The sequence below is a fragment of the Cellulosimicrobium sp. EB106-03-01-XG111 genome (genome assembly GCF_058792115.1).
In genome coordinates this window covers 267599-318106 of the sequence record NZ_JBYTEQ010000005.1, presented here as the reverse complement: position 1 = coordinate 318106, position 50508 = coordinate 267599, and the positions used below count along the sequence as shown (strand labels likewise).

The following is a 50508-nucleotide window of genomic DNA, read 5'->3' as shown; positions in this document are numbered from 1 at the left end:
TGCTTGGAGTGGTGCAGCTCCATGATCCGCCCGGAGATGTGCGGCTCGAGCGCACCGTAGTCGTAGGACAGCTCGGGGAGAGTGTAGACAGGCATGGTTCCTCAGGTTCCTTCCGTCGGTATGCAGCCACGCTAGGACCTCGACCACGGTTGAGGTCAAGGAGGGCGCGCTGTGATCTTGCAGGTCGGACGCGTCGTCCCGCTCGTCGAACGGCTGCGGGCGGCCGGCTGCGGGTGGCGGGCGGGCGGCGGGCGGGCGGCTCCGGCGAGCACGCGGTCCGCGACCGGGACAGCCCCCTTCCGGTCGCTCGTCCCGTGCTCGACGGACGGTGGTGGGGGAGTTGGCTGGGTCCGCGAATTCGTGGGTGCCTGCGGTGCGCCGTGGGGCACGATGGACGGATGCCCGACGACGCCCGCCCCGGCCTGCGCGTGACGACCACCCTGGTCGTCCCCGAGGCGGAGCTGTCGTGGCGGTTCTCGCGCTCGTCCGGCCCCGGCGGGCAAGGTGTCAACACGACGGACTCGCGCGTCGAGCTGTCGTGGGACGTCGCGCGGTCGGCGGTGCTCACGGAGGCCCAGCGGGCGCGGATGCTCGACCGTCTGGGGCGGCGGGTCGTGGACGGCGTCGTCACCGTCGCGGCGTCGGAGCACCGGGAGCAGCGACGGAACCGGGAGGCGGCGCGCACCCGGCTCGCGGCGCTGCTGGCCGCCGCCGTCGCACCGCCCGGGCCGACCCGGCGCGCGACGCGGCCCACGCGTGGGTCCGTCGAGCGGCGGATCGCCGCCAAGAAGCGGCGGACCGACGTCAAGCGCCTGCGCCGCCCCCCGCACGACTGACCGGGGCACGGCTCGCCGACCACGACCCTGCCCCCGGTCGAGCACGACCCTGCTGTCGTTCTCGACGCGAGAACGACGGCGACCTCGTGGTCGGCGGGGTCAGAGGCGGCGCGCGAGCTCCGGGTAGTCCACGACCAGACCGTCGGCGTCGACGGTGAGGTCGGCCGTGAAGTCCCGCGTCGCGCTCGTGTACGTGACGACGCCCCGCCCGGTCGCGGGGTCGAGGGCCTCGCGGGCCGCGTAGACCTGGTCGCTGCGCAGGACGCGCAGCGACGGCACCTCGACCCAGGCCATGACGAGGTGCGTCTCGTGCGCCGGCGGGCGGTCGCCGAGCAGCCCGAGCCGCAGGATCGGCATCGTGTTCGTCACCGGGCAGAGCGCGATGTCGCAGTCCAGCGCCCCGTCGAGCGTGGCCGGGTCCGCCACCCCGGGCGCGGCGAGGCCCGACGGCGGCGTCCCCGTCTCGCGCACGTCGGCCCGCCACGCGCCGTCGGGCGTCCGGACGAGGTCGAGGTGCCGCGACCAGCCGAGGCCCCGCACCGACACGTCGAGGTACTCCGTGACCCAGCCCGGCCCGGTGCGCAGCGCCCACGCCGTCGCGTACGTCGTCGCGCGCGACGTGCCGAGCGCGGCCAGGCGGTCGCCGCGCACGGTGACCGTCGCCGCCTCGAGGCGGTCCGGGTCGTCGTCCCAGCCGGTCCATGCGACGTGCCTCGTCCGTGGGCTCACGCCGGTCAGTGTGGGCCGAAAAGCCGGTGCCCGCGCGGCGAGCGCGTGGCAGGGTCGCGCCATGACCTCTCGTATCTCCCACACCACGTTCGACGCGCGGGACGCCTACGCGCAGTCCGTCTTCTGGGCCCAGGTCCTCGGGTACACCGACGTGCCCGGCGACCCGAACCTCCCCGGCCACGAGGAGTGCATGATCGTCCCGCCGGCCGACGCGACCACGCCCGCCGAGAGCCGTGGGCACGTCCTGTTCGTCGAGGTGCCCGACGACAAGCAGCTGAAGAACCGCGTCCACCTCGACCTGCGGCCCACCGACGGGTCGCGCGAGGAGGAGGTCGAGCGCCTGCTCGCGCTCGGCGCGATCCAGGTCGCCGACCGTCGCACGCCCGACGGCGGCGGCTGGGTCGTCCTCGCCGACCCGGAGGGCAACGAGTTCTGCATCCTGCGCAGCGACGCCCAGGTCGCGGCGGACGCGGCGCGCCGGGCGCCCGCGCGCTGACGCGGGGCGGGCCGTCCTTCCCGCTCGCGAGGCGTCGTCCCCGAGGCCGCTGATCGCTTCCCGCGAGGGGCGGTCGTCGCCGGGCGGTCCCGGTGTCGCACTCCGGCGCGTACCCTCGGGTCGTCGCAGGGGAGGGTGGCCACGTGGTCGGTCAGGTGTTCGTCGACGAGAGCAAGGCACGGGAGTCCCTGCTCGTCGCGGCCGTCGTCCTGCCCGGCTCGATGAACACGGCGCGACGGGTCGTCCGCGACCTCACGATGCCCCGCCAGCCACGCATCCACATGAAGAGGGAGAGCGACGCGCGTCGCCGGAAGAGGTGCCTGCGCGCCCTCGTCGAGGACATCGCCCGCGACCGGCGCACGCACCTGTGCCTCGAGCGGGACGAGAGCCTGGTCCAGCGCGACCGCAGGCACCTGATCGAGGCCACCCGAGCCGCGGGGTGCTCGGAGAGCCTGGCGTACCGGCACGAGAGCGCGACCGCCGAACCGCTGCTCGCGCTGCCCGACGCGATCGCCTGGGCGTGGGCGAGGGGCACCTCTTGGCGCCAGCGGTGCGAGCCCGTGGTGAGCCGGGTCGTCGATCTCTAGCACCGAGCCCGGACAGCGCGAGACCCGAGCGCCACGACCATCCGGACGGGTCTCGGGTCCACTTCCCGACGCTCAGCGCGACGGGCTCGTCCCAGGATAGTGGCGGGCGCCCCGGCGGGCAACGGTCTCGTCAGCGGTCGGTCATCCGGATCCAGCCGCGCTGCGCGGCCCGGACGCCGGCCTCGAACCGGCTGGTGGCACCGAGCCGCCCCATGAGGCCGGCGGCGTGACGGCGCACGGTGCGGGGCGAGACGCCCAGCCGGACGGCGACGGCGGTGTCGGTCTTGCCCTCGGCGAGCAGCCGCAGCAGCGTGTCCTCGCTCGGGGCGAGCGCGTCGCCGTCGGGCCGGGCGCGGTCCCACTCCGACTCGGCGAGGGCGCGGAGCGCGGCGACGGCGTCGCGGTCGGTCACGGCGCGCGTGCGGTCGGGGCGTGCCACGAGCACGACGGTGTCGTCGAGGGCGACGAGCGACACCGGCAGGGTGGTGGCGACCCGGCGCTCGACCGCGGGGGCGCCGCCCGCACCGCCCGCACCGCCGGCACCGCCCGCACCGCCGGCGCCGAGCGTCACGACGCGGAGGCGTGCGGCGTGGCGGGTGCGCTCGCGGACCCGGACCCACAGCGGCTCCGGACAGTCCTCGCTGCCGTCGTCGAGGACGAGGACGTCGTGCGCGCGGCGCAGCGCGAGGGCCCGCGCGGAACGGCGGGCCCCGAGGACCGGGTCCCGCTCCGTCGAGGTCACGCCGTGTGACTGTAGTCTACCCCGGCAACGGTCCCGGGTCGTCCCGCGGTGCGGACCGATGTGACAGCTAGCGGGCAAGAAAGGCTCTTGTCCTCTTCCGGCCAGCCGAATTTGTTTACACCGCGAGCAACCGCTGCGAGGCTTCCCCCGGACCGCCGGGCGGGGTGCGTGCTGCCTGGTGTCCGCGTGCGTCGGGACCGTCCCGGCGCCGGCGAGCAGGGGGCGACGTGGGCGTGCTGCCGGACGACCGGACTCTCGTGGACCTCGTCCGCGACCACGTGCGCGAGCGCCCGGACCACGCCGCGGTCGTCGTCGTGCCGGAGGTGGGGGAGCGGCGGACGCTCACCTACGCCGAGCTCGACGCGCAGGCGGCGGCGCTCGCGGGGCGGCTCGCGGCCCGGCACGAGCCGGGCGACCGGGCCCTGGTCCTCTACTCCGCCACCGCGTCGTTCGTCGTCGGGCTCCTCGCGTGCTTCTCCGCCGGGCTGGTCCCCGTCCCGTCGCCCCTCCCGGGCGGGCAGGCGTACCAGCGCGAGCGCGTGCGGGGCATGCTCGCGGACTGCGACGCCGCGGTGGTGCTCGTCGACCCGACCGCCGCGACCGAGACGACGGAGTGGGCCGCGCCGCTGCGGAGGGCCGACGGCGGCCCGGTCGTCGTCACCGTGGTCGACGGCGCGACGGACGGCCCGACGCGGCGGGACCGCCCCGGTCCGCAGGACGTCGCGTTCCTCCAGTACACCTCCGGGTCCACGAGCAGCCCCAAGGGCGTCGTGGTCACGCACGCGAACGTGCTGCACCACCACGACGCCTTCACGACGACGCTCGGCCTCGTCCCGGACGACGTCTTCTGCAGCTGGCTCCCCGGGTACCACGACTTCGGGCTCGTCGGGATGCTCCTGGTGCCGCTGGGCCTCGGGGCGACGGCGGTCGTCGTGCCCTCGACGTCGTTCCTCAAGCGCCCGGTCCGCTGGCTCTCCGCCATCACCGAGACGGGGGCGACCGTCACGGCGTCGCCGAACTTCGGCTACGACCAGTGCGCGCGGCGCGTGCGCGACGACCAGCTCGCCGAGCTCGACCTGTCCCGCCTGCGCTGGGCCCTCGGGGGCGCCGAGCCGGTCGATCCCGCCGTCCTCGACGCGTTCACGCGCCGGTTCGAGCCCGTGGGCTTCCGCGGGTCCGCGCACGGCCCCGGGTACGGCCTCGCGGAGGCGACGCTGACCGCCACGTACCCCGACAGGCGGCTCCCGCTCGTCGTCACGGCGGACGAGGCGGCGCTCGCCGACGGCCGCCTGGTCGTGACGGCGGAGGCGTCGTACCTGTCCGCGCTCCCCGACGCCACGGCGGCGGCCGGCGGCCCCGGCGTGCGCCTCGTGTGCTGCGGCGTGCCGAGCGGGGTGGAGCTGCGGGTCGTGGACGGCGAGGGCGCCACCCTGCCGGACGGCGCGGTCGGCGAGGTCTGGCTGCGCGGCGGCAGCGTCGCGGCCGGGTACTGGGGCGACGCGTCGGCGGCCGCGACGGCGGAGACCTTCGGCGCCGTCGCCGCGGACGGCACGGGACCGTGGCTGCGGACCGGCGACCTGGGGGCGATGCACGACGGCCAGCTCGTCGTCACGGGCCGCATCAAGGAGCTCCTCATCGTCGCGGGGCGCAACCTCTACCCGTACGACCTGGAGCGCGAGCTGCGCCGCCTGCACCCCGGGGCCGAGGGCCGCCCGGGTGCGGTGTTCGAGGCGGACGGCCGGCCCGGCACGCTGTGCGCGGTCCAGGAGTTCCGCCCCACGCCGGGCGCCCGGGCGGGCGGGGCGGCGAGCGCCGAGGAGGAGCTGGACGCCGTCGTCCGGCAGATGGCGGCCCACCTCGCGGCCGTCTCGGGCGCCACGGTGCACGACGTCGTCCTCGTGCGTCCCGGCCAGGTGCCGCGGACCACGAGCGGCAAGATCCAGCGCGGCCGGGCGCGCGACCTGCACGGTCGGGGCGACCTGGCCGCGCTCCACTCCCTGCGCGCGGCCCGGGACCGCGCGCACCCCGAGCTCGCAGGGACCCGATCATGACCGCACCCCGCCACGACCCCTTCGACGATCTCGTGCTGCGCCACGTCGCCACCGCGCTCGGCGTCGCCACCACCGACGTGGACCCGGGGGCCGACCTCGCCGGGCTCGGCCTCGGCTCGGTCCAGGTGCTGGCGCTGCTCGGCGACCTGGAGGACGCCCTCGGCGTCGACCTCGACCCCGAGGCCGTCGTCGACAACCCGACGCCCCGCGCGCTCGCGGCGCACCTGCGCAGCGTCGTCGACGTCCCCGGGACGGCGGCATGACGACCCTCGTCGACGTCGGCGCGCACGTGCCCGCGACGCGCGTGCCGATCCGCGACCTCGCCGACGAGCTGGGCCTCGACCACCTCGAGCTCGGCGTGTTCGAGAGGTTCTTCGGGCTGCGCGAGGTGTGCACGGCGCCGGGGCAGACCCTCACCGACCTGCTCGTCGCCGCGGCGCGCGCGGTGCCCGGTCTCGCGGGCAACGAGCACCGCGTGCGGTACGTGCTCGGGGCGCGGACCATCGCGACGGTCGCACCGGTCGGGGCGAACCCCCTGCACGACGCCGCGGCGCGCCTCGGCCTGGACCACGCGGTCGTGTGGACGCTCACCCAGCACGCGTGCGCGTCGGCGCTGCTCGCGGTCGACCTCGCGGGGCGCCTCCTCGCGTCGGACGGCGACCCGGACGCGCTGGCGCTCGTGCTCACGGGGGAGAAGGCGTTCAGCCCGGGCTCCCGGCTCATCGAGGGCACGACGATCATGGGCGAGGGCACGGCGGCGTGCCTCGTCGCGGCGTCGGGCCCGTCTGTCGGTGGGTCGGTGCGCACGCCGGGCAGCCCCGTCCTCGCGTACGCGACCCGCACGCTGGGCGAGTACCACCAGGTGCCGCTGCCCGAGGACCTGGCGAGCCCGTTCGGCGTCGCGTACACCGAGGTGCTCGCCGAGGTCGTGCTCGAGGCCGTCGAGCGCGCGGGCCTCACGCTGGACGACCTCGCGCTCGTCCTGCCGCACAACGTCAACCGCGTGTCGTGGCGGCGGCTGTGCGCGCGCCTCGGCCTCCCGCTCGCGCGCGTCCGGCTCGACGACGTCCCGGTGACCGGCCACTGCTTCGGGGCGGACTCGTTCATCGGCTACGCCGCCGCGCGCACCGAGGGTCGGCTGCGTCCCGGCGACCCGTTCCTCATGGTCGCCGTCGGGCTGGGCGCCACGTTCTCCGCCATGGTCCTGCGCCACGAGGGCTCCGACAGCTCCGAGGGCTCCGAGGGCGACTCGGTCCACGACACGAAGGAGCAGGCATGACGGTCGAGCAGGTGACGGGGACCGCCTCGCACGCGTCGGCGGCGGTCGGCCGCGAGCCGTTCCTCGCGCGGGCCAAGCGCGCGCTCGCGGGCGCGCCCGACGCGCCGCTCGTGCTGCTGGGGAACTTCGAGGTCGAGGACGCGTGGGCGGTCGGCGAGGTCGGCCTGCCCACGGTCGGCGGCGCGTCGGCGACGGCCGCGCTCGTCCACCGCATGGACGAGCTCGCGCTGCTCCTCGCCGGCCCGCGCGACCACGTGGTGCTCAAGGCCGTGCCGGACCCCGACCACCTCGCGCACCTGGACGCGCTCGGCATCGGGCTGCCCACGGTGCACGTCGCCGGGTCGAGCGACCCCCTGCGCACGGTGACGCTCGACGCCCTCGACTCGCCCGCGCTGCTCGCGCGCCTCGGGGAGCTCGCGGCGGACGGCGTCCGGCTCCTCGCGCACGGGACGTCGTCGGCCGAGGAAGACCTCGCGACGGCGACGGGCCTGCGCTCGGTGCTCCCCGACGCGGCGACGACCAAGACCGTCAACAGCAAGGTCTACAGCCGCGGCCTGTGCGACGAGCTGGGCGTCGAGCAGGCGCGCGGCTGGGCGTGCCGGACCGTCGAGGACTTCGAGCGCGCGTGCGCCGAGGCCGCGCGGCTCGTCGCGGACGGCGCGACCGTCGGCGTCAAGGACGCGTACGGCGTCTCCGGCAAGGGGATCCTCGTCGTCGACGACCCGCGCCGGCTCGACCAGCTCGTGCGCATGGTCGCGCGCCGGGCCGCGCGCTCGGGCGACGACCGCCTCGCCGTCGTGGTGGAGGTCTGGGCCGACAAGGCGGCGGACCTCAACTACCACTTCACCGTCGCGCGCGACGGCTCGGTCACGTTCGACTTCGTCAAGGAGGCGATCACGGAGGGCGGCGTCCACAAGGGCCACCGGATCCCGTCGCGCCTGCCCGCGGACCAGGTCGACGCGCTGGCCGAGCTGTCCGGGCGCCTCGGCGCGCGTCTCGCGGCCGACGGCTTCCACGGCCTCGTCGGGGTCGACGCGCTCGTGCGCACGGACGGTCGGCTCCTGCCCGTCCTCGAGATCAACGCGCGCAGCAACATGTCGACGTACACCGTCCCGCTCCAGGAGCGGTTCCAGCCGGACGGGTGGGTCGCGCTCGCGCGCCAGTACCCGCTGGTGCTCGACGCTCCGCTCCCGTTCGCGGCGCTCCACGACCTCCTCGGGGACCTGCTGCCGGGCGCCCCCGGCGAGGCGGGCCTCGTCGTCCAGGGGACGGGCACCGTCAACGCGGGTGCGCCGGGCCCGACGCCGGGCGCCACGTTCGCGGGCCGCCTCCACGGCCTCCTCGTCGCGCCCGACGACGAGGCCCTGACCCGCCTCGACCGCGCCGTGACGGAGCGGCTGGCCTCGCGGCCCTCCGCCCGCCCCACCGAAGGAGACGCCCGATGACCACGACGCCGACCCGGCCGACGACGCCCGGGAGCGCGGACCTCGCCGCGGTCGCGGAGCGGTACGGGACCCCCGTGTACGTGTACGACGGTGACGTGCTCGCCGCGAACTACCGGGCGCTGCGCGAGCGGCTGCACCCCGCGCTGGGGATCTTCTACTCGCTCAAGGCGAACCCGAACGTCAGCGTCTGCGGGCTGCTGCACGCGCTCGGCGCGAACGCCGAGGTGTCGTCGCTCGCCGAGCTGCGCACCGCGCTCGCCGCGGGCGTCGCGCCGCAGGACGTCCTGTTCCTCGGCCCGGGCAAGAGCCGGGACGAGCTCGTCTCGTGCCTCAACTCGGGCGTGCGCGCGATCATCGTGGAGTCGCTCCCCGAGCTCGCGCTCGTGGACGAGCTCGCGCAGGCGGTGGGACGGCCCGCGCGCGTCGTGCTGCGCGTCAACCCGTCGTTCTCCGTGAAGGGCTCCGGGCTCACGATGGGCGGCAAGCCGCGCCAGTTCGGGATCGACGAGCAGCAGCTCCTCGACGCGCCCGACCTGTGCGCCGGCCTCGCCGCGGCCCGCGTCGTCGGCGTCCAGGTGTACCTGGGGACGCGCATCCTCGACGAGGGCACGATCGTCGAGAACACGACGCGGATCTTCGACCTCGCCGAGCGGCTCGCGGAGCGCCTGCGGTTCCCGCTGGAGCTCGTCGACGTCGGCGGGGGCCTGGGCGTCGCGTACTTCGAGCGTGAGCGCGACCTCGACGTCGAGGTCCTCACCGCGGCGCTCAACCCCGTCGTCGAGGCGTTCGTGCAGCGCCACCCCCGGACCGAGCTCGTCATGGAGCTCGGCCGCTACCTCGTGGCGCTGTGCGGCACGTACGTCGCGCGCGTGCGGTACGTCAAGGAGTCCATGGGCGAGCGGTTCGCCGTGGCCGACGGCGGCACGAACCACCACATGGCGGCCGTCGGCATCGGGTCGTTCGTCAAGCGCAACTTCCCCATGCGTCGCGTCGGGCCCGCCTCGACCGCCGAGGACGTCGCCTGGAACGTCACCGGTCCCCTGTGCACCCCCAACGACACGATCGGCAAGGCCGTGGCCCTCCCGGCCGACCTCGCGCCGGGCGACCTCGTCGCCGTGGAACGCTCCGGCGCGTACGGCGCGACGGCGTCGCCGGTGCACTTCCTCAGCCACGGGTACCCGGCCGAGGTCCTCACGCTGGGCGACGAGACGTTCCTCGTCCGGCACGCGGACACGCCGGACGACCTCCTCGCGCGCCAGGTGTTCCACGACCTCGGCGCGCGGGTCGAGCCCGTCGCCGCCGGCGCCGTCCCCTGACCCGCCGCCCGTCCGCCGTCGTCCAGCCACCGCCCGCCTCGCGGGCCGATCCACCACCGGAGGAACCATCGTGAGCACCAGCACCGAGCCGCAGGAGGCCCTCGGCCGCGAGCGCGTCGTGGGGGCCGTCGTCGAGGCGCTGTCGAGCGTCCTCGGGCGACCGCTGCCCGACGTGACCGCCACGACGCGCCTGTTCGACGACCTCGACCTCGACTCCACGAGCGTCCTCGGCCTGCTCATGGCCCTCGAGGACTCCCTCGACATGGAGGTCGACCCGGAGTCGCTCGAGCAGGACCACCTCGAGACGGTCGGCTCGCTGACGGACTTCGTCGTCGAGCACTCGACCCGGAACTGACGTGCCGTCCGGGGGCAGCGGCGCCGGAGCCTCGCGGGGGTCCTGGCCGCGCGGGGACGGGCTGCGGGTGCGGGCGGTCGTGGACGTCCCGGTCGACGACCTCGCGCCCGTCGGGGACGGGACGCGGCGGTCGGTCGCGGAGGACCTGCGGTACGTCTACGGCGAGGACCAGCCGACGGACTGGCTCGAGGACGGGCCGGGCCGCGACTACCCGACGATGATCCGCGCCGCGCGCGCGGCCCTCGGCGGGCGCGGTCTGCTCGACGACGTGCGCCTCGTCGTGCTCGTCGTGACGACGCCCGACCTCCAGCACGAGCGGCTCCTCGGCGGGTTCGTCGCGGACCTGTTCGACGGCGGCCCGTTCACCTTCTGCGTCACGGAGCAGGGGCTCGCGGGCCCGTTCACCGCGCTACGGCTCGCGGGCGAGCTGCTCGCCGACGGCGGGTTGGTCGGCGGGTCGGGCGATGCAGCGCGGGGTGGGACGGCCGTCGTGCTCGTCCTCGAGCAGTGCACGCTCCCGCCCACGGAGACACGCGTCCCGGCGCGGGACCGCGTGGTGGCGCTCGTCGTCGGGCGCGACGGTGCGGGGCGGCCCGTCGAGGAGCTGTCGGTCGTGCGCGCCCCACGAGGTCCGCGACCCGCGGGTCGCGGCGCGTCGGCGGGGGCGTCCGACGCGCCCCGCGAGATGGGCTCGGACGTCCGGCGCGTCGTCCTCGGTGTCGACGTGGACCCGGCCGACGTGCCCGTGCTCGACGGCGACGTCGTGCGGCACGCCGACCCCGGGGCCGCGGCGACGGGCGTCTGGGAGGTGCTCGCGGACGACGACGCCCCGGACGCGCCCGTCGTGCTGCACGAGCGGTGCGTCGAGCTCGGCTACCGCTGCTCGCTCGCCCTCGGTCCGTGGTCGGCCGCGACGTCCCGCGAGACCGACGGCCGCGCCCGCGAGGCGGTGCTCGCATGAGCGCGGGGGTCGACGCGCGGGGCGCGGTGGCCGAGGGCACCGTGAGCACTGCAGCGGCCGGTGCGGGCGTCGCGACGGCGGACGGGGCCGGGGGAGCGGCGGCGGTGGCCGGGATCCCGGGGGACCGCGGAACCGCCGGGGTCGCCGGGGTGCGCGACGTCGCCCGCGAGCAGGGCGCGGTCGCGGCGCTCGTCGCGCTCGCCGCGGTGCTGCCGGTCGCGGTGCTGCCGGGCGAGTGCGTCCTGCTGCCCGACGCCGTCGCCCCGCCGCCCGGGTCGGTGCTGCTGGGCGAGGTGCTCTCGGACGCGGGCCCGCTGCTCGCGTGGCGCGCGGCGTCCGAGGCGGTGGACGACCGGCGCGCCCGTGCCGCGGACGCCGCGTGGCGCGTCGGCGTGGCGTGGGTGCGGACGGGCCTGTGCGAACGGTTGACCGACCGTGCCGTCGACCGGCTCCGCGGCCGGATCATCGGCGGCACGGCGACGGTGAACCTGCCGCCGGTGCGCCTCGTCCTCGCGGACGCGGCGCTCGCGCACCTGGAGGCGCAGGCCTTGCTGGCGCGCGTGACGGCGGAGCCCGGGGAGCCGGCGGAGCGCGGGAAGCCGGCGGACGTCGGGCCGGTCCCCGCGGCGACGCTGGCGCGCGTCACCACGGTGCTCGACCGCGCGTCGCGGGCCGTCCACAACCTGTTCGGCGCCTCGGGGTTCGTCGACGGCGAGGCGGCCCGGCTGGCCCGCACGATCGACCTGCTCGGCCACGCGAGCGGCACGCTGCCGCCCGGGGCCACCGGCGGCGGGGAAGGGGAGGACGCATGACCACCGTCGATCTCGGCGCGCTGCGGGACCACCTGCGCCCCGTGGCCGTCGCGCTCCGCGAGCGCGCTCTCGCGGTCGACACCGACCCGGGAGCCCTGCACGCGCTCCTCGACTCCGGCGTGCTGCCCTACCGGCAGCTCGGCGGCTTCCCGCCCGGCTACCTCGACGACCCACTCCGCGTGCGGGGCGTGCCCGTGCTCGTGCGCACGTGCGTCGAGCGCGCCGTCGTCGCGGAGACGCTCGCGTGGGGCGACGCGTCCGTCGTCGTCGGGGCGCCGGGGCCGTCGATGTCCGGGGTCGTCGTGGACGACCTCGCGGACGACGAGCAGCGCGACCGCTTCTACCGGCACGTCGCGCAGCCGCGCACCTGGACGTTCTTCGGGCTCACCGAGCCCGACCGCGGCTCGGACGCCGCCGCGCTCGAGACCGCGGTGGTCGCGGGAGGCGTCCTGCGCGGCCACAAGAAGTACGTCGGCAACGTCGCCCGCGCGAGCCTCGGCGTCGTGTTCGCGCGGCACCGCCCGGGTCCGCTCGGGGTCGGGGTGTACCTCGTCGACACCGCGCGCCCGGGCTTCGACGCCGCCCCGCTCGTGACGACGGGCATGCGGGCCGTCCAGCTCGGCGAGGTGCGGCTGCGCGACGTGCCGCTCCGCCCGGAGGACACCCTGGGCCGGCACCTCTCGCCGTCGCGCCGCGGGCTCCTCGGCGCGGTCCGCACGTTCAACCGGCTGCGTCCCGTCGTCGCGGCGCTGGCCGTGGGGGTCACGCAGGCGGCGCTGGACTACGTGCGGACCGAGCGGTCGTCGTTCACGGCCGACGAGCGCGGGCTGCTCGAGACGTTCGACGACCGCCTCCACGCGGCCCGGGCCCTCGTGCTCCAGGCGGCGCGCGGCGCCGACGCCGACCCGGCGGACGGGACGCTGCCCGCGGCGGCGAAGGCCACGGCGCTGGACCTCGCGGACGAGGTCACCCGCACGGTGCCCGCACTGCTCGGCCCCGGTGCGCGCTGGGAGCACCCGTACCTCGACAAGCTCGTCCGGGACGTGCCCGGGCTGGAGATGATGGAGGGCACGCGGACCGTCCAGCGGCTTACGCTCGCCCAGGGCTGGCTGCAGGGCAGGGCACGGCATGCCGAGCTGGTCTAGGGCTGCCGGAAGGGCGCCGGCCTTGCCCGCACCCGGGACTGATCCGCACGCCGCCGCGCCGCTGGACGGGGCGGGCGGCTCGGATGCTGCCGGAGGCTCGCGCGCGGTGGGCGCCCCGACGGACGCGTCGGTCCCGTCGGTCCCGTCGGTCCCGTCGGTCGCGTCGGTCGCGGAGCTGCGTCGTCGCGTCCTGCGGCTCGCGGGCCCGATCTGCGCCGCGCTCGTCGTCGGAGCCCTCGCGCAGCTCGTCGTGGCGGCGCTGCTCGGCCACATGGGCGACGACGCCCTGTACGTGCGCGCGCTGTTCATCCCCGTGACGTTCCTCGTCCTCGCGGTCCAGGAGGGCCTCGACGTCTCGACGCAGGTCGGGTTCGCGCGCCTGCGCGGCGCGCGCGACGAGGACGACGCGCCGACGTCCGCGACGACGGCGCTCCTGGGCCGGTTCGTGGGCGCGGGCGCCGCGGTGCTCGGCGCCGTGGCGCTGCTCGTCGTCCTCGCCGCCCCGGCGCTCGCGACCGTGCTCTCGGTGCCGGGCCCGCTCGTCGCGGAGTTCGTGGCGTTCGCGCGCTGGACGGTGCTCGCGAGCGTCCTGTCCGTGCCGACGGCGGTGGCGGCCGCCGCGCTGCGCGGCTGGGGCCGCACGGGCGCGTCGGCGACCGTCGCGCTGCTCGTCGCAGGGCTCCAGGTGCTCGTCGTGTGGCTCGTCGGGCTGGTCGGCGGGTTCGGCGTCCTCGCCGTCCCGGTCGCGATCGCCGGGTCGACCCTCGTGGGCGCGGGCGTCGCGTGGGCCCTCCTCGTGCGCGCGCGCCTCCTCCCGGCTCCGGGACGGCCGATGCCCGGCGTCGCGCGACCGGGCGCGGCGGACCACCGGGGCGTCGACGTGCGCGCGCTCCTCCTCGGCGTCGGCCTGCCGGTCGGCCTGTCCTATCTCCTGCTCACCGTGACGAACCTCGTCATGGTGTGGGTGCTCGGTCCGTCGGGGACCGCCGTCGTCGCCGGGTTCGGCGGCGCCGCGACGGTGCAGACGCTCGTCGTCGTGCCGGCCATCGGCCTCGCGGCCGCGGTGAGCATCGTCATGAACCAGCAGTGGGGTGCGGGCGCGCTCGGCCTCCTGCCGCGCACGTTCCGCGCCGGGACGGTCGTGGTCGCGGGGACGTACGTCGTCGTGGGCGGCCTCGTCCTCGCGGCGGCGCCCCTCCTCGCGGGGCAGCTCTCCGCCGACCCCGAGGTCGCCGCGCAGGCGGCGCTGTACCTGCGGGTCGTCGGGCCGTCGTACGCGGGCGTCGGCCTCGTGCTGTACCTCGTGACGCTGCTCGAGCAGCTCGGCTACGGGCGCGTCGCCGTGACGCTCAACGTGCTCTACCACGCGGTCTCGCTCGGGGTCGGCGGGGCGCTCGCGCGGTCGGGCGGCGGGCCGACCGCGCTGTACGCGACGATCGCGGTGACGAACGTCCTCGGGCTGGCCGTCCTGCTCCCCGTCGCGGTGCACCTCGTGCGACGACGCGCGGGCAGCCGGGTGGGGCAGGGGACGCCGTGACGGCCGGAGCGGCGGTCGCGCACGCCGGGGAGCCCGGGCCGGGAACGGCTGCGGCGGGCGGCGCGGGCCGCGACCCGGTGCTGAGCGTCGTCGTCATGCACCACCCGGCGCGGGGCGACGTGTCCGGCCTCGTGCGCGCGTGCGCGCCGCTGGACGTCCGCGTCGTCGAGGACCCCGACCCGGACGGTCCGCCCAGCCCGCTGCGCACCGCCAAGCGCGCCTGGGCCGCCGTCGCGCCGGGTGCGACGCACCACCTCGTGCTTCAGGACGACGTCGCGCCCGTCGCGGGCTTCGCCGAGCTCGTCCGGCGGGCGGTGCGGGCCCGGCCGCGGCACGCCGTGGCGCTGTACTCGAACTGGAACAGCCCGCGCAACGCCTACCTCGTGCGCGCCGCCGCGGCCGCGGGCCAGGCCTGGGCGCCGCTGGGCCACGACGAGTGGGTGCCGACCCTCGGCCTCGTGCTCCCCGCCGACGGCGCCCGACGCCTCGCCGCGCACCTCGCGACCCTGCCCGACGACGCGCGCGACGACGACGAGGCCGTCGTGACGTTCTGCGCACGCGCGGGATACCCGGTCGTCGCGACGCTGCCGCACCTGATCGAGCACGGCGACGGCCCCAGCCTCGCGGGCAACGACGCGCACGGCTCCCGCCACGCCACCGTCCCGGCGGGCGACGCCGTCGACCCGGACGCGTGGGACCGTCCCGGTCCGGAGCGCACGCCGGCGCGCGTCCCGGCGACCCTGCGGCCTGTCGCCGTGACGCTCGACCGGTCGCGCTGCACGCTGCGCGTCCTGCGTCCGGCAGCGGGCGAGCCGCTCGAGCACCCGTTCGGGTGGGGCTGGGACGCCTGGGCGGGGTGGCTCGGCGTCGACCCGGCGGTCGTCGCGCACGACGTCGCGGCGCTCGCCGCCGGGGTCTGCCCGGAGCTCGGGGGTGTCGCCCCCGCGGCGCTCGTCGAGCTCGGCGCGGCGTGCTGGCTGCTCGGGTCCGACGTCGCGCGCACGGACTGGCCGCCGCCCGCCGGCCCGGGGACGACGGCGCACCGCGTGGCCGCGGTCCGGACGTGGGTGCTCGCGGGGCTGCTCCCCGCCGACCGCCCCGAGGGTCGGGTGGACGAGCTCGTCGCGTTCGGTCTCGACGCGCTCGCCGCAGGCGCGGCGTGGGCGACCACGGCGCGGGACGCCACGGCGGGCGGCGCGTCCCCTGCGGGTCCCGCCCAGCCCGGCCCCGGCGCGCGCGACGACCGGCTCGACCCGGCCGCGCTCGACGCGGTGCGGCTCCTGGCCGAGCGGGACGCGGCCGTCGTCTGCCGCGCGGCCGGTCCCGCGGTGCCGGTCCGGGTCGTCGTGCACGACTGCGTGACGTGCGGCGCGCAGGCCGCGCACGCCGTCGCCGACCTCGCCGCGCACGCCGACCTCGACGGCGCGGCCGAGCACGCCGTGGCGACCGCCGTCGAGCGGGACGCCACGGGCACCCGGGCGACGGTCGAGGTCCTTGCGTGCGAGCGGCTGGAGGTGCGCGGGCTCCTCGGCCTGGTGCCGGGCGGACGGCACGTCTCGCGCGGGCTGTGGACGGCTCACCGCGCGTCGGCCACGGGGGAGGAGCGGCTCGACGCCGCCGACCTCCTCGTGGCGCTGGTGGACGAGGCGTCCGGCCTCCCCGTCGTCGCCCGGGCGGTGGGAGAGCCGCTCGGCCGCCGGAGCCGCGCGCTGCTCGGGCTCCAGCACGCGACGGGTGCCGCGCAGGAGTACGCCGACCGGTACGCCGCGGCGCGGTCCGCGCGCGCGGCGGAGCTGCTGTGAGCGGCGGCCCGGCAGGGGGGTGGCGGTGGCGCGGGGACGCGCTGCTGCTCGACCTCGACGGCACGCTCGTCGACTCGTCCGCCGCGATCGAGCGCCACACGCTCGCGTGGGCCGCGCGCCTCGGGCTCGACGGCGCGGCCGTCGTCGCCGCGTCCCACGGGCGGCGCGACGTCGAGGTCGTCCGCCTCGTCGCGCCGGGCGCCGACGTCGCGCGCGAGGTCGCGTGGCTGCACCGCCTCTCGTGCGACGACACGGAGGGCGTCGTCGCCGTGCCGGGCGCGGCCGACCTGCTGGCCGGGCTGGACCCGCGCACGTGGACCGTCGTGACGTCGGCGGCGCGCGAGGTCGCGCTCGCGCGCCTCACGGCGGCCGGGCTGCCGGTGCCGGGGCGCCTCGTGTGCTCGGAGGACGTGACGCGCGGGAAGCCCGACCCCGAGGGTTTCCGCGCCGGGGCCGGGCTGCTCGACGTCGACCCACGGCGGTGCCTCGTGCTCGAGGACTCGGCGGCGGGCGTGGCGGCGGGGCGCGGGGCGACGGCGGCGGTGCTCGCCGTCGGGCCGGAGCCCGTGCCGGGGGCGCACCACCGCGTGCCGGACCTGCGGCCGGTGGCGGCACAGCCGCTGCGCGACGGGCTGGAGGTCGTCGTGCGGGTCGACCGCGCTCTGCGGGTGGCCGGGCTGGAGGTCGTGGCGTGAGCGGTGCCCTCGAGGTCGAGGTCTGGTCCGTCGACACGACGGTCCCCGTGCCGGGCGGCGAGACCCTCCTCGGGCCGGCCGAGCGCGCGCGGTCCGCGCGGTTCGTGTCCGGCGTCGACGCGTCCCGCTACGTGCACGCCCACGTCGCCGCCCGGACGATCCTCGCGCGCCGCACGGGGCTCTCACCGGCGGACGTCCGGTGGGAGGTGGGGCTGCACGGGAAGCCGGGACCCGTCGTCGGGCAGCGGTGGAACCTCAGCCGGAGCGGGGGGCACGCGCTCGTCGCGCTCGCCGTCGCCGACGTGGGCGTCGACGTGCAGGTGCGCGACCCCCGCGTCGACGTGGCCCGCGTCGCGGCGCGCTACCTCGCCCCCGCTGGCCGGACCGCGGGAGCCGCCGACGACTGGCGGCGCCTCGCGCGCCTGGAGGCGTGCGTCAAGGCGGTCGGCGGGCGCCTGCTCGACGTGCTCGGGCTCGACGTCACGACCCCCGGGCTCGTGCGGGCCGACGGCGGCGCGTGGTGCGGGCACGAGTGGTGGGTGACCGACGTGCCGGCCCCGGGCGGCGCCGTCGCCGCGTGCGCGACGCCCGGTGCGCGCCCGCACGCGTGCCGCGTCCGGACGTGGCCGGGTGAGCAGCGCGACCGGCTCCGCACGGTCCGGGTCCCGCAGCCGGCCGCCGTGGTGGAGGGGGTCCGATGAGGGTCGTGCACCGGGTCGAGGTCCGTGGCCCGACGGGCGAGGGGCCCGCCACGTGGGGACAGACGGCCATCCGGCGGGCGCTCGCCGCGCTCGTGCCGCAGGACCACCAGTTCAACCTCGTCTGGGGTGGTCCGCTCGACCGTCCGCTGCCCGTCGCCGCGGCGGTCGAGGTCGTGCGGGCGCTCGTCGAGCGGCACGACTCCCTGCGGACCCGGATCCACGCACGGGGCGGCGACTTCGTCCAGGAGCTCTGCGGCGCCGGGGAGGTGGAGGTCGTCGAGGAGCGGGTCGACGACCTCGACGCCGTCGCCGTGCGCGGCGCACGGATGCGCCACGAGCTCTGGGGCCGGGCGTTCGACTACGCGACGGACCTGCCCGTGCGAGCCGGTCTCGTGACCGTCGACGGCGCGGTGCACCACACGGTGCTCGTCGTCGCGCACACCGCCCTCGACGGGTGGGGCCTGCCCGTGCTCGACGCCGACCTCACGGCCCTCGCCGCGGGGACCGCCCCGCCGGAGCGGACCGCGTGGACGCCGCTCGACGAGGCGGCCTGGCAGACGTCGGACGAGGGCCGACGGCACGACGCCGCCGCCCGCGCGCGCACCCTGCGCACGATGCGGGCGGCGCCCGTCGAGGTCTTCCCGCGGAAGAGCCCCGACGGCGGGACCACCGGCGGCGGGAGCACCGCCCGCGAGGGCGCAGGAGACGAGGGGACGGAGGGCGGGGGCGCGGGAGGCACGGTCGTCGGCGCGCGGCCGCGCTACCGGCAGACCGTCCTGCGGTCGATGCGGCTCGGTCCCGCCGCCGAGCTCGTCGCCGCGCGGTGGCGCACGAGCACGTCCTCGGTGCTGCTCGCGGCGTCGTGCCGGGCGCTGGCCGCCGCCGCAGGCCGGGACGACCTCGCGCTCCAGGTCATGGTGAGCAACCGGTTCCGGCCGGCGCTCGCGGGCGCCGTCGTGACGACCGCGATGGAGGGGTTGCTCCACGTCGACGGTCTCGACGCCCCGTTCGAGGAGGTCGGGCCGCGCGTCTGGCGGGCCGCGATGACGGCGTACCGCTCGGCCTGCTACGACAAGGATCTGCTCCGGCGCGAGGCCGCCGCCGACCCGACGACCGCGCACGACGGGACCTGCTGGTACAACGACCGGCGCGGCACCGGGCCCGACCGGACGTTGCGGGCGCGGCCCACGCGGTGGCGGCGGCTGGTGCGCGCCGACGCGTCCGACGAGCAGGGCGGCGTCACGCTCACGCTGCACCTCGTGGACGCCCCGGACGGCGGCGTCGACGTGGTGCTGACGGCGGACGCCGGACGCCTCGACGACACGACCGCGGAGTCCGTGGTGCGGGACGTCGAGCGCACGGTCCTGGCGGCCTCCCGGGCCCCGACCCCCTCGGCGCCTCGACGCGACCCTCGGGCCGCCACCCCACGCGCTCCGTGACCGGCGTACCGAGGGGCTCGCCCGCGCGTCGGGCGGTGTGACGTCCGCAACGTGGTGCGGCTGAGGTGGCGCCAGCGCGTGCGAGGAGTGCTGGACCCTGGGAGTGTTCACGTCCGCAGGGGGAAACCGACGTATCGGAGGAGAACTCATGGGTTGGATCGCGTACATCGTCCTCGGTCTCGTGGCCGGTCTCATCGCCCGTGCCGTCCTGCCGGGCAAGCAGACCGGATCGGTGATCATCACGATCCTGCTGGGCATCCTGGGCGCGCTGCTCGGTGGGTGGCTCGGCTCGGTGTTCTTCGGGACCTCGCTGGGCGACCTGGGCGACTTCCGCACCTGGCTCCTCGCCATCCTGGGCTCGCTCATCACGCTCGGCGTGTACGGTGCGGTCACCCGGAACAACCGGGGCTGACCGTGCGCACGGCGCACCGTCGGTGACGTCGGGGACGGGAGCGTCGTGGGGAGCACTGGCACCGGGGGAGTCCGCGTCGAGGACGGTGGCCGTCGCTGGGTGATGTGGGGCCAGATCGACTTCGCCGTCACCCACGAGGTCAAGGCACGGCTCGCCGCCACGATCGACGGCCGCCCCAAGACGGTCGACCTCTCGGCCGTGACGTTCATGGACTCGTCCGGCCTGCACCTGCTCCTCATGAAGGTGACCGAGGAGTCGCGACCGCGGCTCCTCGGTGTCCCGCCCCAGGTGCTCGAGATCCTGGAGTTCAGCCACGCGCTCGACCTCGTCGAGATCGTCGGCCCCGACGAGGTGCCCCCGCCCGACGAACCGGCCGGCGCGCTGGCCGGCTGACCGACCGCCCGCGGCGCGCGACGTGCTATCCCAGCGCGTCGCGCGCCGCGCGTGCGACAGCCGTCGCGAGCCGGTCGAGCGAGGCGGAGTGCAGCCGCCACTGCTGCCAGTGCTGCGGAACCTCCATCGCCCGCGCGTCGTCGAAGCCGACGAGGCGCCCGGCCCGCTCGGCACGGGCGCTCTGCAGGTCGGGCAGCATCCCCCAGCCCATGCCGAGCTCGACGGCCCGGCGGAACTCGTTCGAGGCGGGGACGTAGTGGCGCGGCGGCTCGAGCGCTGTGCCGACCTCCTCCGCCCGGAGCCGCAGGTAGCGCTCCTGGAGGTCGTCCTTGCGGTCGAACGCGAGGACGGGCGCCCGGGACAGCGCCGCGGCCGTCGGGCCGTCCGGGAACCAGCGCTCGATGAACGCCGGGCTCGCGCAGGGCCGGTACCGCATCCGGCCCAGGAGGGTCGACCGGCAGCCCGGCACCGCGTCCGCGACCGACGTCACCGCAGCCACCGCCGTCCCGTCGCGCAGGAGCCCGATCGAGTGCTCCTCGTCCTCGCGCAGCACCTCCAGCCGTGCCCATCCCGCCGCCTCGGCCAGGGCGGGCAGCGCCCACGTCGTGAGGGCGTCCCCGGAGACGACGAGCGTGATCTCCGGCAGCGCGGCCGGGTCGCCCGCGTCCTCCGCGCCCCGCCGGACGCCCAGCTCCGCGAGCACGTCCGCCTGCTGCAGCGCGAGATGGCGTGCGTGGCGCACGAGCACCCGCCCGGGCGCGGTCAGCTCGGCGGGCTTGCCCCGCCGCACGAGCACCTGGCCGACGGCGGACTCCAGCGCGCGCATGCGCTGGCTCACGGCCGACGGCGTGACACCGAGACGGCGCGCCGCGGCGTCGAACGTGCCGGTCGCGGCGATCGCCTCGAGCGCGCGAAGCTGGTCGGGCTGCAGGTCCACCATGAGCGGATCTTACGGTTCTGCAGAATCTGTCGCTGTACTTCACGCGTGCACGGTCCTTACCGTCGAGGGGTGCTCGCTCTCCTCGCGCCCCTCGCCGCCGGCCTCGCCGCCGGGCTGTCCCTCATCGTCGCGATCGGTGCGCAGAACGCGTTCGTGCTGCGCCAAGGGCTCCGGCGCGAGCACGTGCTGCCCGTCGTCCTCGTCTGCGCGCTCTCGGACCTCGTGCTCATCGCGGCCGGGACGGCCGGCCTCGGCGCGCTCGTGACGGGCGCGCCCGTGCTCCTCACCGTCGTGCGGTGGGGTGGCGCCGCGTTCCTCCTGGCGCTCGCGGCGCTCGCCGCCCGACGCGCGCTGCGGCCCGGCGGCCTGGACCCGGCGGCGGGCGCGGGGGTGACGTCGGCGCGGTCGGCGGTGGGCACGTCGCTCGCCCTCACGTGGCTCAACCCGCACGTGTACCTCGACACCGTCCTGCTGCTGGGGTCGCTCGCCGCGGGCTACGCCGCCGCCCACGCGGGCGGGGCGACGGCCGGAGGCGCCGACGCCGCCCGGTGGCTGTTCGGTGCCGGGGCGATGGTGGCGAGCGTCGTCTGGTTCACCGCGCTCGGCTTCGGGGCGCGGCTGCTCGCGCCGGTCTTCGCCCGGCCCGGGGCGTGGCGGGTGCTCGACGGCGCGATCGCCCTGGTCATGGCGACGATCGGCGTGTCCCTGCTGCTGGGCGGCTGAACGGTCGGGGTGCAGGCCGCGGCACGGCGCACGAGGCGGTGGGGCGACGGCGTCAGGGCGTGGGGTCGAGCTGGTAGAACGTGCGGATGCGCTGCTGGGTCGCCGGGTCGATGCGGCGGCGAGGGCTCGTCGAGCCGCCGGCGTGCACCGCGATCCACGAGCGCAGGACCGTCGGCTGGACGTCGACGACGCGCGCGAACTCGTCGACGGTCGGCCACGTGGGCTGCGGCGTGCGGACGCGCGGCCCGCTCGCGGCGAGGTGCAGGTCGTCGCCCCAGGCCATGGCCTCGGCGGTCGACGGGAAGCCCCCGATGCGGCCCGGCGTCGGGTACGGCTTCTCGAGGCACCACTCCGTGCCGCGCGCGACGATGCGGTACGCGCCCTCGGGTGCGTGCGCCTCGTACTCGTCCGGTCCGGTGTTCCCCCAGTTCAGCCCCATGGGCCACATCTTCAGCGGAAAGCGCTGTCAGCGGAAGGGACCTAGGTCAACTTCACCCGCTGCTGCTACTGGACGCTTGTCCAGTTCGCGTCTAGCGTGAGGAGCAGCCGGTGCCGCATCTCTGCCCCCTGCTGGTGCGGCACCGGCAACCACCCCCTCACCCCCGCGGCAGCCGCTCGGCGTCCCGGCGGTAGAGCGCGGCGTGCTCCCGCAGGTCGTCGCGGCCCGTCGTCCGGGCGCGCTCCTCGGTCCAGTCCGCGAGGTCGAGCAGGCGCTCGCGCATCGTCCAGAGCACGACGGCGACCCCCGGCGCCGCGTCCGGCCCGTACGCCTCCAGCAGATGGGCCAGCCGCTCCTCGGGACGCACGTCCGCGGGCGCCGGCATGTCCTCGCACCAGCCGCACATCCGGTAGGCCAGGTAGGCGAGGTCCCACGCGCGCGGCCCGGGCGCCGCCATGTCGACGTCGATGAACCCGACGACCTGGTCGCCGTCGTGCACCATGTTGTAGGGCGCGACGTCGTTGAGGCACACGACCTCGGCCGGCTCGCGCACCGGCGAGCGCCACACCGCGGCCGGGGGAGCGAAACCGACCGAGGCGTCGTGCACCCGGCGCAGCATCTCCGCCGCCTGCTCGCGCGCCGCGGGCGTCCACACCCAGTCGGGGACGGGCCAGCCGCCCGTCTCGCCGGGGATCCAGCCGAGCACCTCGCGGCCCTGCTCGTCGAGCCCGAGCGGCGCGGGCACGAACGACACGCCCTGCGCGCGCACCCAGGCCAGCAGCGCCTGGACGGTCGGCGTCCACGGGCCCGCCGAGCGCCGCACGGTGTCCCCGCGCCGCACGACGTCGTTCACGTTGCCGCCGGTGAGCTCCTGCTCGGTCGTCGTGTCCTCCATGGCCCCGATCCTGCTCGGTGGACCGAGCCGGGCACAGCGATTAACGGTCTCCGACGAGCGCCCAGGCGCCGGGCCGACGACGCAGCCCACTACGATGCGGAGGTGAACGCGGACGCGAGCTGGTTTGACGAGGCGACGTCGGGCAGCGACGTCGGTCGCCTCGCTCGCGAGGTCGCGTGGGCGGACACCCCGCTGGGGGAGCCCGAGACCTGGCCGGTCGCCCTCCGCCACGCGGTGCGGCTGTGCTTCTCCACCCGGTTCCCCGCGATGCTCGTGTGGGGTCCGGAGCTGACGCTCCTCTACAACGACGGGTACCGGGACCTCCTCGGCACCGACAAGCACCCGAGCGCGCTCGGGGCGCCGGTCCGTGCGGTGTGGCCGGAGATCTGGGACGACGTCGAGCCGCTGTTCGACGCGGTGCTCACCGAGGGCCGCGCCACCTGGAGCGAGGACATGCCCCTCGTGATGAACCGCTCCGGCTTCGACGAGGAGACCTACTTCACGTTCTCCTACAGTCCCCTCGTCGACGACGACGGACAGATCGCGGGCGTCCTCGACATCGTGACGGAGACGACCCGGGAGGTCGTGAACCAGCGCCGCCTGCTCACGCTCGGGGAGCTGCACGCCGTCCTGCCGACGACGGCGGGCAGCCTCGCCGCGTTCGCCCGGCCGGTGGTCGAGGTGCTCGCCCGCAGCGCCGACGTCGCACGCGTCGCGTTCTACGCCATCGACGGTCCGCGCCCGCGCGTGCTCCTGGAGGCGGGCCACGCGGCCGACGCGACGGAGGCCGACGCCGTCGGGCGCACCCTCACCACCGGGCAGCGCGAGGTCGCGGCGGGCCGCGTCGTGAAGCCCCTGCGGGACGCGAGCCCGCGGGGCGCCGCGGGCGTGCTGGTCCTCCAGGCGGCGCCCGGCCGCCCGTGGGACGACGACTACGCGCGCTACCTCACCGGTCTCGCCACGACCATCGGTGCGGCGCTGCGCGACGCCGCGCGGATGCGCACGACCCTGGACGAGCTGCGCCGTCGGGCGGAGCGGTCGGAGGAGGAGACGGCGCGCGCCCGCGAGCTCGCGCTCGTGCTCCAGCAGGCGGTGCTCACCGAGCCGCCGCAGCCCGAGGACCTCGAGGTCGCGGTGCACTACCAGCCCGCGACCCACGACCGCGACATCGGTGGTGACTGGTACGACGCGTTCGTGGCGTCCGACGGCGTGACGACCCTGGTCATCGGCGACGTCGTCGGGCACGACCTGGGCGCCGCCGCGACGATGGGCCAGCTGCGCGGCCTGGTGCGCGCCATCGGCTACGACAGCGGCGCGACCCCGGCCCGCCTCCTCGAGCGCGTCGACGCCGCGATCGACGGCCTCGCCCTGGGGATCAACGCCGTGGCGACCGCCGTCGTCGCCCGCATCGAGCAGAGCGACGACGAGCGCTCCCGCGGCGTGCGGACCGTCCGCTGGTCCAGCGCGGGCCACCTGCCCCCGGTCGTCGTCCGCGCGGACGGCGCGGTCGAGGTGCTCACCGTGCGCAACGACCTCCCGCTCGGGCTGCGCCCGGGCGCGGGCCGGCACGACCACACCGTCGAGCTCGGCACCGACGACACCCTCGTCCTGTACACGGACGGGCTGGTGGAGCGCCGCGGGCACAGCATCCGGGACGACGTCGCGGCGCTCGCCGACGCGCTGCGGGGCCTGGCGGGCGCGAGCCTCGACGACGTGGTGCGGACGGCGCTCTCCCAGGTCCTCCCCGGCGACGCCGAAGACGACGTCGCGCTCGTCGCGCTCCGCACCGGACCGCAGGCGGCGGCCGTGCGCCGCGACGCGTCGGGCGCGCCGGTGGCCGTCGCGGTCTGACGTCCGCCGCGGTCAGGGCGTGACGTCGACGCGTGCGGACGGCGGCGCGGCGTCGACCCACGTCAAGTGAGGTGGTCGTAGTCGCCGCGGACCCACGCGGCGTGCCGCTGCGCGGAGCGGAGCACGACCGCGCGGGCGTCGGCGGGGATCACGCCCTCGAAGTTGTTGTAGAGCCGCTCGAACGGGCGCCGCGCCACGCGCTCGGCGACCCGCAGCACGACGGCCGCAGAGAGCGGGATGCGGTTGGGGTAGGACCGCATGAAGCTCACCGACGTGCGGTCGGGGTTGGCGAAGATCGTGTCGCCCGAGAGCAGCACGCCCCGACCGTCGGCGCCGGCGGCCCAGTGCACGACGGCGCTCCCGGGGAAGTGGCCGCCCGGCTGCGAGAGCACGACGCCCGGCAGCACCTCGCGCTCGCCGGTCCACGTCTCGACGACCCGGTCCGGCCGCGCGACCCAGTGCGCGTCCGCCTCGGCGACGAGCACGGGGACGTCGCCGAGCGCACGGCTCCACTCGACCTGCACGCCGAACATGTGGGGGTGGCTCGCGGCGATCGCGACGACCGGGCCGAGCGCGCGCACCTGCTCGACGGCGGCGTCGTCCACGTAGCCGGGCGGGTCCCACAGGAGGGTGCCCGCCGGGGTGCGCACGATCTTGGCCTGCTGCCCGATGCCGACGCTCGGCGAGCTCGTCAGGCCGAAGAGGTCCGGCTCGAGCTCCTCCAGGACGAGGCGTTCGCCCGCCGCGGCGAGCTCGGCGAGCGTGGTCCACGCCTGGCCCGTCGCGGGCACCCACTGGCGCTCGTCGGCGCAGATCGCGCACACCGCCGGTCGCTCGGCGTGCTCGACCGCGCACGTGCGGCAGATCCACCAGCCCGCGTCCGGGGTCGGGTCGGGGGAGGGCGCGGGCGTCGTCGTCATGGCACAGGTCTACCGTGCCCCGCCGACACGCGTCTCCTGAGAGACTGTCGCCCCCATGATCTCCACGCTCCTCGTCGCGCACCCCTGGATGTCGCCGCTCGCGCTCGCGGCCCTTGTCGTCGTCGGCCCGTTCGTGGGCTCGTGGCTCGTCGGGCGCCGCCGCCTCACCGGCGCGCTGCTCGCGCTGTCCCTCGTGCCGCTGCTCCTGCTGACGCTCGTGCCGGTCGACCGCGAGCTGTACGCCGTCTGCACGGTGAGCTGGGTCCTGCCGACGCCGGCCCGGGTCGAGCTGTTCGCGAACGTCGTGCTGTTCGTGCCGCCGGTCCTCCTCGCGGCGCTGCTGCTCCGCCGGCCGCTCGTCGCGCTGCTGGGCGGGGTCGTCGCGTCGGCGCTCGTCGAGGTGTTCCAGGCGCTCGTCCCGGCGCTGGGCCGGTCGTGCGACACGAACGACTTGCTCTCCAACTCGATCGGCGCGCTCGTCGGCGCGGGGATCGCCGTCGTCGCGCTGGGTCTCGCCGCGCGACGGTCGCGCACGACGGACGACGACCGCGTGCCCGCGACCCGCGCGTCCTGACGGTCGCGGCCGAGCGCCCGGTCGGGCCCGGGCGCCCGGGCGCAGGACCTGAGGACGGACACGGTGTGGGAGCGCTTCCACGGAGCGTGCTCCCCGGGTTAGCGTGGTGGTCCGGGCGCGTCGCCCGTCACCGCCGACAGGACCACGCCGGGAGTACGCCATGCCGACCACCACGCTCGACGACGTCGCGGCCGCCGCGCGCGTGTCGCGGTCGACGGCGTCGCGCGTCGTGCGCGGGACGGGCCCCGTCTCGGACGAGGCGCGCCGCGCCGTGCTCGCCGCGGTCGACGAGCTGGGCTACGTGCCGCACCCGGGAGCACGTGCGCTCGCGAGCGGTCGGGGCGAGCGCGTCGTGGTCGCGGTCGGGTCGCCGTCGGCGGACCTGCTCGCCGACCCCTACGTCGCGCGCGTCGTCGCGGCGGCGAGCCGCACCGCGGACACCCAGGGCGTCGGGGTGGCCCTGCGCTGGCTCGGCCGCGACCCGCAGGAGGAGCTGCACCGCCTCGCGCGCGACCCCGGCGTGGGCGGCGTGCTGCTCGTCGACTACTCGGCGGACGTGCTCGCGAGCGTCCCGCGCGAGCTCGTCCCGCGCGTCGCGGCGATCGGCCCCGCGGACGGCCGCGTCCCCTCCTACGACGTCGACGCCGCCGCCGGGATCGCCGCGCTCGTCGAGCACGTGCTCGCGGACGGGCGGCGCGACGTCGTCATGCTCACGGGGCCGGGCTGGCTGCCCGGGTCGCGGCGTGCCGTCGAGGCCTACGAGAGCGTGGTCCGGGCGGCCGGGGTCCCCGCGCGCGTCGTCGCGGCCGACCTCTCGTGGTTCGCCGGCGCGGAGGCCGCGCGCGAGGCGCGACGGCGCTGGCCCGGGATCGACGCCCTCGTCGCGATGAGCGATACCCTCGCCGTGGGCGCGATGCGCGCGCTCGCGGAGGACGGCGTCCGCGTGCCCGACGACGTCGCGGTCACCGGGTTCGACGACCAGCCGTTCGCCGAGCAGGCCGGTCCCGGCCTGACGACCGCCACGCACCCGGTGGAGCGCATCGCGGCCGCCGCGACCGCGGCCCTGCTCGGACGGCGGCACGACGACGAGCGGACGTTCCCGTCCGTCGTCGTGCGGCGCACGAGCGCCTGACCCGGCCGCCGGGACGGTCCGGCCTCAGGCGGGGAGGTCGTGCGCGAGCAGGTCCTCGCGCAGGTGCCGGGCGTACCCGCCGGGCGTGCGCCCGACGAGGCGCGCCGATGTCAGGACCTCGGCGGACGCGTCGGCGACGACGCGCGCCCCCGCGGCCCGGGTGCGCTCCACGAGCCCCACGTCCTCGTGCTCGGCGACGGGCGCGAACCCGCCCGCGGCGTCGTGGGCCGTGAGGCGGACGCCCAGGTTGGCGCCGTGCACGTGCCCGTTCGCGTGACCCGGCCGGTGCGTCGCGAGCCACGCGCGCGCCCGGTCCGGCGAGAGCGCGGCCAGCTCGGGGCGGACCGTCCCGACCACGACGTCCGCCCCGGCGTCGGCCAGGTCGAGCTGACGGGTCAGCCAGTGCTCGGGCACCGCGGAGTCGGCGTCGGTGCACGCGAGCCACGTGCGGGCGTCGGCACGGTCCCGGCGCACCCCGAGGGCAGCGACCCCCGCGCGCACGCCTGCCCGACGCGCGCGCCCGACGTTGCCGTGCGCGACCTCCACCACGCGCACGCCCGCGGCCCGGGCGACGCGCGCGCTGCCGTCGGTGCAGCCGTCGAGCACGACGACGACCGCGACCCGCACCCCCGGGCGGTCCCGCGCGACGGCGGCCGTCGCGCGTCCGAGCGCCGCCAGGCAGCGGGGCAGCAGCTCTTCCTCGTCGCGGGCGGGGACGACCACGACGACGCGCTCGATCGTGCCTGCCGACCCGCTCCCCGGGGCGCTCACAGCAGTCCCGTCGCGCGCGCGACCGAGACCGCCGGACGGCGGACGAGCACGTCGAGGACGAAGTCCTCCTCCACGTGGTGCGCGAGCCGGTCGAGCTCCGGGCGGGCCGCGAGGCGCGCGTGCACCTCGTCGCCGCCGAGCGGGTACTCGACGACGTCGTGCCGCCAGTGGCACGCGACGAGCACGCCGTCGTCGGCGAGCGACGCCGTCGCCCGGTCCAGCGCGCGGTCGAGGTCGTCGCGACCGTAGTAGTAGAGGACCTCCGAGAGCACGACGAGGTCGAACGTGCCGTCGGGCCACTCGTCCGGGGTGTCGAGACGCAGCAGCTCGACCTCCGGCCCGAGGCGGCGCCGCGCCTGCGCCAGCGGCGCCTCGGCGACGTCCACGCCGACCACGCGGTCGCAGCGCGCGGCGAGCTCGGCCGTGAGCACGCCCGTCGAGCACCCGAGCTCGAGCGCGGCCCGGAACCGCGGCCGCGGGAGGCTCGCGAGGAGGACGGCCCGCTTGCGCTGCTCGTACCAGCGCGTCTCGAACCCCCACGGGTCGCGTCGGCCCGCGTAGAAGCGCTCGAAGAACCCCGCGCCGAGGCTCGAGCCCGGGTCTGCGGGCTCCTTCGCGACCCGGCGGCCCGACGCGTCGACGAGCACCTCGACGCCGCGGCCCGCGTGCCGGAGCATCTCCGGGCCGAGCGTCGCCTCGTCGCCGGGTGCCGCGGACAGCGGCTCGACCTGCGTCACGTGGGCGGCGAGGGCGCGCCGCTTGGCCTCCCTGGCCCCCGCGGCCAGCGGCAGCGCGCGCAGGGTCGGCCACGGCACCGCGTCGTCGCCCGGGTCCGCCCAGTGCCACAGCCACACGGGGTACTCCAGGAGGCGCAGACCGAGGCGGTCGGCGACCTCCGCCGCCACCTCGCCCGCGATCCGGTGGTCGCGGTGCCCGTCGCCGCGCCACGGCGCGCACAGCACCACCGACGACGGCGGCACGTGCTCGCCGCTCGGCCCGGCGAGCACGTCGTCCACCACGTCGCCGAGCACGCGGGCGAGGTCGTCGCGGTGCTCGCGCAGACCGCCGTCGGGCAGGCCGGGCAGCACGACCCGGGCCGCGGGCGCCAGGACGGCCACCGCGTCGGCCACCTCCGCGCGGCGGACGGCGCGGAGCCGCTCGGGGGAGATCGTCGTCGAGCCCGCGTGCGACGCCTCGCCGTCCGTCGCGACCACCACGGTCACCGCGGCGCCGCGGCCGGCCAGCTCGTGCACGAGCCCCGCCGCGCCGAACGACTCGTCGTCGGGGTGCGCGGCGAGCACCACGAGGTGCGCGACCTCGCCCACGTCGAGGCGCGGGACGTCCAGGATCCCGGCGCGCACCCACGCGTCCTCCGACGTGCCGGGCTCGCGGTGGTCGAACGTCACCACGCCGTCGTCCCGTGCGCGAGGAGGGCGCGGCCGAGCGACGCGTCGTCGCGCTCCGCGTGGTGCTGGCGCACGTACAGACCGAGGTCCGCGACGCGCCGCGCGAACCGCTCGTCCGTGGTCAGCGGGCCCGGGCCGAGCGCGTGGGCGCAGCGCCGCTGCACCTCCTCGACGACCTCCGCGACGACGCCGCGCACGCGGCGCGCCAGCAGGGAGGCGTCCGGGCCGTCCACGCCCGCATCGACGGCGCTCGCGGCCTCGGCGAGGACCGCCCGGCCGGCGGCGAGCGCGCGGTCCGTCGCACCGAGGTGCGCGAGCGCGAGCTGGTCGGGCTCGCGCGCCGCGAGCGCGTCGCGCTGCGTCCGCGCCAGCCCGACGGCGCCACCCCACCAGCATGCCGCGACGCCGATCCCGCCCCACGCGAACCCCGGCCGCTCCAGGTACCAGCCGGGCGCCCCGACCGGCACGGCCGGGACGTCGTCGAACCGGACCGCGGCGCTCACGACCTGGGCGAGCCCGCGCGCGACCCACGGCCCGTCGGCGGGGACGACGCCCGGCGCCCGCAGCGCGACCGCGAACAGCCGCCGACCGGCGTCGGTCCACGCCGTGACGAGCGCGTGCGAGAGGTCGGCGGCGAGGGAGCACCACGGCTTCGTCCCCGAGAGGACCCACGCGCCGTCGCGCTCGTGCGCCTCCAGCCGGACGCCGGGACCCTCCGCCGCGTACACGCCCCACGTGCTGTCCGGACCCGCCCCGACGGCGTCGAGCGCCACGGGGACCGGGACCTGCCCGAGGATCGCGAGGGCGTCGAGGTGCGGCTCGACGACGCGCGCGGCGCCCACGTCCGTCGCGGCGAGCGAGGCGAGCGCGCCCCAGAGCTCGGCGGTCCGCCCGTCGCCGGGGAACGGGGCCCGGGCGCCGATCGTCCGCGCGTGGTCGAGGAGGGCCGCGACGTCGGTCCCGGCCGCGTCGATCGCGGCGAGCTCGTCGGGCCCGACGAGCGCGGGTCGGTCGGCGAGCGGGGTCGACGGCGGGCCCAGGTACAGCGGGACGAGGCCGGGGGTGATGGGTCGAGCGAGGTCGGGCATGTCGCGGCTCCCGAGGGTCGAGGGCGGGCCTCGTCTCGACCCGCCACGACCGTAACCGCGGGGGCGTCGCCGGGCGCGCCCAACCCCGGGTCGGGCCGTGTGGGAAGACGAACAGGGCGCGACGATGCCGGCGCCGGCGCCGGCGCCGCGGGCGCAGGGGAGCCGGGGGCGCCGGCGTGGTCAGTCGCGCCGCGGCGTCGTGCCCGGGCCGGTGCCCTCGTCGTCCGCGCTCGTGCGCCCGGTCTCGTGAGCGTCCGTGTCCGTGTCGGTGTCCGACGACCGGCCGTGCGACTCGCGGAGGGCGCGCGCCTGCTCGACGGCCTCCTCGCGCTTGGCGGCCTTCTTGTCGCTCGCGCGCGTGTCGCGCGGCGGGAGCTGGATGCGCTCCTCCGCAGGCATGCCGCTCTGCAGCTCGCGGCTGCGCTCGACCTCCGCGTCGAGCTCGGCGCCGAGCAGGAGCGCGAGGTTCGTCAGCCAGAGCCACAGGAGGAAGATGATGACGCCCGCGAGGGTGCCGTAGGTCGCGCCGTAGTTGCTCAGCCCGCTGCCGAGGTACAGGCCGAACGCCGCCGAGGCGACGACCCAGACGAGGATCGCCAGGACCGCGCCCGGGCTGACCCAGCGGAACTTGGGCTGCTTGATGTTCGGCGTGAGGTGGTAGAGCAGCGCGACGAGGATGACGACGAGCAGGAGCGCGACCGGCCACTTCGCGACCTGCCAGACGGCGATCGCGGTGTCCCCGAGGCCGACGAGCTCGCCCACCTGGCGCGCGATCGGCCCGGACAGGACGAGGCTCCCGACGACCAGGCCCGCGAGCAGCACCGTGATGACGGTGACGCCGAGCATCACGGGGCGCAGCTTCCAGATCGGGCGCCCCTCCTCGATCTCGTAGATGCGGTTCATCGACCGGGAGAACGCGCCCACGTAGCCGGACGCCGACCACAGGGCCAGCACGACACCGATGACGAGCGCGAACCCGGCCTTGTCCGTGTTGGCGGCGTTCTCGACGAGCGGCTCGATGATGCTGAGGGTGCTCGACGGCACGACGCCCTCGACGCTCTGCAGCACCGAGTCGACGGCCTTCTGGCCGTCGCCCACGAGCCCGAGGATCGACACGAGCGCCAGCAGCGCGGGGGCCGACGCCAGCACCGCGTAGTACGTCAGCGCGGCGGCCAGGTCGGTGCACTGGTCGTCCATGAACTCGCGCACCGCGCCCTTGACGGCGAAGCCCCACGACGGCTTGCGCAGGTCCGTGGGGGAGTCGGGCTTGTGGTCGGCGTCGGGGGCGGGCCGCGACTCCTCGTCCCGTGCGGTGCCGGACGCGTGGCGTCCGCTGCTGTCGGTCATGGCGGCCTCCTCGGTGGGCGTCGCCTCGGCGCACGACGCTCGCGTCGGTGGACGGCCTCGCGGCGCGTCCCGGACGAGCACCACGCTCCGTGCGCCGGGCTCCACCCGCAAGCGGAGCGCCCCCGCGTCGGCGGCTACTCCAGCCCGAGGTCCTGCTGCGCGGCGTGCAGGGCGTCGGCGGACGCGCGGAGCTGCCGCTCTTCGGACGCCGACATCGTGAGGTCGAGGACCTGCTGGACGCCGCCGGAGCTGATGACGCTCGGCACGGAGAACGCGACGCCGCCGATGCCGCGGTAGTCGTCGTGCACGGTGCCGACGGGCAGCACGGCGTGCTGGTCGCTGACGACCGCCTCGACGATCCGGGCACCCGCGAGCCCGATCGCGTAGTTCGTCGCGCCCTTGCCCTCGATGACCCGGTACGCGGCCTGGCGCACGTGGTCGGTGATCTCGTCGAGCTCGCCGTGCGTGAAGTGATGGCCGTCGGGCGAGACCCAGTCGAGGATCGGCACCGGCCCGATGCGCGCCTGCGACCACAGCGCGAACCCGGTGTCGCCGTGCTCGCCCACGATGTCGGCGTGCACGCTCGTCGTCGCGACCTGCGCCTTGTCGGCGATCAGGCGCCGCAGCCGGGAGGTGTCGAGCACCGTGCCGGACGAGAAGACGCGGGACGTCGGCAGGCCGCTGATCTGCTGCGCGGCCACGGTCAGCACGTCGCACGGGTTGGTGACGATGCAGTAGACGGCGTCCGGCGCGTGCTCCAGGAGCTGCGGCAGCAGCGTCTCGAGGATCCGGACGTTCGTGCCGGCGAGGTCGAGCCGGCTCTGGCCCGGGTCCTGCTTGGCGCCGGCCGTGATGACGACGACGTGCGACCCCTCCACGACCGACGGGTCCGCGCCGCCGACGACCTGGCTCGCCCCCGTGAACTGCGTGCCGTGCGCGAGGTCGAGCACCTCGGCCTCGACCTTCGCGCGGTTGATGTCGTAGAGCGCCACCGTCCGTGCGGAACGGCGGATCAGCGCGGCGTACGCCAGGCTGGTCCCCACGCTCCCGGCGCCCACCACCGTGACCTTCGAGCTCTCGACGCGTGTCATGGGACCACGCTACGCACACGGCGTCCCGGCGGCTCGCGAGAACGGGCCGAAGAACGCGCACAGCGACTCTGGCGAAAGAGATGGCGAAGGAGATGACAGAGCAGGTGCAGCCCCGGGCGCTGCTCGAGGCGAAACTCGTGGCAGCAGACCTCGCCCGAGCGGTCTCCGATCTTCCGGCGGGGCTTGGCAAGGTGATGTCGTCCATCCGACCTGATGCCTGAGGACGCAGCGGTACCCTCCTCGAGTCGTTCGACCGGCGTACCTGCGCCTCGGTCGAGGACCACGTCCCGCCGCTCGTCGAGTCGCTGCCGCCGACGCGATCGTCGTGACCGCGGGGCGGTCCGTGAGGATCACCTCGGGAGGGCTCAGAGCGTCCAGCCCACTCGCGCTGCCATCGGGCCGCCGCACGCTTCCGACCCTCCGACGCGGACCCAGTCGACGGACCTCTCGGTCTCGGCGAGGACGGCTCCGGTCTCGTCGAGGGCGCGCAGCCCGACCGGGTTGGTCCGCGAGAAGACCGTGAAGGACCAGGTGTCACCCTCCCGTGAGGTCGCGATGGCCGGCTCCTGCGCGTCGGGACCTGCGGGCAGCGGTGGTTGCCACCCGGCGTCTCCGCCATCGCGCACCTGAAGATGGTGCACCTCCTCGGTGTCGCCGGTCAGCACCACCTCGAGGAGATCGGCGTACCCGATCGCGGGGCAGGCCTCGGCGCCGCCGGAGAGCCGCGAGACGAGGAGCGCCACGACGACCAGCGCCCCGACGACCACGAGGCTCGTCCCCGCCCAGACCGGCAGGCGCACGCGCCGAGGTCTCGTCTGCCGGTGCTCCCGGTCGACGTCCTGCTCCTCCATGAGTGCCCCCTCGTCCGAACCGGTCCCGGTGCCGTGCACGTCGCGGAGGACGACCCTGGCCGCGCACGACACCGAGGTCCATCATGGCCGATCCGCCGCCCGGTCAGGCGGTGCGCACCCGTTCCCGCGGGTCCATCCAGGTCTCCTCGCGGAGGTCGGGTGCGGCGGCGTCGACCGCACCCGGTTCGCCCGCCGCGGGTGATGCCGCGCCTCGCTCGCCGTCCTTACGGTCGAGCCGATGCCCTCCGCCGCGCCGCCCTGCTGCGCGCCGGTCGGCGACGACGCCGCACCCGCCCACCGCACCACGGCGTCGGTCCGCACGGCCCAGGACAGACGGGAGAGAGTGGATGAGCACCGAGCCCCGCCGGACGGTCGTGGGACCGCCCCTGCCTCGGGAGCGGTCGTTGCCGTTCCCGCCCCGCCGCTCCGGCAGCGTCGCGGGCCGGACGATCCAGGAGTCGACGTACTCCCCGCGCCCGCCGGAGCGCCACCTGCCTCCGGACGCGCCGAACGTCGTCGTGATCCTCATCGACGACGCGGGGCCCGCGCTCCCGACGACGCTCGGAGGCGCCGTCCGCACCCCGACGCTCGACCGGGTGCGCGCGAACGGCATCGGGTACAACCGCTTCCACACGACCGCGATGTGCTCCCCGACGCGCGCGTCCCTGCTCACGGGGCGCAACCACCACCGGGTGGGCAACGGCCAGATCGCGGAGCTCGCGAACGACTGGGACGGCTACTCGGGGCACATCCCGAAGAGCAGCGCGACGATCGCGGAGGTGCTGCGCCAGTACGGGTACGCGACCGGCGCGTGGGGCAAGTGGCACAACACCCCGGCGGAGGAGACGACGTCGGCCGGCCCGTTCGATCGCTGGCCCACCGGGTACGGGTTCGAGTACTTCTACGGCTTCCTCGCCGGTGAGGCGTCGCAGTACGAGCCGCACCTCGTGCGCAACACGACCCCGACCCTGCCGCCGAGGACCCCGGAGGAGGGCTACCACCTCAGCGAGGACATCGCCGACGACGCGATGCGCTGGCTGCGCGACCACAAGGCGAACGCGCCCGACAAGCCGTTCTTCGTCTACTGGGCGACTGGCGCGCTGCACGGGCCGCACCACGTCATGAAGGAGTGGGCGGACAAGTACGCCGGGGCGTTCGACGACGGGTGGGACGTCTACCGGGAGCGGGCGCTCGCGGGCGCGAAGGCTGCGGGCTGGGTGCCCGACGACGCGGAGCTCACCCCGCGCCCGGAGAGCCTCGCGGGGTGGGACGACATCCCCGACGACCAGAAGGCGTTCCAGGCGCGGCTCATGGAGGTCGCCGCAGGGTTCGGCGAGCACGCGGACGTCCAGGCCGGGCGCCTGCTCGACGAGGTGGAGCGGCTGGGCTACGGGGACGACACGATCGTCGTCTACGTCTGGGGCGACAACGGCTCGTCCGGGGAGGGGCAGAACGGGACGATCAGCGAGCTGCTCGCCCAGAACGGCATCCCCTCGACGGTCGAGCAGCACATCGCCGCCCTGGAGGAGCTCGGGGGCCTCGACGCGCTCGGCACGCCCGCGACGGACAACCAGTACCACGCCGCGTGGGCGTGGGCCGGGTCGTCGCCGTACCAGGGCATGAAGCTCCTCGCGTCCCACCTCGGCGGCACGCGGAACCCGATGTTCGTCAGCTGGCCGGGGCACATCGAGCCGGACCCCGTGCCGCGGACGCAGTTCCACCACGTCGTCGACCTCGTGCCGACGATCTACGAGATCCTCGGCATCTCCCACCCGGAGACCGTGAACGGCGTCCCGCAGGACCCGATCGACGGGACGAGCCTCGCGTACTCGATCGACGACGCCGGGGCCGAGGGCCGCCGTCGGACGCAGTACTTCGAGATCATGGGCAGCCGGTCGATCTACTCCGACGGCTGGATGGCGTCGGCCACCGGCCCGCGCCTGCCGTGGGTCCAGGGGATGCCGGCCGGGATCCAGACGTGGACCCCGGACCAGGACCGGTGGGAGCTCTACCACCTCGACGAGGACTGGAGCCAGGCGCACGACCTCGCCGCGGAGCACCCCGAGAAGGTCGCCGAGCTCAAGGAGCTCTTCGCGATCGAGGCGGCACGCAACGACGCGCTCCCGGTGGGCGGCGGGCTGTGGGTGCCGGTCATGCACCCCGAGGACCGGATCAGTCCCCCGTACACCGCGTGGGACCTCTCGGGGGACACCGTGCGCATCCCGGAGTTCTGCGCGCCGGCGCTGGGCAACCGCCCGAACCGGGTCGAGATCCGGCTCTCCGTCCCCGACGCCGCGGACGGCGTGCTCTACAAGCTCGGCGGAGCGGGCGGCGGGCTGACCTGCTTCCTGCTCGACGGCGTCCTCACCTACGAGTACAACCTCTTCCTCGTCCAGCGGACCGTGGTGCGGTCGGCCGCGCCGCTCGCGGCCGGCGACCACACGGTCGAGATCGTCACGACGTACGTCGAGCCGCGGCCGGGCGGGCCGCTCGACGTCGTGCTGCGGGTGGACGGCGAGGAGGTCGGCTCCGGCACGGTGCCCGTGAGCGCGCCCCTGCTGTTCTCCGCGAACGACTGCCTCGACGTCGGGCGCGCGTACGGGGGTGCGGTGTCGCGCGCGTACGCGGACCGGATGCCGTTCGCGCTGAACGGGCGCATCGACGGCGTGCACGTCGCGTACCTGTGACGCGACTTCACACTTCCCGGGTGAGGACGCGGGCGCGTCCGAGGGCGAGCCTGGGGGACGGAGCCCGTGCGCCGCGCGGGACGGACGCGGGGAGGACGCGACGATGACGCAGGAACTCAGCGACGGGCCCGGTGGCGGGCTCGACGACCTCCGGGAGAGCGGGCCCGTCGACTTCCTCGTCGTCGAGCTCCCCACAGACCGCGCGACGGGCGACGCCGCGTTCCCCTACCTCGTCGACCTCGTGGACCGCGGCATCATCCGCGTGCTCGACCTCGTGGTCGTGCGCCGCGAGGACGACGGCGGCGTGACGGCCGTCGGGCTCGAGGAGCTCGACGACGGGTCGACGGAGCTCGCGGTGTTCGAGGGCGCGCGGTCGGGGCTGCTCGACGACGACGACCTCGCGCAGGCGGTGAACGCCGTCGAGCCCGGCATGACGGCCGTCGTGCTGGTGTACGAGAACGTCTGGGCGGCGCCCTTCGCGACCGCGCTGCGTCGCAACGGCGCCCAGCTCGTCGCGAGCGGGCGCATCCCGGTCCAGGCGCTCATCGCGTCGCTGGACGCCACCGAGCCGGTCGGCTGACCGGCGCCAGGAAGGAGACCACCGTGCCAGGACTGCTCCGCGGCGTCGCCCGCACCGCCGTCGTCGCCGGGACGGCGACCGCCGTCTCGAACCGCGTCTCGCGCCGCCAGGCGGGCCGGTGGGCCGCTCAGGAATCGGCGCAGGAGCCGCAGTACGCGCCCCCGCCGCAGCAGCCGCAGTACGCGGCCCCGCCGCCGCAGTACGCCGCGCCGGCCCCGGCGGCCACCGACGCGCGCATCGAGCAGCTCACGCAGCTCGCCGCGCTCCGGGACCAGGGCGTCCTCACCCCGGCCGAGTTCGAGGCCCAGAAGGCCCGCATCCTCGCCTGACACGGTCGGCCGGCCCTCGCGCGGGCCGACCCGGCACGGAAGGACGAGCATGACCCGGACCCGCACCGCCGACCCGGGGCGCCGTCTGCGGCGTGAGGCGTGGGGGTTCGCGGCCGGGTCGCTGTGCTTCCTCGTCGGCGCGCTCCCGCCGTACGCGGGCGCGGTGGGCGCCGTGGCCACCGGGGTGACGTTCGTCGTCGGCTCGGTCTTCTTCACGGCCGCGGCGTTCGTCCAGCTCGGCCTGAGCGGGCGGCGCCCGCCCCGCGCGGGCACGCCGCCCGCCGACCGCTGGGACTGGTGGTCCGCGGCCGTGCAGCTCGTCGGGACGCTGTGCTTCAACGTGAGCACGACGGTGGCCCTCGTCGCGGCCGTGAAGGACCCGGCGGCGCTGTGGGCGGGGTGGAGGCCTGACGCCTACGGCTCGGTCGCGTTCCTCGTGTCGTCGGCGCTCGCGGTCCTCGCGACGCGCGACCGGGGCCACCTGTGGGACACCGACGCGCGCACGTGGCACGGCACGTGGCTGAACATGATCGGCTCCGTCGCGTTCGCCGCGTCCGCCGTCGGGGCGTACGTCGACCCGTCCACGGGGACGTACGTGAGCGCGTGGTGGGACGACGCCGGGACGCTCCTCGGCGCCGTCTGCTTCCTCGTCGCGGCGCTGCTCTCGCGCCGGGCGGCCGGCGCCCCGGCCCGCACCGACGCCGTCCCGGCCGGATGACGCCCCCGCGTCACCCGGCCGGGTGCTCCGGGGGTCAGGAGCAGTCGGTCGCCGCGTAGTCGGCGTCCACGGCCGCCGCGGCCGTCCCGGCGCTCGCGCTCCCGGCGTCGACCGACGCCGCGCGGACCGCGAACGACTGGTACGCCGCCCGGCCCGGCTGGACGTCCGCCACCGTGCGCTCGCCGTACGGCGTGCGCAGCGTGACGTCGGCGGGCGCGTCACCGGTGTTGCGCGCCGTGACCGCGACGTAGGCGCCGCCGGCGAGGCAGCGGCTCGTCGCCTGGACCGCGAGGGCGGCCGGGGCGGTCGGGAGCTCGACCGTCGGACCGTCGAGCTCGACGACCGTCACGCTCGACCCGGAGGTCGAGGTCCACGTCGTGGCGGGCGTGAACGACCCGCGGTCGAGGTCGGCCTGCGTGACGACGTGGTACGCGAAGGTGCACGTGTACGACCCCTCGGCCGGCAGGTTCCGGTACCGGCAGTTCTGCGCGGCGTTCGCGGGGTCGAGCCCGGACAGGTTGCCCGTCGGGACCACCTGGGTCGCGGCCGTCGAGAGGTTGCGCACGTCGAACGTGAAGCTCAGGCGGTCGCCCACGGCGTACGTCTCGCGCGGGTTCGCGTGCGTGCCGCGCACGCTGATGTTCCCGGGCGCCCCGAAGTACACGCCCGGACCCTCGTGCTCGACGGTGGTGACGGTCGTGCCGGAGGTCGACGTCCACGTCGTGCGCGGGGCGAAGAAGCCCGCGTCGAGGTCGGCCTGCGTGATCGTGTGCCGGGCGGACGTGCACGTGTACGCCGCGCGCGCCCCGAGGTTGCGGTAGCGGCAGTTCGGCGCGCCCTGCGCGGGGTCGAACCGCTCGAGGTCCCCCGTCGGGGAGACGGTCGTCACGGCGTCGGACAGGTTGGTCACCGTGAAGGAGTAGGTGACGACGTCGCCGACCCTCCAGCCGCCGGCCGGCGTCGCGCTCGTGACGCTCGCCGCGGTGACCTCGACCTCGCCGGGCGTGCTGCTCGGGGCCGCGAGGAGCCAGTCGTGGTCGAGCTTGGCGAACCGGATGCCGCCCCCGCCGCCGCCCGGCTCGTAGAGCAGGCCGACGGTCCCGTCCGCGAGCGTGGCGAGCGTCGAGTACGCCATGCCGCCCGGCTGGAAGACGCGCGCGACGGGCCACGTCTCGCCGTCGTCGTAGCTGACGCGGACGGTGCCGTTGACGCGCCCGGTCTGCGACGCGGCGTTCGAGAAGAGGAGCACCTTCGCCTCGGCCGACCCCTGCGGCGCGTTCGGGTAGGCGCGCACGATCGACGCGTTGTTGGTCGGGTCGGGCAGCTCGGTGTCGAGCGTGACCGGCCCGTACGTCACGCCGCCGTCGGTCGAGTACGCGACCTTGCGGTACTTCGACCCGGCGGAGTCGCGCGAGTTGAGCATGACGCGCCCGTCCGAGAGCTCGACGGTCTTGTTCTCGTCCATGCCCGTGCCGACGGGCTGTCCGACCTGCCACGTGGCGCCGTGGTCGTCGGAGTAGACGGACACGGCCTGGAACTGCCCGGACCCGTTGATGATCGTGTACTGCTGCACGAGCCGTCCCGCGTGGGGGCCGTACCGGAGCTGGATCCCCTGGCCCGACGCGGCGAAGCGCGAGCGCCACCCGAGGTCCGCGGTGACGTCGGCGGTGATGGTGCGGTGGGTCCACGTGCGTCCGTCGTCGGTGGAGGCGGAGACGTTGGCGTGGATGACGTCGCGCGCGGTCGGGTCGACGCCCGGCCGGGAGCCGCCGAAGCCCTGGTCGTACGACTTCACGTGGAAGTTGAAGATCGTCCCCGTCTCCCGGTCGACGACGTAGCTCGGGTCGGAGTAGCCCTCGATCGGCGCGGTGGTCTTCCCGGCGGCGACGACCTCCTGCGGCCCCCACGTGACGCCGTCGTCGGTGGAGCGGCGCTGGAGGATCGAGTTCGGGCCGGGGGAGTCGGCCGCGGTGGGGCGGCCGTCGTACGAGGCGAGGACGTCGCCGTTGGGCGCGACGGTGAGCGCGGGGATGCGGTAGTTGGGGAAGCCGCCCTGGCCGTTCGTCGCGAGCTGCTGCTCGGCGTACGAGCCCGGCCCCCCGGTCGCGGGCGCGAGGTCGAAGTCGGGGGCGAGGGTCGTGTGGTGGGCCGACGCCGTCGTGACGGGGGCGACGACGCCGCCCACCGCGAGCGTGAGCGCCGCGGCGAGGGTCACCGCGCGGTGCGCGGGTCTGCGGAGGTGTCCGATCATGCCGTTCCTTCCGGTCGGTGCTCGGCGCGGGCGGACGGTCACGGAGGAACGCGGCGACGCTGCCGAGAACGCTTGAACAGATGATGTCAGATGTCTGACGTCAGGAAGGTAGCCCGGCGGGTCGGCAGGGTCAAGGGCGGCGCGCGGACAGCACGACGCCCGCCGGTCGCGCGAGGTGCGCGACCGACGGGCGTCGGTGCAGGGAGAGCTCTGCGGCGGATCAGCCGCGGCGGGTCCGGCGGGACACGAGGACGATCGCGGTGCCCGCGGCGGCGAGGACGGCGGCGATCCCGGCGTACAGGGCCGCGCTCACGCCGGTCTCCGCGAGGCCCGGGTTCGCCGCGGAGGCGCTGACCGTGCTCGAGACCGGGACGACGCCGGCCGGGTCGCCCAGCCCGGGCGGGTTCGTCGCGCAGTCGGGCGACGCCGGCGGGTAGACGGTCGTCACGACGACGTGGGGGTTGACCTCGAAGCGCACGTCGACGGAGGGGCGCACCCAGTCGTACTCGTCGCCCTCGACCCACCGGCCGTCCTCGAGGCGCCAGCCCGGCCAGTCGACCCCGCGGCCCGCGTCGTCGACGACGGCGCCCGGCCACAGGAGGCGGCCCGAGAGTGGGAGACCGCTCTGCACGACGCTCTCGCCGTCCGGGTTGATCCACGTGACCGTCGCGGTGTCGTGGTCGGTGCCCTCCACCTCGATCGCGTAGTCGAGGTACGCGGCGTCGCTCTCGCACACGGGCGCGAGCGTCGTGAGGCGCATCGACGGCTCGGTCGGCACGTAGGTGTCGCCCTCCGCCGCGTGAGCGGGCCCCGCGAGGAGCGCGGCGGTGGCGGCGAGAGCGGCGGCGGCGGTGGCCCGCCCGGCGGCGCGGCGCCCGGTCGAGGTGCTCATGGTGGTTCCCGTCGGGTCGTGGTCGGTCGGGTCTCGGCGGGCGTCGTCCACGGGCGCCGCCGTACCCCCGCGGACCAGCGGGACCGGAGCAGCAGGGGCACGGGCGTGTCGGACACGAGAGGCGGCACCGCCGTCGTCGCCGATGCCCGCACCTGCAGGGGGCTGTGGTGCGGGCATCGGCTGGCCCTCAACCTAGACACCCAACTGGACAGGCGTCCAGTTCTCGAGCGGGTGAAGTCCGGGCGGGTTCGACCTGACCTGGACGTCGGGTCAGAGGCCCTGCCAGTCGGGCTTGGACGCGTACGTCTGGCGGTAGTAGTCGCCCAGCTGCAGGCGCGAGGCCGCCGCGTCGTCGACCAGGACCGTGGCGTGGGGGTGCGTCTGCATGATCGTCGCGGGCCACATCGCGCTGATCGGACCCTCCACGAGCTGGTGCACCGCCTCGGCCTTGCCCTTGCCCGTGGCCAGCAGCACCAGGTGCCGCGCCGACATGATCGTGGCCAGACCCTGCGTCAGACAGTGCTGCGGCACCCGCTCCACGTCGTCACCGAAGAACCGCGCGTTGTCCTCGCGCGTCTGCGCCGTCAACGTCTTGATCCGCGTGCGCGACGCCAGCGACGAGCCCGGCTCGTTGAACGCGATGTGCCCGTCCGTCCCGATCCCGAGGATCTGCAGGTCCACACCCCCCGCCCCCGCGATCGCGTCCTCATAGGCCGCGCACGCCGCCACCAGGTCCTCGGCGTTGCCGTCCGGGCCCTGCACCGCACCCGGGGCGAAGTCCACCCGCGAGGCGATCTCGGTCTCGATCACGTTGCGGTACCGCTCCGGATGATCGACCGGCAACCCCACGTACTCGTCCAGCATGAACGCCCGCACCCCCGCGAACGACAACCCGTCCTGCACATGACGACGCACCAGCTCGTCGTACACCTTCAACGGCGACGACCCCGTCGCCAACCCCAGCACCGACCCCGGCCCCGACCGCACCACCGCCTCCACGGCATCCGCAGCCAGCACCGCCAACCGCTCCGCCGGAGCGATCACGACCTCCATCAGACCCTCGCCTCCTCGCGCACCGTCCGGTGCTCCACCGCGACGACGTCGCCCGTCTCGACCGAGCGGTACGCCGCGTCGATCACGGCGAGCGACGCGCGCGCCTCCTCGATCCCGTAGTCCGGCGGTCGGCCGGCCAGCACCGCCCCGACCACGTGCCGCAGGTACGCCGCCGCGGCGACCTGGCCCGCGTCGGCGGCGATCGCCGTGCGCCCGTCCGCGCCGAACCGCGCGACGGCCGGGGCGTCGTCGTCCGCGACGGCGTGGCCGTGCGACCCGAGCAGCCGGACCGACGACGTGGTGGGCGTGCCGCCGGGCGCGAACGGGACGCGCCCGAGCGTGACGGTCGCGGTCACGCCGCGCTCCAGCTCGAGCGTGACGACCGCCGTGTCCTCGACCCCGGCCTCGCGGTGCGGCTCCAGGAAGAGCGACCCCGCGAACGCGTGCACCTCGAGGGTCCGCAGGCCCGTGAGGTGGTGCGCCGCGTCCGCGCAGTAGCCGAGGAAGTTCAGCAGCTCGCCGCCCCCCGAGAGGGCGCGGTCCACGACCAGCTCCGGACGCTCGACCGACGTCGCGAAGTGCGCCCCCGAGGCGAGGAGCTCGAGGTCCAGGTGGCGCGGCAGGCCCACGTGGCCGGCGTCGACCCACGCGCGCAGGCGGCGCAGCGCGGGCGCGTGCGTGCGGTTCACGACGGCGCACGTCCGGCCCGTGCGGGCGGCGACCGCGACGAGGTGGTCGGCGTCGGCGAGGGTCGTCGCGACGGGCTTGTCGACGAGCACGTCGAGGCCCGCCTCCAGCAGCGCGGCGGCGAGGCGGGCGTGCCGGGTCGGCTCGGCGCACACGACGACGAGGTCCACCGCGCCGCCCAGGGCCTCCGCGATCTCCGTCACGTCGGCGACCTCGGCGTACGGCACCCCGGCGCGCTCGGCGACGGCGCGCGAGTCGTCGCGCACCCAGCCGGGCGCGTCCGCCTCCTCGACGACGCCGACGAGCTCGACGCGGTCGTCGGCGCCGAGGATCCGCAGGTAGTCGGCCGCGTGGCGCACGGCCGACGCGAACGCGACGCGCAGGGTCGTGCTCATGCCGCCACCCCCGCGGTCGCGTAGCCGGGGACGTCGGCGACGCGCTCGCGTCGCCCGGAGACGAGCGAGCGCTGCGCCGCGAGCGCGGTCGCGAGCGCCGCCCGCACCTGCGGCGTCGTGACGACGGGCGCCGCGTCGCCGCGCACGACGTCGAGCCAGTGCGCGAGCTGGAGCCCCAGCGCGCCCTCGACGGAGACGGGCGGGGCGGTCGTGGCGTCGGAGTGCAGGCCGTCCTCCTCGGTGGTCGAGTGCGCGAGCGTCCCCTCGGTCCCCACGAGCACGACCCGGCGCACGAGCTCGCCGCGGCGGCGCAGCGCGTAGCAGAGCTCGAGCGTCGCGAGCGCGCCCGACGCCGTGCGGAGCTGCACGTGGAACGAGTCGGGCGACTCCATGTCGGGCGAGAACGTGCGGAAGCCGCGCGCGAAGACCTCGACCGGCTCGTCGTCGAGCAGCCACGTCGCGGCGTCCATGATGTGGGTCCCGTTGTGCACGGGGTGCCCGCCCGAGAGCTCCGGGTCGAGCTGCCAGCCGCGCCACCCGGCGGGCCACGCGTGGCCCGTGTACCAGGAGATGTGCGCGAGCCGCGGGGTGCCGATCTCGCCCCGGCGGGCCGCGGCGGCGAGCGCCGTCACGGCGGGCTGGAAGCGCACGGTCTGCCCGACGACGAGCGTCGTGCCCCGGCCCTCGGTCGCCGCGACCATGGCGTCGAGCTCGGGCAGCGACAGCGCCGCCGGCTTCTCGACCTGGACGTGCTTGCCGGCCTCGCCCGCGGCGATCGTGTCGCGCGCGTGCGTCGGGGTCGCGGTGACGACGTCCACGGCGTGCACGGCGTCGTCCGCGAGGGCGTCGTCGAGGGACGTGGTCGCCCGGGCGCCGGGGACGAGCGCCGCGAGCGCGCGGGTGCGCTCGAGGTCGTGCCCGACGACCCAGCGCACGTCCGCGCCGTCGAGCGCCGCGAGCGCGGTGAGGTGCTCGCGGGCGAACGCCCCGATGCCCACGACGGCGATCCCGACGGGGCGGCGGCTCGACGGTCGCCCGGCCGGGGGGAGGTGCTGGGGTCTCACGCCGTCGTCACCCCGAGGGCCCGGTCGATCGGCTGGTAGTGCGAGGCGACGGCGTCGCGGAACGCCTCGACGTCGCCGGCCTCGGCGGCGTCGAGCATCGCGCCGTGCGCGCGCGCGGTCTGGTCGAGGTCGGCGGCGACGGAGAGCCCGAGCTTGGGGATCACGGCGGTGTGCACGTCCCAGAACGCGGCGACGAGCTGCCCGACGAGCGAGTTGTCGAGCCGCGCGAGCAGGCCGGTGTGGAACGCCCGGTCCTGGGTGGGGAACGACAGGCCCTGCGACGCCGCGGCGACCATCTCGTCGACGAGGGCGTGCAGGTCCGGGTTCGACGTGCCGGCGAGGCTCGCGACGATGCGCTCGGCCATGGCGAGGTCGAGGGCCTGGCGCACCTCGACGACGTCGCGCAGCGCCCGCAGGTCGTCGCCGGGGGAGAGCACGCCGCGGAAGACGAGCGCCTCGACGAGCGCGTCGAGCGACATGCTGCCGACGAACGTGCCGTGCCCGTGCCGGACCTCGACGATGTCGAGGGTCGACAGGGTGCGGATCGCCTCGCGCACGCTCGACCGGGAGACGCCGAGGTGCTCGCACAGCTCGGCCTCGGTGGGGAGCGGGTCCCCCGGGCGCAGCCCCTCGCCGAGGATGAAGTCCTTGATCCGGTCGGCGGTGGTGGTCCGCCGCGGTGCGGTCGCACCGGTGCTGCCGGCTCTGGAGGCGTCGAGCGTCGCGAAGCTCCTCCGCCGTGGTGTCGCCATCTTGACCCCTTCGGTTTCTGGTCCTAGTGTCATGCTACACAACGTCAGACATCAGACATCTTCTCTCCGGAAGATTGTCGGTCTCATGTCAGGAGAACCAATGAAGCTTCACGTCAGCTCACCTCCCCGTCGCCGGGGAGTCGCTGCGGTCGCCGCGGGCGTCGTGCTCGCGCTCGGCCTCGCAGCGTGCTCGGGTGGCGACGCCGCGCAGGACGACCCGACCGAGGGCACCGCCGCCCAGGGCGAGATCGACCAGGACGCCGTGATCGAGGCGGGCATCTCGTACTCCCTCTCCGGTGGCTTCGACCCGATGATCACCACCGGTGCCGTGACAGTAGCCGCGAACTGGCACGTCTTCGAGGGACTCACCGAGCTCGACCCCGCGACGCGCGAGGTCTACGCGGCGCTCGGCACCGAGCTCCCGGCGCAGGTCGACGACACCCACTACGAGGTGGACATCCGCGAGGGCGCGGTCTTCCACGACGGCACCCCCGTCACCGTCGACGACGTCGTCTTCAGCTTCGAGCGCGTGCTCGACCCGGCGAGCGAGTCGCTCTACGCCGGCTTCATCGACTTCATCGAGTCCGTCACCCCGGTCGACGACGACACGGTCTCGATCAACCTCAAGTACCCGTTCAGCCTGGTCTCCGAGCGCGTGTCGGTCGTCAAGATCGTCCCGAAGGCGCTCGTCGAGTCCGACTACGAGGCGTTCAACGCCCTGCCCGTCGGCACCGGCCCGTTCAAGATGACCCAGGCGACGCCCGACGACAAGATCACGTTCGAGCGGTTCGACGACTACAACGGCCGTCGCCCCGCGCTGGCCGCCGGTCTCGTGTGGAACCTGCTGTCCGACCCGGCCGCGCGCGTCACCGCGATGAGCTCCGGCACGGTCAGCGCGATCGAGGACGTCCCCTACATCGACGTCCCGACGCTCGAGGGCGCCGTGGACGTGGAGTCGGTCCAGTCGTTCGGCACGCTCTTCATGATGTTCAACACCGACCTGCCCCCGTTCGACGACGTCCGCGTGCGCCAGGCGTTCTTCTACGCCCTCGACATGGACAAGATCATCGACAACGGGCTCCTCGGCAACGGTGCCGCGGCCACGAGCTTCCTGCCGCAGAGCCACCCGAACTACCACGAGGCGTCGACCGTCTACTCGTACGACCCCGAGAAGGCCAAGTCCCTCCTCGCCGAGGCCGGCGTGAGCGACCTGTCCATCACCCTCATGACGACGGACACCGGCTGGGTCGCGGACATCGCCCCGCTCATCAAGGAGAACCTCGACGCGATCGGCGTCGACACGACGCTCGACATCGGCCAGTCCGGCGGCCAGTACACCAAGGTCGACAACGGTGACCTGCAGGTCATGGTGGCGCCCGGCGACCCGTCCGTCTTCGGCAACGACCCCGACCTGCTCATGCGCTGGTGGTACGGCGACAACGTCTGGTCGCAGTCGCGCTACCGCTGGAACGACGACCCGAAGTTCGCCGAGCTCCAGTCGATCCTCGACGCCGCCGTCCGCACGTCGGGCGACGAGCAGCAGGAGCTGTGGGACCAGGCGTTCGACCTGATCTCCACCGAGGTGCCGCTGTACCCGCTGCTGCACCGCAAGCTCCCCACCGCCTGGGACGGCGAGAGCCTCTCGGGCTTCAAGCCGCTGCCGATCACCGGGCTGTCGTTCCTCGACGCCGGCCTCGTCAAGTAGCAAGCCGGCTCGACGCCGGCGCCGACCGACCCCGGGTCCCCTCGCCCCGCCCCCTTCGGGCGAGGGGGCCCGGCACCCGCACGGCACCCAGAACGGACAGACCATGCACCGCACCCCCGACGCACCAGGAGGCCGACCGTGAGCGCACTGCTGCGGCTCGTCGGACGCCGCCTCCTGCAGCTGCCGATCATGATCCTCGGCATCACGTTCCTCGTGTTCCTCGTGATGTCGTTCTCGCAGGTCGACCCCGCGATCCAGGCACTCGGCGAGGGCGCCTCGGTCGAGGCGCGCGAGGCGTACCGCGAGGCCAACGGGCTCAACGACCCGCTCCTCGTCCGGTACGTCGCGTTCCTCGGCGGCCTCCTGCACGGGGACCTCGGCACGTTCAGCGCACGCCAGGTGCCCGTCGCCGACGAGGTCGCGCGCGCCCTGCCGATCACCCTGCAGCTCACGCTCATGGGCCTCGTCATCGCCGTCGTCGCCGCGCTCGTCATGGGCATCCTCGCGGCGCTCTACCGCGACCGCTGGCCCGACAAGGCGATCCGCGTCGTGTCCGTCGCGTCCCTCGCGACGCCGTCGTTCTGGCTCGCCGTGCTGCTCATCCAGGTCGTCACCCTGAGCGCCGGGTGGCTGCCCGCGAGCGGACCCCTGCCCGACCCGTCCGAGGACCTCGGCGGCTACCTCGCGCGCATGGCGCTGCCCGCGCTCGCGCTCGCGATCCCCGTCGTCGGCCAGCTCACGCGCGTCGTGCGCACGTCCGTCGTCGAGGAGCTCGACAAGGACTACGTCCGCACCGCGATCGGCGCCGGCATCCCGCGCCACGTCGTCGTCGGGCGCAACGTGCTGCGCAACGCGCTCATCACCCCGATCACGGTCCTCGGCCTGCGCGTCGGCTACCTCATCGGCGGCGCCGTCGTCATCGAGATCATCTTCGCGCTGCCCGGCATGGGCACGCTCATCCTCAACGGCGTCACCAACAACGAGCCCAACCTCGTGCAGGGCGTGACCCTCACCGTGGCGCTCGCGTTCGTGCTCATCAACATCGTGGTCGACATGCTCTACGTGCTCGTCAACCCGCGGATCAGGACGGTGTGACGTGCGCCGACAGCTCACCGAACGACTCTCGACCCCCGGGCTGCGCCTGCGCGCGCTGCCCCTCGGGTCCAAGATCTCCCTCGCGTTCGTGCTCCTCGTGGCGCTCGCGGCCGTCTTCGCGCCGCTCGTCGCGAGCCACGACCCGCTCGCCACCGGCACGCCCGTCCAGCCCCCGGGCGCGGAGAGCTGGTTCGGCACCGACCGGCAGGGCCGCGACATCTTCTCCCGCGTCGTCTACGGCGCGCGCTACTCGCTCGTCATCGGCCTCGGTGCCACCGCCATCGCGCTCGCCGCGGCCGCCGTGCTCGGCGCCGTCGCCGCGACGGCCCGCAAGAGCGTCTCCGAGACCCTCATGCGCGTGCTCGACATCATCATGTCGTTCCCCGGCATCGCGCTGGCCGCCGTGTTCGTCTCGGTCTTCGGCCGCTCGCTGCCCGTGCTCGTGCTGACGATCGCGTTCCTCTACACGCCGCAGCTCACGCGCGTCGTGCGGGCCAACATCCTCGACCAGTACGGCGAGGACTACGTCGCCGCGACCCGGGTCATGGGCGCGCGCACGGCCTGGATCCTCGCGAAGCACGTCGCGCGCAACTGCGCGGCGCCCGTGCTGGTGTTCACCACGGTGCTCGTGGCCGACGCGATCGTCTTCGAGGCGTCGCTGTCCTTCATCCAGGCGGGCGTGCCCGACCCGGAGCCCTCGTGGGGCAACATCATCGCCGCGGGCCGCGACCTCGTCATGGGCGGCTACTGGTGGGCGACGTTCTTCCCCGGCCTGGCCATCATGCTCACCGTCCTGTGCCTCAACATCCTGTCCGAGGGCATGACGGACGCGATGGTCGCCGCCCCGCGGGCGACGCGCGCCACCCCGGCGAAGGCCGTCGCGACCGACTCCGACGACGCGGCCGTCGCCGCGGAGCTCACCGCGATGGACGCCGACGAGCCGGTCGAGACGGCGGACGAGGCACGCCTCGCCGAGTCCGAGCCGGTCGTGCCGGACGTCGAGCCGGAGGTCGCGCACGTCGGGCGGGCCGTGCCCCTCGCCACGCGCCTCGCCACGCTGCGCGCGGCCGAGTCGGCCCGCACCGACCGGCCCGTGTACGACGGCGACGCCGAGCCCCTGCTCGAGGTGCGCAACCTGTCCATCCGGTTCCCGCGCCACGGCGACGTCGCGGTCGTGGACGACGTCTCGTTCTCGGTCCGCCCGGGCGAGACGATGGCGCTGGTCGGCGAGTCCGGCTGCGGCAAGTCGATCACGTCGCTCGCCGTCATGGGCCTGCTGGACCCTTCGGCGCAGATCAGCGGCGAGATCCGCTACGGCGGCAAGGACCTGCTCGCGATGGGCAACCGCGAGCGCGCGTCGCTGCGCGGCACCGAGATCGCGATGATCTACCAGGACGCGTTGAGCTCGCTCAACCCGTCGATGCTCATCCGTGCGCAGATGAAGCAGCTCACGCGCCGCGGCGGGACCCGCACGGCCGAGGAGCTCCTCGAGCTCGTGGGCCTCGACCCGGAGCGCACGCTCAAGAGCTACCCCCACGAGCTCTCGGGCGGGCAGCGCCAGCGCGTGCTCATCGCCATGGCCCTCACGCGCGACCCGAAGCTGGTCATCGCGGACGAGCCGACGACGGCGCTCGACGTCACCGTCCAGGCCCAGGTCGTCGCGCTGCTCGACGAGCTGCGCGTCAAGCTCGGCTTCGCGATGGTGTTCGTCAGCCACGACCTCGCGCTCGTCGCGCAGATCGCGCACCGCATCACGGTCATGTACGCGGGTCAGGTCGTCGAGCAGGCGCCGACGAGCGAGCTGCTCACCGACCCCCGCCACGAGTACACGCAGGGCCTGCTCGGCGCGGTGCTCTCGATCGAGCAGCGCTCCACGCGCCTGCACCAGATCCCCGGCACCGTCCCGTCGCCGCGCGACTTCCCGACGGGCGACCGGTTCGCGCCGCGCTCGTCGCGCCCCGACCGCGGCCTCGACGTGCGGCCCGTGCTGCGCGCCGTGGACGCCGACGGGCAGCACCTCGTCGCGATGCCGCCGGACGAGCCGGTCGGCGCCGTCGCGGGCGGTGGCCCCGCCCCGATCACCACCGGAGGGACGCGATGAGCGCCACCGACCAGACCCCGCCCGCCGCGGACCGGGGGTCCGCGACCGACCACGACACCCCCGTCGTCGAGCTGCGCGGCGTGCACGTCGTCTTCAAGGCCCGCACGGGCACGCTGTTCAAGGCCAACCGCGTGCACGCCGTGAACGACGTCAGCGTCGCGGTGCGCCGCGGCAGCACGCTCGGGATCGTCGGCGAGTCCGGCTCGGGCAAGTCGACCATGGCGAAGGTGCTCGTCGGGCTGCAGGCCCCGACGTCCGGCGAGATCCGCTTCCGCGGCCAGCCGGTCGACACGTACACGACGCGCGTGCGGCGCGACGTCGGGCGGGTCGTGTCCGTCGTCTTCCAGGACCCGGCCACCGCGCTCAACGCGCGCATGCGGGTCCGGGACGCGCTGCGCGACCCGCTCGACGTGCACCGCGTCGGCGACGCCGCGTCGC

At 75.7% G+C, this 50508-nt stretch carries 49 protein-coding genes and 1 pseudogene (1 of these 50 running past the window's edge); 31 read left to right on the top strand and 19 right to left on the bottom strand.

Annotation, left to right across the window (positions count from 1 at the left end):
- Positions 1-95 (bottom strand): annotated as a pseudogene (locus AC3WT4_RS07070) (superoxide dismutase); the annotation flags it as partial.
- 303 nt (positions 96-398) lie between these two features.
- On the opposite strand from AC3WT4_RS07070, the gene arfB reads away from it, so the two are divergent.
- Positions 399-836, top strand: a complete 438-nt coding sequence (arfB, locus tag AC3WT4_RS07065; RefSeq protein WP_257418916.1) for an alternative ribosome rescue aminoacyl-tRNA hydrolase ArfB — start codon at positions 399-401, stop codon at positions 834-836.
- A 99-nt stretch (positions 837-935) separates the two neighbouring features.
- Here the strand turns inward: arfB and AC3WT4_RS07060 are convergent, their stop codons facing one another.
- Positions 936-1565: a putative glycolipid-binding domain-containing protein gene (locus AC3WT4_RS07060; RefSeq protein WP_492315103.1), complete on the bottom strand. Its 630-nt coding sequence runs from the start codon at positions 1563-1565 to the stop codon at positions 936-938.
- A 61-nt stretch (positions 1566-1626) separates the two neighbouring features.
- Between AC3WT4_RS07060 and AC3WT4_RS07055 the strand changes: the two genes are divergently transcribed.
- Together AC3WT4_RS07055 and AC3WT4_RS07050 are read left to right on the top strand one after the other, a co-directional pair.
- Positions 1627-2061: a VOC family protein gene (locus AC3WT4_RS07055; protein ID WP_492315102.1), complete on the top strand. Its 435-nt coding sequence runs from the start codon at positions 1627-1629 to the stop codon at positions 2059-2061.
- A 143-nt stretch (positions 2062-2204) separates the two neighbouring features.
- A complete protein-coding gene (locus AC3WT4_RS07050) occupies positions 2205-2648 on the top strand; it encodes a hypothetical protein (RefSeq protein WP_492315101.1) in 444 nt (147 codons plus the stop codon).
- 130 nt (positions 2649-2778) lie between these two features.
- On the opposite strand, the gene AC3WT4_RS07045 is transcribed toward AC3WT4_RS07050, so the two are convergent.
- Positions 2779-3390 (bottom strand): helix-turn-helix transcriptional regulator, encoded by a 612-nt coding sequence (locus AC3WT4_RS07045; protein WP_492315100.1) that lies wholly within the window; start codon positions 3388-3390, stop codon positions 2779-2781.
- A gap of 227 nt (positions 3391-3617) precedes the next feature.
- Between AC3WT4_RS07045 and AC3WT4_RS07040 the strand changes: the two genes are divergently transcribed.
- From AC3WT4_RS07040 to AC3WT4_RS06965, 16 genes are all read left to right on the top strand, one after another.
- Positions 3618-5441 carry a fatty acyl-AMP ligase gene (locus tag AC3WT4_RS07040; protein ID WP_492315099.1) on the top strand — a complete coding sequence of 608 codons (1824 nt, stop codon included), beginning with the start codon at positions 3618-3620 and terminating at the stop codon, positions 5439-5441.
- Entirely contained in the window at positions 5438-5704 is a 267-nt protein-coding gene (locus tag AC3WT4_RS07035) for an acyl carrier protein (RefSeq protein ID WP_074804426.1), read from the top strand. Before AC3WT4_RS07040 ends, AC3WT4_RS07035 begins: the two co-directional genes overlap by 4 nt.
- Entirely contained in the window at positions 5701-6720 is a 1020-nt protein-coding gene (locus tag AC3WT4_RS07030; RefSeq protein WP_074804427.1) for a 3-oxoacyl-[acyl-carrier-protein] synthase III C-terminal domain-containing protein, read from the top strand. The genes AC3WT4_RS07035 and AC3WT4_RS07030 overlap by 4 nt, the downstream gene beginning before the upstream one ends.
- Positions 6717-8165, top strand: a complete 1449-nt coding sequence (locus tag AC3WT4_RS07025; RefSeq protein ID WP_492315098.1) for a preATP grasp domain-containing protein — start codon at positions 6717-6719, stop codon at positions 8163-8165. The genes AC3WT4_RS07030 and AC3WT4_RS07025 overlap by 4 nt, the downstream gene beginning before the upstream one ends.
- On the top strand, positions 8162-9481 hold the full coding sequence (locus AC3WT4_RS07020) for a type III PLP-dependent enzyme (RefSeq protein ID WP_492315097.1): 1320 nt from the start codon (positions 8162-8164) through the stop codon (positions 9479-9481). The genes AC3WT4_RS07025 and AC3WT4_RS07020 overlap by 4 nt, the downstream gene beginning before the upstream one ends.
- A 70-nt stretch (positions 9482-9551) precedes the next feature.
- A complete protein-coding gene (locus AC3WT4_RS07015) occupies positions 9552-9836 on the top strand; it encodes an acyl carrier protein (RefSeq protein WP_492315096.1) in 285 nt (94 codons plus the stop codon).
- A gap of 67 nt (positions 9837-9903) precedes the next feature.
- Positions 9904-10797, top strand: coding sequence for a hypothetical protein (locus tag AC3WT4_RS07010; RefSeq protein ID WP_492315095.1), 894 nt, complete (start codon positions 9904-9906; stop codon positions 10795-10797).
- Positions 10794-11609 (top strand): acyl-CoA dehydrogenase family protein, encoded by an 816-nt coding sequence (locus AC3WT4_RS07005; protein ID WP_492315094.1) that lies wholly within the window; start codon positions 10794-10796, stop codon positions 11607-11609. Before AC3WT4_RS07010 ends, AC3WT4_RS07005 begins: the two co-directional genes overlap by 4 nt.
- Positions 11606-12754: an acyl-CoA dehydrogenase family protein gene (locus AC3WT4_RS07000; protein WP_492315093.1), complete on the top strand. Its 1149-nt coding sequence runs from the start codon at positions 11606-11608 to the stop codon at positions 12752-12754. The genes AC3WT4_RS07005 and AC3WT4_RS07000 overlap by 4 nt, the downstream gene beginning before the upstream one ends.
- A 106-nt stretch (positions 12755-12860) precedes the next feature.
- Positions 12861-14291 (top strand): MATE family efflux transporter, encoded by a 1431-nt coding sequence (locus AC3WT4_RS06995; RefSeq protein ID WP_492315092.1) that lies wholly within the window; start codon positions 12861-12863, stop codon positions 14289-14291.
- Positions 14288-16093 (top strand): hypothetical protein, encoded by a 1806-nt coding sequence (locus AC3WT4_RS06990; protein WP_492315091.1) that lies wholly within the window; start codon positions 14288-14290, stop codon positions 16091-16093. The genes AC3WT4_RS06995 and AC3WT4_RS06990 overlap by 4 nt, the downstream gene beginning before the upstream one ends.
- Positions 16090-16788 carry an HAD-IA family hydrolase gene (locus AC3WT4_RS06985; protein WP_492315090.1) on the top strand — a complete coding sequence of 233 codons (699 nt, stop codon included), beginning with the start codon at positions 16090-16092 and terminating at the stop codon, positions 16786-16788. Before AC3WT4_RS06990 ends, AC3WT4_RS06985 begins: the two co-directional genes overlap by 4 nt.
- A complete protein-coding gene (locus AC3WT4_RS06980; RefSeq protein ID WP_492315089.1) occupies positions 16785-17489 on the top strand; it encodes a 4'-phosphopantetheinyl transferase family protein in 705 nt (234 codons plus the stop codon). Before AC3WT4_RS06985 ends, AC3WT4_RS06980 begins: the two co-directional genes overlap by 4 nt.
- Positions 17486-18928: a condensation domain-containing protein gene (locus tag AC3WT4_RS06975; protein ID WP_492315088.1), complete on the top strand. Its 1443-nt coding sequence runs from the start codon at positions 17486-17488 to the stop codon at positions 18926-18928. The genes AC3WT4_RS06980 and AC3WT4_RS06975 overlap by 4 nt, the downstream gene beginning before the upstream one ends.
- Positions 18929-19076: 148 nt before the next feature.
- Positions 19077-19340, top strand: a complete 264-nt coding sequence (locus tag AC3WT4_RS06970) for a GlsB/YeaQ/YmgE family stress response membrane protein (RefSeq protein ID WP_009863124.1) — start codon at positions 19077-19079, stop codon at positions 19338-19340.
- Positions 19341-19385: 45 nt separating this feature from the next.
- A complete protein-coding gene (locus tag AC3WT4_RS06965) occupies positions 19386-19733 on the top strand; it encodes an STAS domain-containing protein (protein WP_143031064.1) in 348 nt (115 codons plus the stop codon).
- 25 nt (positions 19734-19758) lie between these two features.
- Here AC3WT4_RS06965 and AC3WT4_RS06960 read toward each other — a convergent pair whose 3' ends face one another.
- The gene (locus AC3WT4_RS06960; protein ID WP_492315087.1) at positions 19759-20673 is read right to left on the bottom strand and encodes a LysR family transcriptional regulator ArgP; all 915 of its coding nucleotides are present in this window, start codon (positions 20671-20673) and stop codon (positions 19759-19761) included.
- A 69-nt stretch (positions 20674-20742) separates the two neighbouring features.
- On the opposite strand from AC3WT4_RS06960, the gene AC3WT4_RS06955 reads away from it, so the two are divergent.
- Complete coding sequence (locus tag AC3WT4_RS06955) at positions 20743-21396, top strand: LysE/ArgO family amino acid transporter (protein ID WP_492315086.1); 654 nt, start codon at positions 20743-20745, stop codon at positions 21394-21396.
- A gap of 52 nt (positions 21397-21448) precedes the next feature.
- Here AC3WT4_RS06955 and AC3WT4_RS06950 read toward each other — a convergent pair whose 3' ends face one another.
- On the bottom strand, positions 21449-21835 hold the full coding sequence (locus AC3WT4_RS06950) for a hypothetical protein (protein WP_255180107.1): 387 nt from the start codon (positions 21833-21835) through the stop codon (positions 21449-21451).
- 157 nt (positions 21836-21992) lie between these two features.
- The gene (locus AC3WT4_RS06945) at positions 21993-22730 is read right to left on the bottom strand and encodes an aminoglycoside phosphotransferase family protein (RefSeq protein WP_492315085.1); all 738 of its coding nucleotides are present in this window, start codon (positions 22728-22730) and stop codon (positions 21993-21995) included.
- 102 nt (positions 22731-22832) lie between these two features.
- Here AC3WT4_RS06945 and AC3WT4_RS06940 point away from each other — a divergent pair, with 102 nt between their 5' ends.
- Positions 22833-24581 carry a SpoIIE family protein phosphatase gene (locus AC3WT4_RS06940; RefSeq protein ID WP_492315084.1) on the top strand — a complete coding sequence of 583 codons (1749 nt, stop codon included), beginning with the start codon at positions 22833-22835 and terminating at the stop codon, positions 24579-24581.
- Between the two features lie 62 nt (positions 24582-24643).
- On the opposite strand, the gene AC3WT4_RS06935 is transcribed toward AC3WT4_RS06940, so the two are convergent.
- Positions 24644-25501, bottom strand: coding sequence for an MBL fold metallo-hydrolase (locus AC3WT4_RS06935; RefSeq protein ID WP_257418394.1), 858 nt, complete (start codon positions 25499-25501; stop codon positions 24644-24646).
- 55 nt (positions 25502-25556) lie between these two features.
- Between AC3WT4_RS06935 and AC3WT4_RS06930 the strand changes: the two genes are divergently transcribed.
- Positions 25557-26075, top strand: a complete 519-nt coding sequence (locus AC3WT4_RS06930; protein WP_492315083.1) for a VanZ family protein — start codon at positions 25557-25559, stop codon at positions 26073-26075.
- 160 nt (positions 26076-26235) lie between these two features.
- Positions 26236-27207 carry a LacI family DNA-binding transcriptional regulator gene (locus tag AC3WT4_RS06925; RefSeq protein ID WP_492315082.1) on the top strand — a complete coding sequence of 324 codons (972 nt, stop codon included), beginning with the start codon at positions 26236-26238 and terminating at the stop codon, positions 27205-27207.
- Between the two features lie 24 nt (positions 27208-27231).
- Here the strand turns inward: AC3WT4_RS06925 and AC3WT4_RS06920 are convergent, their stop codons facing one another.
- From AC3WT4_RS06920 to AC3WT4_RS06895, 6 genes are all read right to left on the bottom strand, one after another.
- Positions 27232-27978 carry a glycosyltransferase family 2 protein gene (locus AC3WT4_RS06920; RefSeq protein ID WP_400112216.1) on the bottom strand — a complete coding sequence of 249 codons (747 nt, stop codon included), beginning with the start codon at positions 27976-27978 and terminating at the stop codon, positions 27232-27234.
- Entirely contained in the window at positions 27975-29384 is a 1410-nt protein-coding gene (locus AC3WT4_RS06915; RefSeq protein ID WP_492315081.1) for a PIG-L family deacetylase, read from the bottom strand. The genes AC3WT4_RS06920 and AC3WT4_RS06915 overlap by 4 nt, the downstream gene beginning before the upstream one ends.
- On the bottom strand, positions 29381-30472 hold the full coding sequence (locus AC3WT4_RS06910; RefSeq protein ID WP_492315080.1) for an acyl-CoA dehydrogenase family protein: 1092 nt from the start codon (positions 30470-30472) through the stop codon (positions 29381-29383). Before AC3WT4_RS06910 ends, AC3WT4_RS06915 begins: the two co-directional genes overlap by 4 nt.
- A gap of 180 nt (positions 30473-30652) precedes the next feature.
- Positions 30653-31819 carry a YihY/virulence factor BrkB family protein gene (locus AC3WT4_RS06905; protein ID WP_492315079.1) on the bottom strand — a complete coding sequence of 389 codons (1167 nt, stop codon included), beginning with the start codon at positions 31817-31819 and terminating at the stop codon, positions 30653-30655.
- Between the two features lie 134 nt (positions 31820-31953).
- Positions 31954-32910 (bottom strand): L-lactate dehydrogenase, encoded by a 957-nt coding sequence (locus AC3WT4_RS06900; protein WP_492315078.1) that lies wholly within the window; start codon positions 32908-32910, stop codon positions 31954-31956.
- A 365-nt stretch (positions 32911-33275) separates the two neighbouring features.
- Positions 33276-33761, bottom strand: coding sequence for a hypothetical protein (locus tag AC3WT4_RS06895; RefSeq protein ID WP_400112197.1), 486 nt, complete (start codon positions 33759-33761; stop codon positions 33276-33278).
- Positions 33762-34108: 347 nt separating this feature from the next.
- On the opposite strand from AC3WT4_RS06895, the gene AC3WT4_RS06890 reads away from it, so the two are divergent.
- The 4 genes from AC3WT4_RS06890 to AC3WT4_RS06875 all read left to right on the top strand — a co-directional run bounded on the left by AC3WT4_RS06890 (position 34109) and on the right by AC3WT4_RS06875 (position 38075).
- Positions 34109-36448 (top strand): arylsulfatase, encoded by a 2340-nt coding sequence (locus AC3WT4_RS06890; RefSeq protein WP_492315077.1) that lies wholly within the window; start codon positions 34109-34111, stop codon positions 36446-36448.
- Positions 36449-36551: 103 nt separating this feature from the next.
- Positions 36552-37028, top strand: a complete 477-nt coding sequence (locus AC3WT4_RS06885; protein ID WP_492315076.1) for a DUF6325 family protein — start codon at positions 36552-36554, stop codon at positions 37026-37028.
- 23 nt (positions 37029-37051) lie between these two features.
- Positions 37052-37357 (top strand): SHOCT domain-containing protein, encoded by a 306-nt coding sequence (locus AC3WT4_RS06880; RefSeq protein WP_074804491.1) that lies wholly within the window; start codon positions 37052-37054, stop codon positions 37355-37357.
- A gap of 49 nt (positions 37358-37406) precedes the next feature.
- Positions 37407-38075, top strand: coding sequence for a hypothetical protein (locus tag AC3WT4_RS06875; protein ID WP_400112190.1), 669 nt, complete (start codon positions 37407-37409; stop codon positions 38073-38075).
- Positions 38076-38109: 34 nt separating this feature from the next.
- Here the strand turns inward: AC3WT4_RS06875 and AC3WT4_RS06870 are convergent, their stop codons facing one another.
- The 6 genes from AC3WT4_RS06870 to AC3WT4_RS06845 all read right to left on the bottom strand — a co-directional run bounded on the left by AC3WT4_RS06870 (position 38110) and on the right by AC3WT4_RS06845 (position 45169).
- Complete coding sequence (locus tag AC3WT4_RS06870) at positions 38110-40326, bottom strand: sialidase family protein (RefSeq protein WP_492315075.1); 2217 nt, start codon at positions 40324-40326, stop codon at positions 38110-38112.
- Between the two features lie 220 nt (positions 40327-40546).
- The gene (locus tag AC3WT4_RS06865; RefSeq protein WP_492315074.1) at positions 40547-41218 is read right to left on the bottom strand and encodes a peptidase; all 672 of its coding nucleotides are present in this window, start codon (positions 41216-41218) and stop codon (positions 40547-40549) included.
- Between the two features lie 270 nt (positions 41219-41488).
- Positions 41489-42271 (bottom strand): glucosamine-6-phosphate deaminase, encoded by a 783-nt coding sequence (gene nagB, locus AC3WT4_RS06860; RefSeq protein WP_492315073.1) that lies wholly within the window; start codon positions 42269-42271, stop codon positions 41489-41491.
- On the bottom strand, positions 42271-43353 hold the full coding sequence (locus AC3WT4_RS06855; protein ID WP_492315072.1) for a Gfo/Idh/MocA family protein: 1083 nt from the start codon (positions 43351-43353) through the stop codon (positions 42271-42273). The genes nagB and AC3WT4_RS06855 overlap by 1 nt, the downstream gene beginning before the upstream one ends.
- Positions 43350-44417 (bottom strand): Gfo/Idh/MocA family protein, encoded by a 1068-nt coding sequence (locus AC3WT4_RS06850; protein ID WP_074804503.1) that lies wholly within the window; start codon positions 44415-44417, stop codon positions 43350-43352. Before AC3WT4_RS06850 ends, AC3WT4_RS06855 begins: the two co-directional genes overlap by 4 nt.
- A complete protein-coding gene (locus tag AC3WT4_RS06845; RefSeq protein ID WP_083384878.1) occupies positions 44414-45169 on the bottom strand; it encodes a FadR/GntR family transcriptional regulator in 756 nt (251 codons plus the stop codon). Before AC3WT4_RS06845 ends, AC3WT4_RS06850 begins: the two co-directional genes overlap by 4 nt.
- 100 nt (positions 45170-45269) lie before the next feature.
- On the opposite strand from AC3WT4_RS06845, the gene AC3WT4_RS06840 reads away from it, so the two are divergent.
- The 4 genes from AC3WT4_RS06840 to AC3WT4_RS06825 all read left to right on the top strand — a co-directional run.
- Positions 45270-46874 (top strand): ABC transporter substrate-binding protein, encoded by a 1605-nt coding sequence (locus tag AC3WT4_RS06840; RefSeq protein ID WP_492315071.1) that lies wholly within the window; start codon positions 45270-45272, stop codon positions 46872-46874.
- Between the two features lie 138 nt (positions 46875-47012).
- The gene (locus AC3WT4_RS06835; protein ID WP_074804505.1) at positions 47013-47969 is read left to right on the top strand and encodes an ABC transporter permease; all 957 of its coding nucleotides are present in this window, start codon (positions 47013-47015) and stop codon (positions 47967-47969) included.
- Position 47970: 1 nt separating this feature from the next.
- A complete protein-coding gene (locus AC3WT4_RS06830; RefSeq protein ID WP_400112181.1) occupies positions 47971-50070 on the top strand; it encodes a dipeptide/oligopeptide/nickel ABC transporter permease/ATP-binding protein in 2100 nt (699 codons plus the stop codon).
- On the top strand, positions 50067-50508 hold the 5' portion of the coding sequence (locus tag AC3WT4_RS06825; RefSeq protein WP_492315070.1) for an ABC transporter ATP-binding protein. It continues 401 nt past the right edge of the window; 442 of the gene's 843 nt are visible here — the first part of the coding sequence; the start codon lies at positions 50067-50069; the stop codon falls past the right edge of the window. Before AC3WT4_RS06830 ends, AC3WT4_RS06825 begins: the two co-directional genes overlap by 4 nt.

Excerpts from the sequence above, each read along its gene's own strand:
- arfB (WP_257418916.1), top strand. The coding sequence starts at position 399 with ATGCCCGACGACGCCCGCCCCGGCCTGCGCGTGACGACCACCCTGGTC.
- AC3WT4_RS07055 (WP_492315102.1), top strand. The coding sequence starts at position 1,627 with ATGACCTCTCGTATCTCCCACACCACGTTCGACGCGCGGGACGCCTAC.
- AC3WT4_RS07035 (WP_074804426.1), top strand. The coding sequence starts at position 5,438 with ATGACCGCACCCCGCCACGACCCCTTCGACGATCTCGTGCTGCGCCAC.
- AC3WT4_RS07030 (WP_074804427.1), top strand. The coding sequence starts at position 5,701 with ATGACGACCCTCGTCGACGTCGGCGCGCACGTGCCCGCGACGCGCGTG.
- AC3WT4_RS07025 (WP_492315098.1), top strand. The coding sequence starts at position 6,717 with ATGACGGTCGAGCAGGTGACGGGGACCGCCTCGCACGCGTCGGCGGCG.
- AC3WT4_RS07020 (WP_492315097.1), top strand. The coding sequence starts at position 8,162 with ATGACCACGACGCCGACCCGGCCGACGACGCCCGGGAGCGCGGACCTC.
- AC3WT4_RS07005 (WP_492315094.1), top strand. The coding sequence starts at position 10,794 with ATGAGCGCGGGGGTCGACGCGCGGGGCGCGGTGGCCGAGGGCACCGTG.
- AC3WT4_RS07000 (WP_492315093.1), top strand. The coding sequence starts at position 11,606 with ATGACCACCGTCGATCTCGGCGCGCTGCGGGACCACCTGCGCCCCGTG.
- AC3WT4_RS06975 (WP_492315088.1), top strand. The coding sequence starts at position 17,486 with ATGAGGGTCGTGCACCGGGTCGAGGTCCGTGGCCCGACGGGCGAGGGG.
- AC3WT4_RS06970 (WP_009863124.1), top strand. The coding sequence starts at position 19,077 with ATGGGTTGGATCGCGTACATCGTCCTCGGTCTCGTGGCCGGTCTCATC.
- AC3WT4_RS06960 (WP_492315087.1), bottom strand. The coding sequence starts at position 20,673 with ATGGTGGACCTGCAGCCCGACCAGCTTCGCGCGCTCGAGGCGATCGCC.
- AC3WT4_RS06950 (WP_255180107.1), bottom strand. The coding sequence starts at position 21,835 with ATGGGGCTGAACTGGGGGAACACCGGACCGGACGAGTACGAGGCGCAC.
- AC3WT4_RS06945 (WP_492315085.1), bottom strand. The coding sequence starts at position 22,730 with ATGGAGGACACGACGACCGAGCAGGAGCTCACCGGCGGCAACGTGAAC.
- AC3WT4_RS06935 (WP_257418394.1), bottom strand. The coding sequence starts at position 25,501 with ATGACGACGACGCCCGCGCCCTCCCCCGACCCGACCCCGGACGCGGGC.
- AC3WT4_RS06930 (WP_492315083.1), top strand. The coding sequence starts at position 25,557 with ATGATCTCCACGCTCCTCGTCGCGCACCCCTGGATGTCGCCGCTCGCG.
- AC3WT4_RS06925 (WP_492315082.1), top strand. The coding sequence starts at position 26,236 with ATGCCGACCACCACGCTCGACGACGTCGCGGCCGCCGCGCGCGTGTCG.
- AC3WT4_RS06910 (WP_492315080.1), bottom strand. The coding sequence starts at position 30,472 with ATGCCCGACCTCGCTCGACCCATCACCCCCGGCCTCGTCCCGCTGTAC.
- AC3WT4_RS06905 (WP_492315079.1), bottom strand. The coding sequence starts at position 31,819 with ATGACCGACAGCAGCGGACGCCACGCGTCCGGCACCGCACGGGACGAG.
- AC3WT4_RS06900 (WP_492315078.1), bottom strand. The coding sequence starts at position 32,910 with ATGACACGCGTCGAGAGCTCGAAGGTCACGGTGGTGGGCGCCGGGAGC.
- AC3WT4_RS06895 (WP_400112197.1), bottom strand. The coding sequence starts at position 33,761 with ATGGAGGAGCAGGACGTCGACCGGGAGCACCGGCAGACGAGACCTCGG.
- AC3WT4_RS06890 (WP_492315077.1), top strand. The coding sequence starts at position 34,109 with ATGAGCACCGAGCCCCGCCGGACGGTCGTGGGACCGCCCCTGCCTCGG.
- AC3WT4_RS06885 (WP_492315076.1), top strand. The coding sequence starts at position 36,552 with ATGACGCAGGAACTCAGCGACGGGCCCGGTGGCGGGCTCGACGACCTC.
- AC3WT4_RS06875 (WP_400112190.1), top strand. The coding sequence starts at position 37,407 with ATGACCCGGACCCGCACCGCCGACCCGGGGCGCCGTCTGCGGCGTGAG.
- AC3WT4_RS06870 (WP_492315075.1), bottom strand. The coding sequence starts at position 40,326 with ATGATCGGACACCTCCGCAGACCCGCGCACCGCGCGGTGACCCTCGCC.
- AC3WT4_RS06865 (WP_492315074.1), bottom strand. The coding sequence starts at position 41,218 with ATGAGCACCTCGACCGGGCGCCGCGCCGCCGGGCGGGCCACCGCCGCC.
- nagB (WP_492315073.1), bottom strand. The coding sequence starts at position 42,271 with ATGGAGGTCGTGATCGCTCCGGCGGAGCGGTTGGCGGTGCTGGCTGCG.
- AC3WT4_RS06855 (WP_492315072.1), bottom strand. The coding sequence starts at position 43,353 with ATGAGCACGACCCTGCGCGTCGCGTTCGCGTCGGCCGTGCGCCACGCG.
- AC3WT4_RS06845 (WP_083384878.1), bottom strand. The coding sequence starts at position 45,169 with ATGGCGACACCACGGCGGAGGAGCTTCGCGACGCTCGACGCCTCCAGA.
- AC3WT4_RS06840 (WP_492315071.1), top strand. The coding sequence starts at position 45,270 with ATGAAGCTTCACGTCAGCTCACCTCCCCGTCGCCGGGGAGTCGCTGCG.